The sequence below is a fragment of the Arthrobacter sp. SO5 genome (genome assembly GCF_020532805.1).
Classification (GTDB): Bacteria; Actinomycetota; Actinomycetes; order Actinomycetales; family Micrococcaceae; genus Arthrobacter.
The window spans coordinates 1-40,615 of the sequence record NZ_MQTQ01000031.1; the positions used below are offsets into that span (position 1 = coordinate 1).

Below are 40,615 nucleotides of genomic sequence, written 5' to 3' on the forward strand. Positions count from 1 at the left end.
ACCACCGCCAGCGTCCCCCGGCTCCGCCCCGCGACGGCCCCGGACACCAGCCCGCCCACGCCCGCGGCGAGGCCGCGCACGGGGGTCCGGATCAGGGCCTTGCGGAACGGCGTCAGGTCACGGGTGTCGCGGTAAAGGACGGCGTGCTGGGGTGCGGATTCTGCGGGTCCGACGCTCATGTAATCCATGCTAGTAGGCTCTGGGCATGGCTGAACCCTCTGACAACTCATCCGCTTCCGGAACGCCCGCCCCCGGGGCCTCGACGCCGGAGGTCAGCGACGACTTTATCCACCGGCGCCACACGCTGCCGTCCGGACTGGACTACACGACGACGACGGGCCGGCTGGTGCTGCGCCGCGAAGAAGTGAAGGACGGCAAGGCGGACGGATTCAAGGCCAAAGCCGAGATCTTCGTGGTCAGCTATGTGGCGGACGCCGCCGCCGGGGCCGGTCCCGCAGGCCAGCCCGCCCGGCCTGCCGCGAACCGGCGCCCGGTAGTGTTCGCCTTCAACGGCGGTCCCGGCTCGTCCAGCGTCTGGCTGCACATGGGGCTGCTGGGCCCGCGGATAGTGGACAGCGGGGACGTCGGCAACCTCACCCCTGCGCCCTACGGCGTCGTCGACAATCTCGAAACCATCCTCGAACACGCGGACCTCGTCCTGATCGATCCGGTGAACACCGGCTTCTCCCGTGTTGTGGAGGGCGGCCCGGCCGAGGAATTCCATGCCTTCGTCGAGGACCGCGACCTCGTGGCGGAGGTGGTCCGGCTCTGGACCACCCGCAACAACCGCTGGCTCTCGCCCAAGTACCTCGTGGGCGAGTCCTACGGGACGCTGCGGGCCGTGGCGGTGGCCAAGCGGCTCTTCGACGCGTACGGGATGTCCGTCAACGGCCTGGGCCTGATCTCCACCGTCCTGAACCTCTCCACCCTGAGTTTCCAGCCGGGCAATGACACCCCGTACGCCCTGCACATCCCCACCTACGCCGCGATTGCGCACTACCACGGCCGCCACCCGGGCCGGGAGCTCGCCGAGGTGGTGGCGGAGGCGGAGGCGTTCGCGGGCCGGGACTTCGTCTACGCCCTGAGCCAGGGGTCCCGGCTCAGCGCGGAGGAACTCGACGGCGTCGTGGCCCGGCTGGGCACGCTGACCTCCCTGGGCGAGGACTTCATCCGCCGGACCAACCTGCGGTGGACCTACGGGGAGTTCGCCGCGGAGCTGCTGCGGGAGCAGGGCCTCACCGTGGGCCGGATCGACGGCCGGTTCACCCAGCGGCCGGACAACCGACAGCTCTCCGAGAACTGGGACGACCCCTCGCTCCGGGCGATCCACGGCCCGTACGCGGCAGCGGTCAACCACTATCTGCGGGCCGAGCTCGGCTACGAGAACGATCTCCCCTTCGAGGGCGCACCGGTGGACGTCACCGCTGACCTGGAAAGGCTACTCGCCTACAACGCGGAGCTGCGCGTCCATGTGGACTACGGCTACCACGACGGCGCCACTCCGCACTTCGCCGCAGAGTACGTCTGGGCGCACATGGACCTGCCGCCGGAGGCCCTCGCACGGTTCACCCACCACTATCACGAGGCCGGCCACATGATGTACCTGAAGCCGGAGGCCCGGCGCACCCAGCTGGCGGCGCTGCGGGAGTTTGTGACCGTCTAGGCCGTGGCGGGCCCCAGCCACACACGGGAGTAAGCGGGCAGGAACGCAGCGCAGCGGCCGTGATGGCTGTCCGGCCGCACTCAGCTAGGCAGCGGCGGCGGCCCAGAGACCGATCACCCACGTGCTCGCGGCGAGGCAGGCAAGCCCGAACTCGGCGATCATGCCCAGGCCGGTGGCCTTCAGCGCCGCCCAGCTGGACGCCACGGCGGTGCGCAGTACGCGCGTGCGGTGCAGCTCGCTGAGCAGCAATCCGGCGGCGAAGCCCACAAACAAGCCCACGACCGGGATGATGAACATTCCGACCACGCCCAGGACCAGCCCGGCGATGACCGAGCGGCCCGGGATCTTGTGCTCCCTGAGTCTGCGGCCCGTCAGGACCGCGCCGGCCGCCATCCCGGCCAGGACAAAGACCAAGCCAATGCCGAACACCACCCAGCCGGTGGTTCCGGCGCCGCCCCAGATGGCCCAGGCCAGCAGGCTGAGTCCGATCAGGGTGCTGCCGGGGAGCACAGGGATGATGGTGCCCGCGACGCCGACCAGGATGGCGAGGCCGCAAAGAATTGTCACAACAGTCTCGGGGTTCATTGCCCCAGTCTATGGTTCGGGACGGCGGCTGCTCGGCGGCTACTCGGCTTCAACCGCGGCGGCAACCGCGGCGGCAACGGCCGGAGCCACCCGCGGGTCCAGCGGGCTGGGCACGATGTAGTCCGCGGAGAGGTCTTCCTCGGCCAGGGCGGCGATGGCGCGGGCCGCAGCCAGCTTCATCGCCGGGGTGATCCGCCGCGCGCCGGCGTCGAGAGCTCCGCGGAAGATGCCCGGGAATGCGAGAACGTTGTTGATCTGGTTCGGGAAGTCGCTGCGCCCGGTGGCGACGACGGCCGCGTACTTGCGCGCGACCTCCGGAAGGACTTCGGGATCCGGGTTGGACAGGGCGAAAACGATCGAGTCCTGGTTCATCAGCGCCAGGTGCTCCTCGGCCAGCTTGGACGAGGAGACGCCGATGAACACGTCTGCTTCGAGCAGCGCGTCGGCGGGGCCGCCGGAGACGTTGCGCGGGTTGCCGCTGCTGGCCAGCTGGGCCTTCTTGCCGGCGGGATCGGCGGCGATGTCCGCGCGGCCGCTGTTGATGACCCCGCGGGAGTCCAGCAACACCACGTCAGTGATGCCGGCGGCCAGGAGCATCTGGGCGACGGCGATCCCGGCCGCGCCGGCGCCGGATACCACCACCCGCAGCTTCTCAAGTCCGCGTCCGGTCACCTTCGCCGCGCCGGTCAGGGCGGCGAGGACCACGACCGCGGTGCCGTGCTGGTCATCATGCATGACCGGGCAATCCAGGGCCTCGATGAGCTTGTCCTCGAGCTCGAAGCAGCGCGGTGCCGAGACGTCCTCGAGGTTGACGGCGCCGAAGCTCGGGCGCAGCCGGACCAGGGTTTCGACGATCTCGTCGACGTTGGTGGTGTTGAGGACCAGGGGGATGGAGTCGAGGCCGCCGAACGCCTTGAACAGGGCGGACTTGCCTTCCATCACGGGCAGCGACGCGCTCGCGCCGATGTCGCCGAGGCCCAGGACGGCCGTGCCGTCACTGACGACCACAACGAGGCGCTGGGCCCACGTGAGGGTCTTGGCGAGTTCCGGGTTGGCGGCGATGGCGCGGCTGACCTGGGCGACTCCGGGCGTGTAGGCGATGGATAGGTCGCGCTTGCTGGCAAGCGGCACGGTGCTGGAAATCGACAGCTTGCCGCCCTGGTGGGAGGCGAAGATTTCCTCGTCACTGAGTGCGGTGAGGGGCTCGGCGGGGGAAGTGGCGTGGGCGGAATTCATCGTTTCAGTGGACACGTCGTTGTCTCCTGGGGCTCACCGTGGCATACGGCTCGTGGAAGCTCAAGCACGGGGATGCTCAAGATGGTCGGGGGTCCTCGGCCGCGGCCCAAGGTTGGCGGGCCGGCGGTGAGGCTCCGGTGTGTACTGGCGGCATGGCCGTTCCGGTTCTGCAATGGTAAACAAAGCTGCGGGCAGGAGGCGTGGCACAGGACACAGTCGGAGCCCTGGTGAAACGTTCCCCCTGGCTTATATGTGAGTCACATCACCAGAATGTGGCTCTTTCCGCCAGCCGAATCCCGGATTGGTCTAGACCGGTTACGCCGCTTCCCTGCTCCGTGTCAGCAGCCAGCAGGCCCGCTTCAGGTCTTCCTCTGCCTCGAAGAGCGAGAGCCGGCGGCAGCGGACGGACTGGACCAATCCGGTGACGGCCAGCAGCAGCACCCTCGAGATGGCGGCATCGCGGCTGACGGAAGTGACCGCGGCCTCCGCGGCGGAGTCAATCTCGCGGAGCAGCCGCGTCGTGTCCGTGTCCTTGACGTAGACGGCCTTGTTCAGGCACTGCTCGACGGCGGGCTGCATGAGGCGCATGTGAAAGATCTCCATCACGACGCCGGCAACGGCGTGGGCCGTGACCCCGCCGGCATCGCCGCCCGCGGACTGTCCTGCGGACCGCCCTGCCGAGCGTCCTGCCTTCCGGTTGGCGGAGCTGGCCTCGGAGGCGGCACCGGCGGACGCACCCGGGGAAGAGTGGGCCGCCAACAGTTCCGCGAGCTGCTTGCGGTACAGGGCGAGCACCAGCTGGGTCGCAGAGGGAAAGTACCGGTACAGGGTGCCGAGCGGTACATCGGCCTTGGCCGCGACCTCGGAAAGGACCACGGAGTCCAGGCCCTTGCGGGCAAACCCGGCGGCAACATCCAGGATCCGGGTGCAGCGGAGCCTCTGCCGGGGCAGGGTGGGCGGAGGGGCCATCGGTGGAAGTTCTGAGTGGAATTCAGGCATCAGCAGCGTTCCGGGGTCGGTATTCTCGGCAGCCGGGAGGGATTCCCCCGCAGCGCTGCCGCGGCAATTGCCGTCCACTATACGGCACGCTCCCGGGCGGTAAGCCGGTCATATGAAGCCCCCGGGGAACCCGGGCGGAAGCTGGCTGAAGTCAGTCCACACCCTTGATCTTGACGACAAAAACGGCCCCCAGCAGTCCGATCACCGCAGCCGCCACGTACAGCGAGACATAGCCACCCCACAGCGTCACGAAGGGGAAGGCGATGAGCGGCGCGAGGACCTGCGGCAAGGAACTGGCGATGTTGATGACCCCCAGATCCTTGCCGCGGCTCAGCGCGGTGGGCAGTACCTCCGTGATGAGGGCGAAGTCCACGGCCAGGTAGCAGCCGAAGCCGATTCCCAGCACGGAGGCGCCGACCAGGGCGCCGGTCCAGGTGGGGGCGAAGGCCAGGATCAGCGACGCCACCGCGATGATGGCGGAGGAGGTGATCACGAGAGGCTTGCGCCTCCCCATCCGGTCACTCAGCGGGCCGCCGATGACGCTGGTGATGATCACCATGACGGCGTAGAGGCCTGTCAGGATCAGGACACCGAACTCCGGGGCCATGCCCTGCGTTTCTTCAAGGCGGACCGCGTCCTTGAGGAAGAACAGCAGATAAAGGGTGACCATGTGGTTGCCGATGTTCACCAGAAGCCGGGTCAGCCACGCCCAGGCAAAGTCCGGGTACAGTGCGGGCGAGATCCAGAACCCCTTCACGAAGGCGGCCAGGCTGAGCGGCGGCCGCGCCTGTGCGGGGAGCGGGACGTCGTCGTTCGTGAAGAAGTACAGCACGACGCCGGCAAGCAGCGCCACGGCACAGACCAGGTAGCCAACGGCGAAGTTTCCCGTGACGGCTGCCGCGATCACCGCACCGATCAGGATGCCGACGGTCTGGCCCATCGCCGCCAGGCCGCCCACCGTGCCGCGCTGCGGCACCGGCACCCGGTCAGGGATGGCTGCGGTGATGGCGGCGTAGGCGCCGTTGCAACCGGCCTGCACGAGGCACCAGAGCAGGGCCATGATGGCGACGTTCGGCGCCCCGCCCAGGGCGATGAGGGCCGCGGCTCCCAGGATCGCACCAAAGAGCACCCACGGCACGCGCCGGCCCATCCGCGAGCTGGTCCGGTCGCTGAACGCACCGAAGAGGGGGTTGGCCACGAGGGACACAGCGGCACCCGCACCGGTGACCAGAGCCAGGATGGCCTCCTTGTCCCCTTCGCTGAAGGAGGCTGCCTGCTGGCCGAGGAGAACCTGGATAGGGCCGAAAAAGGCTGCGTTGATGCCGACGTTGACCAGCACCACGCCCGTGGTCCAGACGGGCCGGACGCGTCGCTCCGGTTCGGCGAGCGCCAAAGCCTCCGGGCCCGCCGCGGCATTGCCTGCGGGGGAAGGGTCCGGAGCTGCTCCGGGTAGGTCGGACAGGCTCATGTGGTTCCCCCCGGAACTGATGGTCAGGCTGAAGATCAGTGTGTGGGGCAAGACTACCGCGGCGAATCCGGCTGCGGTGGAACCGATTGAGGCAATTCCGGCGCCGGCCCGTAATGTCATCTCCGATCCTCTGACCTGGAGGAATCATCTGCACTCATTCCAATGGGGGAATACGTTTTGTTGTCATCACTAACGGGTCATGGCGCCCGTATCAAAGCCGCCGGGCTGGCTGTTGCCGCCGCCCTGGCACTTGGCGGCTGCGGGACCGGGACCGGGACCGGGACCGGGGAAACTGCCGCCACGGCTGATGCCGCCCCGGCTACGGACCACGCCGTCGTCGTCAGGGTCATCGACGGAGACACCTTCACGGCCACCGTTGGCGGCGAAGAGAAGACCGTCCGCCTCCTGAATGTGGACACGCCGGAAACGAAGGATCCCAATGCCCCGGTCGAGTGCCTGGGCCCGGAGGCCACCAAGGAGCTTGAGCAACTCCTGCCGGTAGGCACCACGGTCAGGCTGGAACTCGACGTGGAGCCGCTGGACAAGTACGGCCGGACCCTCGCCGGCGTCTTCGGCCCGGGTGACGTGCTCGTCAATGCCGAGGTCGCCCGGCTGGGCCTCGGCGTCCCCGTCGTCTTCGAACCCAACAAGAAGTTCTATCCGCCGGTAGCAGCCGCCTTTGACGAGGCCAGAACCCGCGGCGCGGGACTCAACTCGGCCTCGATCGCCTGCCTTCCGGCGCAACAGATTGAACAAGCGGCCAAGGCAATCGAGACGGCGGTGGCCGGACCGCTCGCCGGAACGGCCGAAGACCTCGACAAAAGCCACGATGGCCTGGTCACCGCGCTCGCCACGATCACAGCACTGAAGGCTGCTGCCAGCGCCAAGAGCCACGTCCACTGGGGCGCCTACAAACCGGACCAGCTGGGAGGCCTGCTGCGTCGCCTGGACTCGGCGGCAGCCGCGGGGAACGCCAGGCAGACGGCGATAGCGGCCAAGAAGAAGGATCTCGAGGGTGCCGCTGCTGCCGAAACTGCCCGCCAGGCGGCCGCGGCCTCTGCCGAAGCGGCGGCCGCAGCGGAAGCCGAACGCATCCGGAACCTTCCGCCGGCTCCGCCACCCTATGTCCCGCCGGTCTATGTTCCGCCCGTCCCGGCGCCCTATGTTGCGCCGCCTGCCCCGGCACCCAATCCCTACCCGGGATACAACGGTCCTCGCTGTTACGCCCCCGGTGGCAAGACGTGGACACCGTGTAGTAAGAAGTAGTCCAAGGCCCCGGGACTCGTGGATCCACCATGGATCTGCGAGTCTCGGGGGTAACGTCCGCACCAGAGCCAGGGAGAACCAGTGTCCGCAGCTGCCGTCAACACCGCCGACCTCTTCGATGAACGGGGTGAGGAACTCGAGTCCGTGTCCGTGCAGTTCCAGTCCCTCGGCGGCCATTCGCACTTCAGCGGGCCGGTCCGGACCGTCCGGTGCTTCCAGGACAACGCCCTGGTCAAGTCCACCCTCGCAACCGCCGGAAACGGCGCCGTGCTGGTGGTCGACGGCCGCGGATCCCTGCGCACGGCGCTGATGGGGGACCTGATCGCGGCGAGCGCCGTGGCGAACGGCTGGGCCGGCGTCGTCATCTACGGTGCCATCCGCGACCGGCAGGCCATCGCCGGGCTGCCCCTCGGGGTCAAGGCGCTGGGCAGCAACCCGCGCAAGAGTGCCAAGACCGGAGCCGGCGAGACTGATGTGGAATTGCAGATCGACGGCGTCACCGTCCGCCCGGGCGCGATGATCTGGTGCGATCCGGACGGGATCCTCCTGGAGCGGTGACGCTCCTGCAGGGACCGCAGTGGAAGCTGGCCGTCCAACCGGGAACAATTCAGCAACTAACATAGTTACTGCAAGCAACCTTCCTGCTTGATCCCCACCCTTCCCCCGGGAGCAGTCATGTCCAAGACCACCTCTGTGCGCGCCGCCGGAGAGGTTCTGACCCATCGTCAGACCATCACAGTCATGGTGGGCCTCATGCTCGGCATGTTCCTGTCCTCTCTGGACCAGACCATCGTGTCCACCTCCATCTACACCATCGCCAACGACCTCGACGGGCTCTCCCTGCAGGCCTGGGCCACGACGGCGTACCTCATCACCTCCACGGTGAGCACCCCGCTCTACGGCAAGCTCAGCGACATCTTCGGCAGGCGTCCCCTGTACCTCACGGCGATCCTGATCTTCCTCGCCGGCTCGCTCTACGCCGGATCGGTCCACTCCATGACCGAACTCGCGATCGCCCGCGGCATCCAGGGCCTCGGCGCCGGCGGCCTGCTGGCCCTCGCCCTGACCATCATCGGCGACATCGTGGCCCTGAAGGACCGCGCCAAATACCAGGGCTACTTCATGTCCGTGTTCGGCATTTCCTCGGTACTGGGGCCCGTGATCGGCGGCGCGTTCGCCGGTGCGGAGACCATCCTGGGCACCGACGGCTGGCGCTGGGTGTTCTTCATCAACATCCCCATCGGGCTCGCTGCCCTCACCGTGGTATTCCTGTACCTGCACCTGCCGGCCAAGCACGTGAAACAGAAGATCGACTACTGGGGCGCCGCCGCCATCACCCTGGCAATCGTGCCGCTGCTGCTCGTGGCTGAACAGGGCCGCAGCTGGGGCTGGACCTCCGCCGGTTCCCTGCTCTGCATCGGGCTCGGCGTGGTGGGCATCGTGGCGTTCCTGCTGGCGGAGCGGCGTGCCGGCGACTACGCGCTGATCCCGCTCCGGCTCTTCCGGAACATGACGTTCGGCCTGTCCTCGCTGCTGAATTTCATCATCGGCGTCGGCATGTTCGGGGCCATTGCCATGCTCCCGATGTACCTGCAGCTGGTGAAGGGCCTGACCCCCACCGAGGCCGGCCTGATGATGATCACCTTCACCGTGGGCATCCTCACCGGTTCCATCACCGCGGGCCGGACCATCTCGGCGTCGGGGACCTACCGGATCTTCCCCATCCTGGGCAGCGCCATCCTGACCGGGGCCGCCACAGTCATGGGCCTCTCGCTGGGAGTGGACACCCCGCTGTGGGTTCCAGGCGCCATCGCCGTGTTCTTCGGCCTGGGCCTGGGCTTCTGCATGCAGCCGCTCACCCTGGCTATGCAGGTCTCCGTGCCGGCGAAGGACATGGGTGTGGGAACTTCCTCGGCCGCGTTCTTCCGCTCCATGGGCGGCGCGGTGGGCACAGCCGTGTTCATCTCGATGCTTTTCAGCCTGGCAGCGGACAAGGTGGCCGCCGGCATGAAGGAGGCCATGCGGAACGCGGACTTCCTCAAGGTCCTCAAGGACCCCGCGGTGGCCGGCGACCCCGCCAACGCCCCGCTCTACGCGTTCTTCAAGAACGGCGCGGGCAACGATTCGCTCAATGACACCAGCTGGCTGCACCAGGCCAACCCGGCACTGACGCGCCCCATCACCGAGGGTTTCGCCCAGTCGATCGACGCCGTCATGCTCACAGCCGCCGTCCTGACCGGCATCGCCTTCGTGATCAGCTTCGCCCTGCCGAAGAAAAAGCTCACGGACCCGAAGGCGGCTGCCGCCGCCGAGTCCGTCCCGGCCCACTAGGCGCCGCACAGCGGGCGGCGCCCGCGAAGTGTATGCTTCATCTCACTTTTGCCCTCGGAGCAGGCGCCGCGCGCGCCGCGGTGGAAGACTGGGTGGTCGCGGCGCGAGCCGCGGACCGCCAACATGCATGCCGAGGGAGCCAGATGACCACCACGCAGGACCAGACTGCAGCCAAGATCCCCCAGCGGGTCATCTGGCTGGCCGTGGCGGGCGCCGTGGGCGGCTTCCTCTTCGGCTTCGACTCGTCCGTGGTCAACGGCGCCGTGGACGCGATCAAGGACGAGTTCGCCCTGAGCGAGGCCGTGACCGGGTTCGCCGTGGCCGTGGCCCTCCTCGGCTGCGCGGCCGGGGCCTACCTCGCCGGCAAGATCGCCGACCGCTACGGCCGGATCCCGGCGATGAAGCTCGGAGCGCTCCTGTTCCTGGTCAGCGCCGTCGGCACGGGCTTCGCCTTCGGGGTCTGGGACCTGATCTTCTGGCGCCTGGTGGGCGGCCTCGGCATCGGCCTGGCCTCGGTGATCGCCCCCGCGTACATCTCCGAGATCTCACCCCGGCACGTCCGGGGCCGCCTGGCCTCGCTGCAGCAACTGGCCATCACCACGGGTATCTTCGCCGCCCTGCTCTCGGACGCGCTTTTTGCCAACTTCGCCGGCGGCGCGGACCAGGCCCTGTGGCTCGGCATCGAGGCGTGGCGCTGGATGTTCCTCGCAGGCGCCGTGCCCGCCGTCGTCTACGGCTGGATCGCCTTTACCCTGCCGGAATCCCCGCGTTTCCTGGTCTTCCAGGGCAAGGACGAGGAAGCCTTGAAGATCTTCCAGTCCATCGCGCCGAACGAGGACACGGACCGCCACCTGCGCGAGATCAAGAAGGCCATCGAGGACGACAAGGTGGCGGGCCAGAAGGGCTCCCTGCGCGGCAAAACCCTGGGCCTGCAGCCCGTGGTGTGGATCGGCATCATCCTGTCCGTGCTGCAGCAGTTTGTCGGCATCAACGTGATCTTCTACTACTCCACCACGCTGTGGAAGGCCGTCGGCTTCCAGGAGAAGGACTCCCTGACGATCTCCGTGGCCACCGCGATCACCAACATCCTGGTCACGCTCGTGGCCATTGCCCTGGTGGACCGGATCGGCCGGCGTCCCATCATGCTGGCGGGTTCCATCGGCATGGCCGTCTCGCTCGGGACCATGGCGCTGGCCTTCGGCTCCGCGACGGCCCCGGGGGACGGGATCTCCCTGCCCGGTGCCTGGGGTCCTGCCGCCCTGGTCGCCGCCAACGTGTTCGTGATCAGCTTCGGCGCATCCTGGGGCCCCCTGGTCTGGGTACTGCTCGGCGAAATCTTCCCGTCCCGGATCCGCGCCCGTGCCCTGGGCCTCGCCGCGGCCGCGCAGTGGATCGCCAACTTCGCCATTACGCTGAGCTTCCCGGTGATGGCCGCAGCCTCCCTGCCAATGACCTACGCCATGTACGCGCTGTTCGCGGCGGCGTCGTTCTTCTTCGTCAAGTTCAAGGTGCCGGAGACCAACGGCATGTCGCTGGAGCAGGCCGAGACGCTCTTCGTCCCGAAGGGCTCCGCCAAGTCCTAGGCACCGCGTCAGCGTTGCCGCGGCACGCGGAGCGACGCTCTATGACGTACATCACCTACAATCTCTCTCAGGGCCGTGCTCCACGGTTGACGAAGCCATCAGCCACCTTCACCAGTGAAGGCCGGGGACCCGCGGCGGCACCTGAACCGGCTTACCGGCCCACGGCAGAGAATGAGGACCTTCAGTGCAGAACTTCCCAGGAGTAGGCGTCAGTCCCGGCCGCATCATCGGAACCATCCGCCAGATGCCCAAACCCGTCAGCGAACCGCCCGCCGGGGAGCAGCTGCCGGCCGGCGTCACGGCTGAAGAAGCCACCGCGGCCCTGAAGACGGCTTCGAGGACCGTGCACGATCAGCTGAATGCCCGGGCCGAAATCGCGAGCGGCGACGGCAAGGCAGTACTGGAAGCCACCGCACTCATGGCGACGGACTCCATGCTCCTGAAGTCGGCCGCCAAACTGATCGGCCGCGGCACCTCCGGCCAGCGCGCCATCTGGGAAGCCGGCTCCTCCGTCTCGGAAATGTTGCACAACCTCGGCGGCTACATGGCCGAGCGTGCCACTGACGTCCTGGATGTCCGGGCCCGCATCGTGGCCGAACTGCGCGGCGTCCCGGCCCCGGGCATCCCGTCCTCCCCCACCCCGTTCATCCTGGTCGCCGAGGACCTGGCCCCGGCGGACACCGCCACCCTGGATCCGGAGAAGATCCTGGCGCTGCTCACGGCCGGCGGCGGCCCGCAGTCCCACACGGCGATCATCGCCCGCTCCCTCGGGCTGCCCGCCGTCGTCGCCGCGACCGGCGTGGACCAGCTCCCGGACGGCACCGAGGTCTATGTGGACGGCGCGGCCGGCCTCATCACCGTGGACCCCGACGACTCCCAGCGGGCCGCCGCCGACCAGTGGGCTGCCACTGCGTCGCTGCTGTCGGCCTTCAACGGAACGGGCGCGACGGCGGACGGCCACCTCGTCCCGCTGCTCGCCAACGTCGGCGGGGCCAAGGACGCTGTGGCCGCCGCCAAGCTCAACGCCCAGGGCGTGGGGCTGTTCCGGACCGAGTTCTGTTTCCTGGAACGGGACACCGAGCCCACCGTGGAGGAACAGGCTGCCGCGTACAAGGGCGTCTTCGGCGCCTTCCCCGGCAAGAAGGTGGTGCTCCGAACGCTCGACGCCGGGGCGGACAAGCCGCTGCCCTTCCTCACCGACGCCACCGAGCCCAACCCGGCCCTCGGCGTCCGCGGCTACCGCACCGACCTCACCACCCCCGGCGTGCTGGAACGCCAGCTGCAGGCCATCGCCCGGGCGGAACGGGAATCCGAGGCCGACGTCTGGGTCATGGCGCCGATGATTTCCACCGCGGAAGAAGCAGCCCGCTTTGCGAGGTTGTGCGCGGAGGCGGGGATCAAGACGCCCGGCGTCATGGTGGAAGTCCCGTCCGCCGCCCTCACCGCCGAGGCGATCCTGCGGGAGGTGGACTTCGCGAGCCTGGGCACGAACGACCTCACCCAGTACGCCATGGCCGCCGACCGCCAGCTCGGCCCCCTCGCGGCCCTCAACACGCCCTGGCAGCCGGCTGTGCTCCGGTTGGTGCGCCTCACCGTCGAGGGCTCCGCGGCGGAAGGACACAACAAACCCGTCGGCGTCTGCGGCGAGGCCGCGGCGGACCCGGCCCTCGCCGTCGTCCTGACCGGTCTCGGCGTCACAACGCTGTCCATGACCGCCCGGTCCCTCGCAGCCGTGGCAGCCGTCCTGAAGACCGTCACCCTGGCCGAGGCGCAGGAACTGGCCCGGCTGGCCCTCTCTGCCCCGACCGCCACCGAGGCCCGGGCCCTGGTGCGGGAGAAGCTGCCGGTACTGGAGGAGCTCGGCCTCTAACGGGCCCGTCAGGAACAGTGGCGGTACGGCCCTGCCCTGGGCGTTAGGATTCAGCCATGGCTCTGATTGCACCCCGGGTGACGGCCGGCCTTCCGGCCGAGGACGCGCAGAAACTCAAGTACGCCCTCAGCGGCAGCGACGACATCACGGTCTTCGTGGACGGCACCGTCCACCGGCTTCCGCCTGATGCGCGGGACGCCGTCGTTGATCTGCTGGGCAGGTTCAGCCGCGGGGAGTCCGTGACGGTCAGCAGCGTCGAAGAAATGCTGACCACCTCGAAGGCGGCGGAACTGGCGGGCATCTCGCACACGTACCTGCGGAACATGACGGACCGGGGCGACATCCCGGTGGAATACCGCGGCACGCACCGCCGGATCAGGCTGGCAGACATCATGGCCTGGCTCGAACGGCAGAAGAAGAACAGTCCTGCCGACGGCGGCCCCGGCGGCACCACGGGCCCTGAGGATGACGCTGCGGGCGCCGCCTCGTGACCGCGTGATAAGGATCAAGCAACGATCGCGGCCCTGCACGGAAACGCAAATAACACCGGGGTTAGGCTTGGATGGTGGGTAAGTTCAGAGGGTGGCACATCGTGGCCGGCATTGCCGCCATGGTGCTCACCGGCATCCTCGGAACCGTGATGGGGCTGAACAACACGGCGGCGTTTATGGCCAGCTGTGTCGCGTTTGTGGCGGTCGCCATGTGGATGGACAGCCGGATCACGCTCCGCAGGAGAGAACGAGCGCGGGAGGCGGCGCGGGAGGCAGCGCGGCAGGCGCAGGAGGCGGCAGGCCAGCCCGAAGACGGGGCCACACTGGACGTTGAGCAGCCCAAACGCGAGGGCTCCGGCGGTTAGGGCCTGCGCCCGCTTCCGCTAGATGCGCGGCCGGCCGGCCCAGCGCCGGGCTTTAAGCGCCGCGTGCAGCTCCAGCCGGACCATCCCCTTGAGGGGGTCCACACCGAGGAGCTGACGGATCCGGCCCAGCCGGTTGTAGATGCTGCTCCGGTGCAGATGCAGCTTGTTCGCCACCTCCTGGACCGAGCCGTCGTTGTCATAGAACAGCTCAAGCACCGGCAGCAGCTCATGGTTCCGGTCGTGATCCTCCAGGATCCGGAAGTACACCGAGCCGGAGTCCGCCCAGGCCCCCGCACCGCCCCCGGCCGAAGCCAACAGCTGGTACAGGCCCGTCGACCGGCAGTCGACGAGTTCGCCCAGCTGGGCGTCCACGGCGGCCGCCTGGGCCGCCTGCCGGGACTGCCGGTACGCCTCGGCAAGCTCCCGCGGCTTTGCGACGCCTTCGGAGGTGCCCAGGATGATCCGCCGGACGGGACTCCCCGAGCGCTTGGCCAGCTCCAGCTGATAGTGGACCAGCACCTGGGCATGGTCAGCCCGGCCGGTCGATTCCTTGAACAAGACGACTGCGTGGGTCTCCGTGCCGGCGCTGAAGAGGGCGGCGTCCACCCCGATGGTGGCCTGCAGCGCCGCCGAGCGGTGGATCAGCGTGGCGGCGATCGGATCCGAGCCTTCAGCCCAGCCATCGGCGTCCAGCACGGTCACGAGCTGCCAGGGCCCGCGGCCCTGGACTTCCTTCCAGCCCGCGACGGCCGCGACGGCGTTGGCCTCGCCCCGGCAGGCGGCCAGGAATTCCTGCTCGCGGCGGCGGCGGAACTCCGATTCGGCCGTGTTGGAGTCCAGCAGCAGGGCTGAGAGCTGCTCGAGTTCACGCGCCACCCCGGGCAGCTGGGCGAGGACCGACGTCGCGTTCGGTTCGTCGGCGTCCAGCTGGACCCACAAATACCCCACCCGGAAGCCGCGCACCAGGAGGGGGACGCAGACGCGGCCCAGCATGCCCAGGTCCGCATTGGCCGGCACCACGACCGGGCGCACCGCCGTCGCGATCCCGTGGGAAAGCTGCCACGCGCTGACGTCCGTGGGCACGCGCTTGCTGAGCAGGAAGTTCACCCGGACACGGTCGGCGTGGGACTGGTGGGAGCTGTAGGCGAGCAGCAAGCCGTCGAGGTCCTCCAGCGAGAGGCCCCGGCGGAGCTTCAGCGCCACCTGCTCCACAAGCTGCTCCACGTCCTGCTGCTGCATCCTGCCAGAGTACTGCCCGGCGCGTCCCCGGAGCGAAAGGCACGACGGCGACGGACGCGCGGACAGCAGGCGACACCTGACGCTTCACGATTCGACAAATGTCGACGTAGTGAATTCGAAAACCGCGCCTTCCTGCGGAAGTCCGCGGAGACCACGCGCCGGCGCCTGTCAGCTGCCTCACAGCGGGATCTATTCTGGAACTACGACTTCCCCGTAACAACCCAGGCCCGCAAGGCCCACAGCACTGGAGCCCACACATGATCATCGGTGTCCCCAAAGAGATCAAGAACAACGAATTCCGCGTCGCCATCACCGCTGCCGGCGTCCACGAATTCCGCACCCACGGCCACTCGGTCCTGGTGGAGCGCGGCGCGGGCCTGGGCTCGGGGATCACGGACGAGGAATACGCCATTGCCGGCGCCGAGATCGTCGCCGACGCCGATGACGTCTGGGCCCGCGCCGACATGGTCATGAAGGTCAAGGAGCCGGTCAAGGCCGAATACCACCGCTTCCGCAAGGGCCTGATCCTCTTCACCTACCTTCACCTGGCCGCCGAGCCGGAACTGACGCAGGAGCTCATCAACAGCGGCGTCACCGCGATCGCCTATGAGACCGTCCAGGAAGGCCGCACCCTCCCGCTGCTGGCCCCGATGTCCGAGGTTGCCGGCCGCCTGTCCGTCCAGGTGGGCGCCACCTCGCTGATGGCCCCCGCCGGCGGCAAGGGCGTGCTGCTGGGCGGCGTCCCAGGTGTCCGCCCGGCCAAGGTGGTTGTCCTCGGCGCCGGTGTCGCCGGCACCAACGCCGCCGCGATGGCGCTGGGCCTCGGCGCCGACGTCACTATCCTGGACATCAACATCAACCGGCTGCGTGAACTGGACGCCCAGTATCAGGGCCGCCTGAAGACCGTTGCCTCCAACGCCTACGAGATCGAAAAGTCCGTGGTGGACGCCGACCTCGTCATTGGCTCCGTGCTCATCCCGGGCGCCAAGGCCCCCAAGCTGGTCACCAACGAGCTCGTCTCCCGGATGAAGCCCGGCTCCGTGCTGGTCGACATCGCGGTGGACCAGGGCGGCTGCTTCGAGGACACCCACGCCACCACGCACCAGGAACCCACGTACAAGGTCCACAACACGATCTTCTACTGCGTCGCCAACATGCCCGGCGCCGTCCCGAACACGTCCACCTATGCGCTGACCAACGTCACCCTGCGCTACGCCGTCTCGCTGGCCAACCTGGGTGTCAAGGCGGCGTTCGAGCGCGACGCCGCCCTCGCCGCCGGCCTCAACATCGCCGGCGGCAAGGTGGCGCACCGCTCGGTGTCCCAGGCGCACAACCTGCCCCTCGTCGCCGACTGGCACGAGCTGGTCTCCGCGTAGGTCTCAGTCAGCCGTTTGAACGGCAGTCATCCAACGCGTGCTGCTCCTTCGTCGCTTTGACGCACGCCTTCTGGATGGCTGCCGTTCAAACGTTAAGGCCGCTGCGTCGCCAGGGCGCGGGCCTGCTCGATCAACCTCAGCACCGCCACGGCGTCTGCCGGATCCACCGGGACGGGCAACGCCGAGGCGGCCCCGCCGTCGGTGATCTTCGCCGCCAGGATGCGGTAGAACTCCGGGTAGGCGCCGCGCTCGGTGGGCAGGCGGTCCAGGTGGCCGTCCCGGCCCCTCAGCCCGGCCCGGTCCGGGTCCTCGAGCCCGTAGTCCGGATCGAGGGGGCTCCCGCCGGCGACGATGTACGGCTCCTGCGGGTCCACGCCGTGCTTGGTGAAGCCGCCCCCGCTGCCCAGGAGGTGGAAACGGGGTCCCTGCTGGGCGCAGAGCATGTTCATCCACAGGTGGCTGGTCACCCCGGAGCTGTGCCGCAGGGCGAGGAAGACGTCGTCGTCGGTCTTCTCTCCCGGCCGCCGGGCCGTCAGTTCCGCGTGCGTCACGGTCGCCGGCCCGAACAGCTGCACCGCCTGGTCCAGCAGATGGGTGCCGAGGTCGAAGAGTACCCCGCCGCCGTCGTCGGCCGTCGCGGCCGCCTTCCAGGCTTTGGCGACCACCGGGGACCAGCGTTCGAAGCGCGATTCAAACCTGGTCACGGTGCCCAGGGCGCCGCTGTCCAGCAGGGCGCGGACGGTCAGGAAGTCACCGTCCCAGCGCCGGTTCTGAAACACGGTCAGCACCCGCCCCAGCCGCCCGGCGAGGCCGATCAGCTCCTCTGCCTCGGCGCTGTGCACCGCGAACGGTTTGTCCACGACGACGTCGAGTCCGGCCTCCAGCGCCGCTTTCGCGAGCGGGAAGTGGGTGGCCGGCGGGGTCCCAAGCACGAGCACGTCCAGCTCGCCGGCAAGTTCCAGGACGGCGGCCGGGGTGTCGACGATCCTGGCGGCCGGATACCGGGCGGACGCCGCGGACTTCCTGCCGGGGTCCGAGGTGGCGATCACGTCGAGGGAATAGGCGGGGTTGGCCGCGAGCAGCGGCGCGTGGAAGACGCTGCCGGACAGGCCAAAGCCGGCGACAGCTGTGCGGATGGGCCGGGTGGACTCGGTTGTCATGGCTCCACGCTACCCCTGCGCACGGCCCCGGTTCCCGGGCGGAACGCCGACGGCCGGCACCCCCCGGCGATTCGGGGAGTACCGGCCGCGGCTGGCTGCTTGTGGGGCTGCCTAGCCGGGGGCTACTTCTTTTCCCAGCCGATGGTGGTCCAGTCCGGAACCTGGGACAGGCTCTTGAACAGGGACGGGCCGTAGTTGGCCAGCCCTGTGCGGACGAAGGAGATCTGCGGGCCGTTCATCACAACACCCATGGAGAAATACTTCTCCATGTGCTTCTTTTCAACGGCCATGGCCGCCTTGTTGCGCTCGGTGTTGTCCGCGATGGTGGAGAGCTTCTTGATCTCGGCGTCCAGTTCGGCGTCGCCCAGTTCGTTCTCGTTCGTCTTGGAATCGTAGAACTGCTTGACGGAATCGGTCGCATCGGAGCCCACGGTGTAGCCGGAGACGCTCATGAAGAAGTCGCGGCTCCCCAGGACCTTGCCGAAGTCGGCGGAGGCGCGCTGGTCGATGCCGACGTCCATGCCGCCGGCCTTGAGCTGGTTCTGCAGGGTCTGCGCGAAGGCCAGGGTGGTGGGATCGTCACCGAAGTTGCTGATCTTGAAGGCGGCGGGGACGCCGGCCTTCTCCATGATGCCTGCGGCATTGGCCGTGTAGCCGGCGTCGGTCAGGACCTTCTTGGCGGCTTCGGGGCCGGTTTCCTTGACGGGGTAGTTGTCCTCGTAGTACTTGGAGAACGGCAGCAGCATCATCGATCCTGAGCTGGTTTCTTCCCAGTTCAGGCCGTTGAAGCGGACCTTGCGCAGTGCTTCGCGGTCGACGGCGGTGAAGATCGCCTTGCGGATGGCGACGTCGTTCATCGGCGCCTTCTGGGCGTTCAGGTTCAGGCCGCCGGCGAAGAGGCGCTGGCCGCGGCGGATCTCGGAGTTCTTGGTGCCGTCCAGCTGCTTGTACGGCGTGATGGTGTTTGCGGAAACACCGTCGATTTCACCGTTCTTGAAAGCGGCAATTGCGGCACTGCTCTCGAGCTGGCGGAAGACGACCTTGTCCAGGACCGGCTTGGTGCCCCACCACTTGTCGTTCTGGGCGAGGGTAACGGTCTTGGCGGCGGCGTCGTACTTGTCCAGCTTGAACGGCCCGGCCATCCATTCGGGGTGCATGTCGCCGGTGAAGCCTTCGTTGAAGAGCGCCGGGGTGTTCACGGCCGGGTGGATCAGGCCGGTGAAGAGCGCGTCCAGCGGGTAGACCGGCTGGGTGGTGGTAACAATGACTTCCTTGGCGCTGGAGCCGGCCTTGACGGATTCCACGAACTCGTACGCGCCGGAGCTGACGATGTCGATGTCCTTGTTTTCACCCTTGAGCATCGTCGCGGTGTTTTCGAACGTCTTGACGTCGATGGGGGTGCCGTCGTTGAAGGTGGCCTTCTCGTTCACCTTGATGGTGATGGTCTGCTTGCCGTCCTTGACCTCGCTCTTGACGTCCTCGCAGAAGTCCTTGTTCGGGGTGGCGGTGCCGTCGAAGTCGAAGTTCCAGCAGCCCCACGTGCCGGCCTGGTCGATCGGGCGGTGCAGGGCGGTGTTGTCCGCGCTGTTGCCGTTGTTGGAGAAACCGTTGAAGTCCGGCCCGATGTTGCCCAGCGGCAGGGTGAGGGTGCCGCCGGGCTGCAGGTCCTTGGCGTCCTTGGCGTTGATGCTGACGAGCTTGGCGAGGTCGCTTCCAGCGTCCTGGCCCTTGGCCGCGTCCGGGCCTTTGGCGGCGCCGCCGCCTCCGCAGGCGGTCAGCGCGAGGGCTGCCGCTACGGCGGTAACGCCGCCGATCCTGGTCAGATTCTTCATGTGTTCCCCTTCATTATTCTTGTGGTGCGAGTTGTGGTGCGTGTGACTGGTAAGTCAGTTGGTTTCGTGGACAACGAGCGCGTCCGCGTCCAGTTCGCCGTCCGGGTAGAAACAGGCGAATTGCTGGTCTGTGGGGGGTGCGGGCGTCCCACCGGGCCCGGGGGCCGGCAGCGGCTCCAGCGGGGGTTCCAGGGTCAGGCACTTCTCCTGCCTGGCGGGAGGAAGCGCGGCAAACACGGGGCAGCGGGTGGCGAAGTTGCAGCCCGCGGGAGCATCGAGCGGCGAGGGCAGGTCCCCTTCGAGGATGATGCGTTCACGGGTGCGTTCCAGGGCGGGGTCCGGGACGGGAATCGCGGAGAGCAGCGCGCGGGTGTACGGGTGGCGCGGGTTGTCGAAGACGGCGTCGACGTCCCCGATTTCCACGATCTTGCCCAGGTACATCACGGCCACGCGGTTGGAAATGTGGCGCACCACGGACAGGTCGTGCGCCACCATCAGGTAGCTCAACCCGAGTTCGGCGCGGAGCTTGTCCAGCAGGTTGATGACGCCGGCCTGCACTGAGACGTCCAGGGCCGAGACCGGCTCGTCCAGGACCACCAGTTTGGGGTTCACGGCGAGGGCCCGGGCAATGCCGATGCGCTGGCGCTGGCCGCCGGAGAACTGGTTGGGGAAACGGTTCACATGGTCCGGCTGGAGGCCCACGAGCTCCATCAGTTCCATGATCCGTTTCCGGATCTGGGCCTTGGCCATGCCCGCGTTCTCGAGCGGTTCGGACAGGACTTCAAAGACGGTGAAGCGCGGATCCAGTGCTCCGGTGGGGTCCTGGAACACCATCTGGAGTTCCTTGCGCATGGCGCTTTTGGTCCTGGCGTCGGAGGCTTCCTTGTTGCTGAGGCCGCCGATGACCACCTCGCCGTCCTGGTCCTTGTGGAACTCCATGATTTCCAGCAGCGTGGTGGTCTTGCCGCAGCCGGACTCGCCGACGATCGAGAAGCACTCGCCCTCACGGATATCGAAGCTCAGCCCGTCCACGGCCTTGACCGTGCCGATCCGGCGCTTGAGCAGGGCACCTTTAAGCAGCGGGAAGTGCTTCTTCACGTCCCTGAGCTCCAGCACGGTCCGGCGCTCCTCTCGGGGGATCGCGTCGAACCGGGACACCGGAACGGCGGGCGCCCGGAAGATCTCATGGACGTCCACTTCGAGGCCCAGGGAGTCGGTCTTGATGCAGGCGGCCTTGTGCGGCATTCCGCCGTCCAGGTTTTCTCCGGCGACGGCCCACAGCTCCGGCTCACCCTGCAGGCAGGAGTCGCTGGCCAGTGGGCAGCGCGGCGCGAAGGAGCACCCCGTAGGCGTGTGGACCAGGTTCGGCGGGATGCCCTCGATCGGCACCAGGGATGTCTTCTCAGCGATGTCCACGCGGGGGACCGCGCCGAGCAGGCCCATCGTGTACGGCATGCGGGGGTTGTAGTAGATGTCATCCACGCTGCCGGTTTCCACCGGCTTGCCGGCGTACATCACCATGATGTCATCCGCCATGCCGGCGACGACGCCGAGGTCGTGGGTGATCATCACGACGGCGGCGCCGGTTTCCTCCTGCGCGGTGTGGAGCACCTCGAGGACCTGCGCCTGGATGGTCACGTCCAGCGCCGTCGTCGGCTCATCGGCGATGAGCACGCGCGGGTTGTTGGCGATTGCGATGGCGATCATGACGCGCTGGCGCATGCCGCCGGAGAACTCGTGCGGGAAGGCCTTGAACCGGTCCTTCGGGCTGGGGATGCCCACAAGGGCCAGAAGTTCGACGGCGCGGGCCTCCTTGGCCCGTTTGGTCATGGTGGGGTTGTGGACCGTGAGCGCCTCGATAATCTGGTTGCCCACCGTGTAGACTGGGGTCAGCGAGGAGAGCGGGTCCTGGAACACCATGGCGAGGTCGTTGCCGCGGTGCCGGCACATAGCCTTGTCGCTGAGGCCCAGCAGTTCCTTGCCGTTGAGCCGGACCGAGCCGGAGATCTCGGCGGTCTCGGGCAGCAGGCCCATGACGGCCATGGACGTGACCGACTTGCCTGAACCGGACTCGCCCACGATTCCAAGCGTCCTGCCGGCGCGGAGGTCGAAGTCGATGCCGCGGACGGCGTGCACCACGCCGTTCTCCGTGTTGAAGCGGACGTTCAGGTCCCGGATCGAGAGCACGGCATCCGCCGGGGCATCATCTGGCGCGTGCAGCCCGGCGACGCGGAGGCGCTCGGCCGTGGAGAGGGTGCTGGATTCGGCGCTGGCGGTCATTTCGCTGCTCATTTGCTCGTCTTCTTCTTCTTGGCACTGCCAATGGAGCCGGAGCTGGGGTCAAACGCGTCACGCAGTCCGTCATTCATCATGGCCAGCGAGCCGGTCAGCAGGAACATGACGGTCAGCGGCACCCAGAACATCCACGGGAAGGTGGCGACCTGGGAGGTGGCCTGGCCGATCAGCACGCCCAGGCTCACGTCCGGGACCTTGATGCCGATGCCGATGAAGGAAAAGGCGACCTCGGCCAGGATGGCGCCGGTGACGCCGCGGGTGATGTCCAGGACCAGCAGGGAGCCGATATTGGGGACAAGGTGCCGCCAGACGATGCGCCGCGGCGGGATGCCCATATACTGCGCCGCCTTGACGAAGTCGCGCTGCATGAGGGACATGGAGAGGGACCGGATGAGCCGGGCAGTGCCCATCCAGCTGAAGACCAGCAAAACGATGATCAGCAGCAGCCAGCTGGGAAGGGTCTCCTGCAGGCCGTTGCCGCCGCCGCTCGTGGCCACAGCCACAACCAGCAGGGCCGGCATCATGATCAGGGCCTCGAGGATGAACAACATGACCTTGTCCGCCTTCCCGCCGAAGTACGCCATGGTGCAGCCGTAGACGGCGGCGATCAGCACCGAGACGAGCCCGACCACGAGGCCGATCAGGATCGAGATCCGGGTGCCCTCCACCGTGAGGGCGTAGAGGTCGATCCCGGCCTGGGAGGTGCCCAGCAGGTGTTCCGCCGACGGGGGCATACCGATGTTGAAGGGGTCGATCGCCTCCTTGTCCCAGCTGGAGAAGAAGCCGCCGACGAAGGAGAAGAGCGTCAGGGCCAGAAAAATGACCAGTCCGGCGACGGCGGTCTTATTGCGCAGGAAGCGGCGGAGGATGATCGTGGACTTCGCAATGACGACGTCGCCATCTTCGATCTTGGCTTCATCGGCGACGGCGGCCAGGTCGATCGTGTTCAGGTTGGTCATGGCTACTGCACCCGCACTCTCGGATCAACAAGCGTGGTGGCGAAGTCCGCCAGGATGGCGCCAATCGCGAAGATCACGGAGCCGTAGGCGAGTGTCGCCGTCGCCGCGTTGACATCCTGCAGCGAGATCGCGTCGATGCTCCAGGAGCCGACGCCGTGCCAGGCGAAGATCTTCTCCGCGAAGAAGCCGCCGGCGAAAATGGCGGGGATGGTGAACGCAATACTTTGGGCCACCGGGATGAAGGACACACGCAGCGCGTGCCGGGTGATGGCCTGGTTCCGGGTGAGGCCTTTGGCCCGGGCCGTCCGGACAAAGTCGGCGTTGACGTTGTCCAGCAGGTACTGCCGCTGGGCGATCTGGTACGTGCCCCAGCCCACGATCGTGATCGCGAAGGTCGGAACCGCATAGTGGGCCAGCATGTCGATAAATTGCGCCCAGCCGTCGCCCTCCAGTCCGGGGGTGGAGATGCCGGTGACGAAGAACAGGCGTTCGCCCACGGTTTCGTTGATGTTGATGGCCCCGAGCTGGACCAGGAAGTAGGCGATCGGCGCGGGCACGATGTACACGAGGTAGCTGTAGGACGTGATGACCCGGTCCGAGGCCTTGTACTGGCGGGCGGCTGTGTACACACCCAGGGCGACGCCGATGATCAGGGTCAGGATGATCGAGGCCAGGAACAGCCGGGTCGAGATCCAGACCCGGTCACCGAATTCGGCATTGATGAAGGCGCCGTTGGGGCTGCGCCCCCAGTCCCAGCGGGTGAGGATGCCCGTGAGCCAGTCGACGTACCGTTCCCACGGGCTGAGATCCGGGTCGAGGCCCTTGAGCCGGAAGGAGTTGGCCACCTGCTCGGGCGTGGGCCGCGGGATCCGCTCCTGCTCCAGGAGCGCCGGCTTGAGGGTGGAAACGGCCAGGAAGTACCCGGCGGTGGTGGTCAGGAAGATCATGAACGCATACGTGAGCGCACGTTTGGCGAGGTAGCGGAGCATGGGGCGTCTAGTTCCGGATCGCCGTGGCCTGTGCGGTTCCGGTCGCCGTCGGGCGGACTTGGTCAGCCTGCCCGGCCGCCGGATTCTGAGCAAGATTCACAAGTGGATCCTTCCGTAGTCCCCCTCGGGCAGGGGGTTTACCGCTGCCCATCCGGGATCAAGGCCAGCGGGTGCCTGGCCGCCCGCGCGCCTTTCGGCAAGCCCTGGTGGACTATGTTGCGGGTCACATTCCAGAGGAAACTATCACATGCGCAGCACCAGGGTCCGCGTCACAGCCGCTCAACGGGCAAGTCACGTACCAGATTGTTATGAACAACTCACGTGACAGGATGTGACACCGCCCGGGAGTCCTGGGCAGCCTACGCTCCGCGTACGACTCGCGTGACAAGGTCCCGCCAGGATCCGGCGAGCCGCTCCGGGGCGAGGTTGTGCGCCTCCACCGCGTGCAGCAGGCGCTCGGGCTCCAGCGTGGCGCTCAGCGAGGCGGCCATCAGCCAGGGGTCCGCCGTCACACCGGCTTCACGCAACAGCATCTCCAGATGCCGGCGCCAGAGCACCGCGGCGGGGACATCGAACCGGTTGTACGGGGACTCTTCGGCTGCCCGCGCCAGCTCACCGAACTCCAGCACCCAGGCAATGCGCTCGACGCCGAAGGCAATGAGACGCTCCAGCGGCTCCGCCCCGGGACCCAGCGGCGGCGGACCGAACATGAACCTGCCCTGGAAAGCGGCCTCGGCATCGCTAAGCAACGTCATCATCAGCCCGGCCCGGCTCCCGAAGCGCCGGAACACCGTCCCCTTGCCTACTCCCGCGCGCTGCGCGAGGGCGGCCATGGTGAGCCCGGCGGCCCCGCATTCCTCGATGAGCCCCCGGGCGGCCCGGAGCAGCAGCTCGCGGTTCCGAGCCGCGTCGCGGCGCTCGGTGTCTGCGGCGGGCTGGGCAGAGTTCCGGGGGCCGCCCTGCCCTCCGGGCCGGATGGGGATCAAGCTCACACGGCACATTGTAGCCCGCGGAAATATAAACGGACCGCAGTCCGTTTATAACTCGTGAAGGCCCCCACAGCCTCAACGATCAGCCAGCCGCGGATCCGCCGCGGCGCGATGCATAGGAGTTCACATGCCCACGAACACCGTTCTCACCCTGGTCGGCAGCCTCCGCGCCGATTCCACCAACCAGAAGCTCGCCGAAGCCATCCAGCTGAACGCGCCCGATCACGTGGAGGTTGTCATCCACGACAGCCTCGGCAACATCCCGTTCTACAACGAGGACATCGACGTCGAGGGCCAGGTTCCCGACGCCGCTGCCGCCCTGCGCGCCGCCGCGAATGCCGCCGACACCTTGCTCCTGGTCACGCCGGAACACAACGGGACCGTCCCGGCCTCCCTCAAGAACGCCATCGACTGGCTGTCCCGCCCTTACGGCGCCGGGGCCCTGAACGGCAAGCCGACCGCCGTCGTCGGAACCGCCTTCGGCCAGTTCGGCGGGGTCTGGGCCCAAGACGAGGCCCGCAAGGCTGCCGGCATCGCCGGCGCTCGGGTACTGGAGGACGTCAAGCTGGCCGTGCCCGGTTCCCTGGTCCGTTTCGCCGAAGTCCACCCGAAGGACGACGCCGAGGTGGTCGAACAGATCAAGGCCGTCTTTGACGCAATCTCCGAGGCCCGGACTGCTTCCGCAGCCTAGCCCCGTTTCGCCCCCGGCATCGACGCCCCCGGCCGCCAGCGCCGGGGGCGTTCGTCGTCCGCGGGCTCAACCCCTCTCCATGCCCTATCTGTGAACAAACGTTGTCTCTAAGACAACACGGGTTGTATCCTTGGGATTGTGACCCACGAAACACTTAATGCCGCCGCAGAAGTACTTCCGGCCGAGGCAATCGACGCAATCGAACGTGCGGCTACGTCCGCCCACCGCCACGAGGAACTCTTCTCGGAGCGCGCAGCAAATATCAAGCAGTCAGCGGTCCGTGACGTCTTCGACATCTCGATGCGCCCCGGCCTCGTCTCGCTCGCCGGCGGCAGTCCGTACCTTCAGTCCCTGCCGCTGGAACGGCTTGGCCAGACTGCCGCGAAGATCATCGCGGAACAGGGCATGACCGCACTGCAATACGGTGGCGGCCAGGGCACCGAGGAACTCCGGCGCCAGATCTGCGAGGTCATGGCAGCGGAGGGCATCACCGACGCGAAGCCGGAGAACGTCGTGATCACCGCCGGTTCGCAGTCCGCGCAGGACGTTGCGACCAAGGTATTCTGCAACCCGGGGGACGTGGTCCTCGTCGAGGACCCCACCTATGTCGGCGCGCTCAATACCTTCGAGGCCTACCAGGTCCAGGTCGCTACCGTGCCAATGGATGCCGACGGCATCGTCCCGGACCTCCTCGAGGCGAAGATCGCCGCCCTGCAGACCGCCGGCAAAAACATCAAGTTCCTCTACACGATTCCCAGCTTCAACAACCCCTCCGGCATCACCCTCTCCGCAGGCCGCCGCCAGCAGGTTGTGGATATATGCCGAAATGCGAATATTTTGGTTTTGGAGGACAATCCCTACGGTCTTCTCCGCTTCGACGGGAAGCCCCTGACCCCCCTGCGCGCCGGAAACCCGGACGATGTCATCTACATGGGGTCCTTCTCGAAGATCTTCGCGCCCGGTCTGCGGATCGGCTGGGCGCTCGTGCCTGCACACCTGCAGCGCCGCTACTACCTGGCCTCCGAGGCCGTCACGCTATGCCCGCCGACCCTTAACCAGATGCTGGTCTCCGCGTACCTGCGGGACTACGACTGGCGCGGCCAGATCGAAACGTACCGGGGGCTGTACAAGGAACGCTGTGATGCGATGCTCGCGGCCCTGGACGACTACATGCCTGCGGGCCTGAGCTGGACCCGACCGGAGGGCGGCTTCTTCGTCTGGGTGACTTTGCCGGACGGGGTGGACACCTACCCGCTGCTGGCCACGGCGATCGACGCCGGCGTGGTGTTCATCCCCGGGGCGGCATTCACGGCGTCGGATGAGCCGTCCAACAAGATCCGGCTGGCCTTCAGCGCGGTGCCGCCTGAATCCCTCCGCGAGGGCATCCGCCGGCTGGCGCCGGTCCTGCGCGAAGCCATCGCGGCGCTGTAGCCTGAACTGCGGCGCTAGCCTGACCATTGGCACATGGCCGAAGACGATCGTTGACCCAAGGAGCACTTTTATGACCGGAATTATTGTTGTCGGCGTCGATGGCAGCGAAACTGCCCTCAAGGCCGCGCACACCGCCCGGGACCTGGCGGTCTCCCTCGGGGCGACCCTGCACGTGGTCAGCGCCTTCGACAGCGACCGTACCGAAGTCTTCGGTAGCGGCAACGACCAGTGGATCGTCTCCGATGCCGGCGAAGCGGAGAAGGTCGCCAAGAGCGTCGCCAACAGCCTCCGGACGCAGGACATCGACGTCACCTACGCCGCGGCGCGGGGCAAGCCCGCGGAAGCCCTGATCGACGAGGCCGGACGCGCCGGCGCGCAGCTGATCGTCGTCGGAAACAGGCGGATGAAGGGCCTCGGCCGGGTCCTGGGGAGCGTTGCGAACAGCGTGGCCCACAACGCTCCCTGTGACGTCTACATCGCCAAGACCGACACCGCCGACTAGGCCCTACGCGTTCCGGCCCGGGACGGCCGGAGTCTTCAGCATCCGGCGCAGGATCTTTCCGGAGGAGGACTTCGGCACGGCGTCGATGAATTCCACGCGGCGGATCTTCTTGAACGGAGCCACCCTGGCTGCCACGAAGTCCATCACCGCGGCCTCGTCGAGCCGATCGCCGTCGTCACCGGGCTGGCGCACCACAAACGCCATCGGCACTTCCTGGCCGTCGGCGTCGGGCGTTCCGATCACGGCGGCGTCGGCGATGCCTGGGTTGGTGAGGAGCAGCGCCTCAAGTTCCGCGGGGGCGATCTGGTAGCCCTTGTACTTGATGAGCTCCTTGAGCCGGTCCACGATGGTGACAACACCGTCGGCCCGGACCGTGGCAATGTCCCCGGTATGCAGGAAGCCGTCCGCGTCGAGGGTATCCGCCGTTTCCTCGGGCCGGTTGAGGTAGCCGAGCATCACGTTCGGGCCGCGGCACAGCAGGTGGCCGGGAGCGCTGGTGCCCTCCGTGGGGACCTCAATCTCCTCCCCCGAGGCCGGATCCACCAGGCGGCATTCCATGTTCGGGACGGTGTAGCCCACCGAGCTGACAGGCAGGTCCGTGGCGTCCACCGGGATCAGGTGGGATACGGGGCTCATCTCGGTCATGCCGTAGCCCTGCAGCACCCGGCAGCCGAGGCGTTCGGCCAACTTGGCGCCGAGCTCGCCGTCGAGCGGGGCGGCACCGGAAAGTGTGGTGTGCACGGAGCTCAGGTCATAGTCCCCTACGAGCGGGTGCTTGGACAGGGCGACGGCAACAGGTGGTGCAATGAAGAGATAGCTGCACTTGTGTTCCTGGATGATCCGCAGGAACTCGGCGAGCTCGAACTTCGGCATGGTGACCAGGCAGGCCCGCTCACGCAGGGCCAGGTTCAGCAGCACTGTCAGCCCGTAGATGTGGAAGAAAGGCAGCAGCGCCAGCAGCCGGTCGTCGGTGGCGACCTTGAGCAGGCCGCGGGCCTGCTCCGCGTTCGCAATCAGATTCCGGTGGCTGAGCATGACGCCCTTGGGCCGGCCCGTCGTCCCGGAGGAATAGGGCAGTACGGCGATGTGTGTGGCCGGATCGAAGCTGACCTCGGGGGCCGGCGCGCCCGAGCCCAGCAGATCCCGCAACGACGGGTGGCCTTCGGCGCCGTCGAGCACGACGAGCCGCTCCGCCGGGATTCCCGCCTGGGCGGCAGCCTCCTGGGCGCCGGGCAGCAGGGCGGAGACCGTAAACAGCCACTGTGCCCCGGCGTCGGCGAGTTGCCGGGCGATCTCATCTGCGGTGTACAGGGAGTTCACGGTGGTCACAGTGGCGCCGGCCCGCAGCAGACCATGGAAGACGACGGCGAAGGCAGGGACGTTGGGACAGAGGATCGCAGCGACCCCGTGGACACCGAGGCCCTGCGCCGCGACGGCTCCGGCCAGGGCATCGATCTGCGCCACAAGTGTCCGGTAGCTCATCTCCGCGCCTCCGGTGCCGTCGACGAGGGCGATCCGGTCCAGGTCGGCCTCCTCCAGCCCGCCAAAGAGGTACTCGTACATGCTCACATCGGGAATTTCCACATCGGGGAACGGGCTCGAAAACACGCAACATCTCCTTTGATCCGCGTCCGCCCGGCTGGCGGCGGCTGGTGCCACTCTAATGCCGTCCGGGGTGCCGGGACAGGAATGCACGGATATGACCCGCGTCGCGGCCCGCGACGGGCAGGAGCGTCGCAGCGGCTACGGGGTCAGTCCAGCAGGAGGGCGGGCTCTTCGAGAATAGCGGCGACGTCGGCCATGAAGCGCGCCGAGAGGTCCCCGTCCACCACCCGGTGGTCGAAGGAGCCGCCGAGCGTGGTGATCCAGCGCGGGATGACCTCGCCGTCGAGGACCCAGGGTTTCTGCTTTATGGTGCCGAAGGCCACGATCGCCACCTCGCCGGGGTTGATGATCGGGGTGCCGGTATCGATGCCCAGGGCCCCGATGTTGGTGACCGTGAGGGTGCCGCCCTGCATCTGGGCCGGCTGGGTCTTGCCGGCGCGGGCGGTGGTGGCCAGCTCGTTGAGAGCAAGGGCCAGCTCCTTGAGCGACAGGTCCTGGGCGTTCTTGATGTTCGGCACCATCAGGCCGCGCGGGGTTGCGGCGGCGATGCCGAGGTTCATGAAGTGCTTGACGTGGATTTCGGCGGAATCGCTTTCCGGGTTGTCCACCCAGGTGGCGTTGACGCTGGGGTTGCGCGCCGCGGCCCAGATGACGGCCTTGGCGAGGATCAGCAGCGGCGAGACCCTGATGCCCTCGAAGTCACGGGAGGCCTTAAGCCGCTTGACAAACTCCATGGTGCGGCTCGCGTCGACGTCCACGAAGATGCTCACATGCGGCGCCGCGAAGGCCGACTCCACCATGGCCTTCGCCGTGGCCTTGCGGACGCCCTTGACAGGGATCCGCTCGATCCGCTGTTCCTGCGGCCGGCCGGTCTTGCCCCAGAACGTGTCCGCCTGGTCCACCTCGGCATCGCGCTGGGCCTGGTAGCTGATGAGGTCCTCGCGGGTCACTTCGCCGCGGGCACCGGTGGGGATGACATCGGACAAGTCGATGCCGAGATCCCGGGCGATCTTGCGCACGGGCGGCTTGGCCAGCACCCGGCCCACGAGGCCGGTGATCGCGCCGCCGAGCGTGGGGCGCGTGTCGAGGTTCCCGGCAGCGGCCGGCGGTTCGACGCGGGCGACGGCGTCGGGACGGAGCCAGGGATCGTGGGCCTCGACGGCCGGGGCGGGCCCTGCGCTGCCTGAGCCGATCGAAACGGCAGGCTTGGCCGGCTGCGCCGCGGAAACCCGCGGGCGTCGCTTGACGGCGTCGGCCTTCGGCCCCGAACCCACCAGCGGGCCGCCGGCCGGGCGCCCGGCTGAGCCGCCGTCGTCGGACGTGTCCGCCTCAAGAGTCCCGTAGAGGGGCGCACCGCCCGCTGGCACCAGAACTGCCGGAGCCGGGGCGGCCGGCGCTGCGACGTCTCCGGCCACGGCGTCGGACACGGTAATGATGGGGGTCCCGACGTCGACCGTCACGCCCTCCTGGACCAGCAGTTCCGTGACAGTTCCGGCATACGGAGACGGCAGTTCGACGAGTGACTTGGCAGTCTCGATCTCACAGATGACGTCGTTGACGGCCACAGCGTCGCCGGCCTTGACCTTCCAGGAGACGATTTCGGCCTCGGTCAGCCCCTCGCCCACATCGGGGAGGTTGAAGGTGTGGAGAGTCATGATGTCCTTGCTTTGGGCTGCGTCTGCGGACGGGAGGGCGTCGGCAGGTGGTCAATAGGAAAGGGCGCGGTCCAGTGCCTCGAGGATCCGGTCAATGTCCGGCAGGTAGTCTTCCTCCACCTTGGCCACGGGGTAGGGCATATGGAAGCCGCCGACGCGGATGACGGGCGCCTCGAGGGAATGGAAGGCCCGCTCGCTGATCCGTGCCGCGATTTCACCGCCGATACCGCCGAAGGTCGGCGCCTCGTGGGCCACGATCAGCCGCCCCGTCTTCTTGACGGAGTCCGTGATGGTGTCGAAGTCGATCGGCGAGATGGAGCGCAGGTCGATCACCTCGAGGCTGTGCCCGTCCTCGGCGGCGGCGTTGGCAGCGGCGAGGGCCACCGGAACCAGCGGTCCGTAAACGACGACGGTGGCGTCCGTTCCCTCGCGCAGGACGTGGGCCCTGAACGGGTCAGCGGAGGTTCCGGGGGACTCCGTGTCCACCTCGCCCTTGAGCCAGTAGCGGCGCTTGGGTTCGAAGACGATCACGGGATCCTGGCAGTCGACCGCCTGCTGGATCATCCAATAGGCGTCGTGCGGGTTGGACGGGGTGATGATGCGCAGGCCTGCCGTGTGGGCGAACAGCGCCTCCGGGGACTCCGAATGGTGCTCGATCGAGCCGATGCCGCCGCCGTAGGGGATCCGAATGACGACCGGCACGGTCAGGTTGCCGTTGCTGCGGGAGTGCATCTTCGCCAGCTGCGTGGTGATCTGGTTGAAGCCCGGAAAGACGAAGCCGTCGAACTGGATTTCGCAGACGGGCAGGTAGCCGCGGAGGGCCAGGCCGATCGCCGTGCCGATGATGCCGGACTCCGCCAGCGGAGTGTCCACAACGCGGTCCGCGCCGAACTCGGCGAAGAGGCCGTCGGTGACACGGTAGACGCCGCCCAGCGGCCCGATGTCCTCGCCCATGAGCAGGGCGCGGGGGTTGTTCTTCAGCGTCGCGCGCAGGCCCTCGTTCACGGCCTTGGCAATGGTCATGGTGGTCATCAGTTGGCCGCCCCGTCGGTGCTTGCGTGGTGCGAATCGGCCGTGTCCGCGAATCCTGCGCTGTACTCCTCGAACCAGGCAAGTTCTTCGGCCACGAGGGGATGGGCCTCCACATAGGTGTTCGCGAAGGCGGTCCGGATGTCCGGCGTTTCCAGGTCATAGGTGGTCTTGCGGACGTACGCGGCGAGCTCGTCGCCGTCGGCCTTGACCTGGTCGAAAAAGGCGTCGTCGGCGAAGCCCTCGGCGCGGAGGTACTTTTCGAGGCGCTCCAGCGGATCCTTGGCCCGCCACCGGCCTTCCTCGGCGGATGCTCGGTACTTGGTGGGATCATCAGCCGTGGTGTGCGCGCCGACCCGGTAGGTGAATGCCTCGATCAGCACCGGGCCGTTGCCCTCCCGGGCCTGCTCCAGCGCCCACTCGGTGACGGCATGGACGGCGATCACGTCATTGCCGTCCACCCGGATGCCGGGGAAGCCGTAGCCCTTGGCGCGGTTGGCCAGCGGGATGCGGGTCTGCACGGAGCTGGGGACGGAGATCGCCCAGTGGTTGTTCTGGCAGAAGAACACCACGGGAGCCTGGTAGGAGGAGGCGAACACCATGGATTCGTGGACGTCACCTTCGGAGCTGGCACCGTCACCAAAATAGACCACGACGGCGGCCTTGGGCTCCGGATCCCCGACGGTTCCGTCCGCGGTTGCGGCCCCAGTCGCGGCCGCAGCGGCGAGCTTCTGGTCCCGCTGGATGCCCATGGCATAGCCGACCGCATGGGGCGTCTGGGCCGCCAGGACCAGGGTGTACAGGTGGAAGTTGGTGTCCTTGGGGTTCCACCCGCCGTTGGACACGCCGCGGAACTGGCGGAGCAGTTCGGCGAGGTCCACGTTGCGGGTCAGCGCAACACCATGCTCCCGGTACGTGGGAAAGATGTAGTCCTGCGGCTGGCTGGCACGGCCCGAGCCGATCTGCGCGGCCTCCTGGCCGGTGAGCGGGACCCACAATGCCAGCTGGCCCTGCCGCTGGAGGGCCGTGGCTTCGACGTCGAAGCGGCGGATCTTGGCCATGTCGGCATAGAATCCGCGCAGCTTTTCCGGATCAATGCGCTCGGCGTAATCAGAGAAGACGGGGTCGGAGCCCAGCTTCCCGTCGGGGCCCAGCAGCTGCACCATCGGCACGGCGGGATCGCCCAGTTGGGCTTCGGCTACAGCCTCGAGCTGGTCATTTATGCCGGTTCCGTCGAACTCGGTAGAGGGCAGATGTGTGGCGCCCATACCGTCTCCTTGCTTGCCGCATCCGAATGCGCCGCAGTCGCTGGTATATATGCCAGAAAGGGAATGCATTCCCGATCCGGCATATATTGTGGTTACTCGTCCCTACTTTATCCGCAGTGCGCAGCCCGCGGTCTTCATGTTAAGCGCTAGGAACGCCGCGGCGGCTTTGTATAGATCGCACAGAGTTCCAGGAAGCGGGTGTTTGCCTCGGCCTCCCCGATGCTGACCCGGACTCCCTCATCGCCGAACGCGCGCACCGAGAGTGCCCGTTCCCCGGCGAGGGCCGCAAATTCCGCACTATCGGCCCCTAGATTGAGCCAGACAAAGTTCCCCTGGGCTTCCGGGACGAACCAGCCGAGCTGCCGCAGTCCGGCCTTTATCCGGTCCCGTTCTTCCACCAGGCTTTGTACCCTTTCTACAACCTCGGCGAAATGCTGTAGCGACGTGACGGCCGCTGTCTCTGCTATCTGGGACACCGCGAACGGGGTGGCCGTTACCCGCACGTGCTGGGTGAGGTCCGGGTGCGAGACGCTGTAGCCAACGCGGAGCCCGGCAAGGCCGTGGGCTTTTGAGAACGTCCGCAGGACGACGACGTTGGGGTACCTGCGGTACATCTCGATGCCGTCAACGGCGTCCTCGTCGCGGACGAACTCCTGGTAGGCCTCGTCGATGACGACCACGACGTCAGAGGGCACACGCTTAATGAAACGCTCGGTTTCCTCGGTGGTGAGGATGGGTCCGGTGGGGTTGTTAGGGGTGCAGAGCAGGATCATCCTGGTGCGGGCGGTGACCGCTTCGGCCATGGCATCGAGATTGTGGCGGCCGTCGGGGGTCAGTGGAACCCGGACGCTCTGGGCGCCGGCGAGGCCGACGCAGATCGGGTAGGCCTCGAACGAGCGCCAGGCGTAGATGACCTCGTCGGACTTGCCGTCGTCATTCTGGCCCGCGAACGTTGCCAGCAGCTGGTTCAAGGCCCCCAGGCTTCCGGCGCCGGTGACAATGTCCTCCGCCGGAACGTCAAGGAACTCTGCGAGCGCGCCGCGCAGTTTGCTGCTTAGCGGATCGGGGTAGCGGTTGAAGTCTGTCTGCGCCGCGATGGCCTGCTGCACTGCAGGGATGGGCGGCAACGGGTTTTCATTGGAGGACAGCTTGTAGCTGGTCAGGCCCCCGACGGGGACGGGCGGTTTACCGGCCGCATAGCGGGGAAGGAGGTCTACGACCGGGCGTGGCCTGATGCCCCCGGCCGTGTTCTCTGATGAAGTCATGCCAGCAAGCCTACTTCCGTCCCTGCCGCTGCGGGCGGGGATATGACAGCATGGGCCCCATGAGCTCATTCTTCGTGCGGGTCATCATCAACGGCTTGGCCCTGGCAATTGCGTGCTGGCTCCTCCCCGGGCTGGATATTTCCACCCCGGGCACCGGCACCGTCTCGATCATCCTGGGGTACCTGTTCATCGGTTTGGTGTTCGGTCTCGTCAATGCCTTCATCAAGCCGATCATCAGCCTCCTGTCATTGCCGATCACCATCATCACCCTGGGCCTTTTCACTGTGGTCATCAACGCTGCGATGCTCTATCTGACGTCCTGGATCAGCAGCTACACCACGGTGAACTTCACCATCGATACCTTTTTCTGGACTGCGGTGTTCGCCGCCCTCATCATCAGCGGTGTGTCCCTCGTCGCGAGCTTTCTTCCCGCGCTCAGCCGCCGCTAGGTACGGGGACAGGAAACCCGCCGGCTACGCCGCAGGCCGCTGCGCGCGGTCCGCGGGATTGCCTTCCCTGCTGTTCCGCGGCCCCGGCGCCAGAGGAACCCGGCGCTGTGACGGCCCCGGTTCGCGCCGGAGCGAGAAACGCGTGACGGTGGCCGCTCCGCCGGCCCCCACAACTGCGGCGAGGGCTGCGGTGGAGGACTGCAGCGAGGGGTCCCTGCTCGCGGCGATGGCACTGGCCCCGCCAGCGTAGTTGACGAGCCGGTGACCGGGGCCAAGCCCGAAGTCAGCCAGTGGCGGAATGTCCAGGGCGTTAGTCAGTGTCACGGTCACCCGGTCCTTGGTATCGGGGTTCGCCAGGCCGTCGGCACCGGGCACCCAGTCCTGCTGGTGCTCCAGGTGCAGGCTGCGGATACCCGGCTCAGGGCTGATGCCGCCGACCGGCGACCCCGCCGTCAGCACAAACTTCAGATCGTACTGGGCCAGGAAGGCTTTGTCCCGGCTAAGGTTCATGGCGTGGATGCCGCCTTGGCTGTACCCCACGGCGGCTACCTGCTCGCCCGCTTCGGCGCCGGCATCCTGCAGGGCCTGGCGGATGGCTGCCGTTGTCTCCGCGGAGTCGTATCCGAGGCCCTCCGCGATGCCGGCCGCATCAAAGGGGTTTGTCCCGTCCGGCAGTCCGTCCTGTGTACCCGGGACTATCACCACCCATGCCCGCTGGCTGCCAGCCCCGAGGCTCAGGACCTCTATGTCTCCGCTGGTGGCCCCGACGCTCTCTGCCCGGAGCAGCAGCCCGGCCGGAGAGGCGTCGACGTCCTCTGTCCACGTTTCCCGGCCCGCGATGTGCACCGGCCGGGGCAGCAGGAACTCCAGACCGGGCGCGGACGCCAGCCCCCGGAGGACGCCGCGGACGCCGACGGGACCGCTGGCGCCCCCATACGCCGGGGCCCATGCGGCCGGCAGCCCGAGCAGTTCCGCCACCCTCGCCGGCGCCAGCGAGATCTCATCTTCAACGACGTCGCGCACGGTGACCGGAGGCAAGCCGAACAGCCCCCACAACGGCCCGTAGCCCAATCCCGTCTTGCCGATCCTCAGGAGAAGGGTGTTCCGTGCTTCGGCAAACTCGTATTCCCGGTGGCTTGCCCTCACCTCGCGGCAGAGGCGCTCCAGCTCGGCCCGGACCCGGCCCACGGCCTGGCCCCCCTCCCCCACGGCCACAATCGCGCTGCTGCCGCTGGTGTAGGAATCGGACTGGTACGGGAACAGGGCACGGCGCACCAGGTCCGCCTCCGCTTCTACGGCCGCCAATTCCCTCGCCACCGTTTCCAGGGCCGCGGCCCCGGCGAGCAGTTCCTCGAACTGGAAGCTGAGACCGCCGACTCCGCCCCGGATCTGGAGCGTTCCATCTACCGCCGGCACCGGAACGGGAGCGTCCCCGGAGCCGGCCGGCGTCACCTCCGGCATCAGGGACCGGGCCTGCCGGCGGACAGCATCGCGTTCTGGGCGTGCCGGAGCACTGCCGGCACGGCGTCCTCCAACATGTTCCGGGCCCGTCGGAGACCTGCCGCGTGCAGGGAGAGCGACGTCCGGTAGGCCCGACCTGCCGGCGATTGCCAGGTCTGCAATTCCAGCCGGACAAGCTGGGAGAGTGCGGCGTCAGCCCGGTCGGCGCACCGGGCAACGCGGGCCGCCAGCTGCTGGATCTCGTAGCCGCGCGACGCGCAGGCCCCGGCGTCGGCGGCTGTCAGACTGCCGCCTGCTGCGCTGGCTGTTCCCGTGGTCATGCCACCTACGCTAAGCAGCCCGCGGCCAGGGCTGAAGCGCCCTCCCGGGCTATGTGGACAACGCCCGCCGGGGGACGGAGAGGGGACAGACAGGGGACACGCACCGGCCAGCAACCGAAGACATAGGGAAAAAGCCCGCTTAAGCCGCGGCGGGACTTCGTGAAAGAATCGGGGCATGCCTGAAACTGCCGCCCCAGCCGATACCCGCACGCCGTCCGGACGCCTGGCCCTCGCCGCGTCCTCACCCCAGATTGCGCTTGGCCCGCTGGACGGCCGGTACCAGTCCGCCGTCGCGCCGCTGGTCGACTACCTCGCCGAGGCCGCGCTCAACCGCGACCGGGTCGCCGTCGAGGTTGAATGGCTCATCCACCTGACCAGCAACAGCGTCCTGCCGGGCGCCGGTCCCCTGACCGCTGGCCAGCAGGAAAAGCTGCGCGCCATCGTCACCGAGTTCGACGCCGATTCCGTCCGCGAACTCGCTGACATCGAGGCCGTCACGGTGCACGACGTCAAGGCCGTCGAGTACTACATCGGCCGCCGGCTGCCCGGCATCGGCATCGGGCAGCTGACCGCCCTGGTGCACTTCGGCTGCACCTCGGAGGACATTAACAACCTCTCCTACGCCCTGGGCGTCAAGGGCGCCGTCGAGGACGTCTGGCTTCCGGCCGCCCGCAGGCTCGTCCGGCAGATCAGCGCCATGGCCGAGGACAACCGCGCTGTGCCGATGCTCTCCCGCACGCACGGCCAGCCGGCCACCCCCACCACGCTGGGCAAGGAACTCGCGGTCTTCGCGCATCGCCTCACCCGCCAGCTGGACCGCATCGCCAGGACCGAGTACCTGGGCAAGATCAACGGCGCCACCGGCACCTACGCCGCACACGTGGCCTCCGCCCCCGGCGCCGACTGGCAGCACGTGGCCAAGAGCTTCGTCGAAGGCCTGGGCCTGGCCTGGAACCCGCTGACCACGCAGATCGAAAGCCACGACTGGCAGGCCGAGCTGTACGCCGACATTGCGCGCTTCAACCGGATCCTGCACAACGTCTGCACGGACATCTGGAGCTACATCTCCATCGGCTACTTCGTGCAGGTCCCGGTCGAGGGCGCCACCGGCTCCTCGACCATGCCGCACAAGGTCAACCCGATCCGCTTCGAGAACGCCGAGGCCAACCTGGAGATCTCCTCCGGCCTGCTCGACGTGCTGGGCTCCACCCTGGTCACCTCCCGCTGGCAGCGCGACCTTACCGATTCGTCCTCGCAGCGGAACATCGGGGTGGCTTTCGGGCACTCGCTGCTCGCGATCTCCAACGTGGCGAGGGGCCTGGAGCGCCTGAACGTCGCGGAGGAAGTCCTCGCTGCGGACCTTGACACCAACTGGGAAGTCCTCGGCGAGGCCATCCAGATGGTCATGCGCGCCGAGGCCATCGCCGGCGTCGAAGGCATGGAAAACCCTTACGAGCGGCTCAAGGACCTGACCCGCGGGCAGCGCGTCGACGCAGCCCGGATGCAGGAATTCGTCCAGGGCCTGGGCCTGTCCCCGGACGCCGAAGCCCGGCTGCTGGCACTCACCCCCGGCAAGTACACCGGCATCGCTGACAAGCTGGTGGACCACCTCACATGAGGCTCCTGCTCATCCGCCACGGCCAGACGCCCGGGAACGTCCTGGGCCAGCTGGACACCGCCCACCCGGGGCCGGGCCTGACGGAACTCGGTGAGCGGCAGGCTGCCGCCCTGGCCCGGTCGCTGGGGAATGAGCCGATCGACATGCTTTACGCGTCCACGCTGATCCGGACACAGATGACCGCAACCCCGCTGGCGGCCGTCCGCGGACTGGGCATCGAGGTGCTCGAAGGCATCCAAGAGATTGAGGCCGGGGCCCTGGAGAAGGCCACCGACCACGCGTCGCACATGCGCTACCTCGGCACGGTCTTTGCCTGGGCAGAGGGCGAGTTGGACCGCCGGATGCCGGCAGGACCCGGCGGGCACGAGTTCTTCGAACGCTACGACGCCTCGATCGCGCGGATAGTTGCCGCGGCCGGCGGCGCCGGGACCGTCGCCGTCGTCAGCCACGGCGCCGCCATCCGCGTCTGGGCAGGGCTGCGGGCGTCCAACAGGGAGCCTGGTTTTGCCGCCCGCCACATGCTGGGGAACACCGGGATCGTGGCACTGGAAGGGGATCCCGACGGCGGCTGGCGGCTCATTCACTGGGACGGCAGCCCGCTGGGCGGTCTGGTCCTGGCGGACCCGACGGCGGAGGACCCCACCGGCCCCACGCTGTAGCACCCGCCCACCGCGGCCGCCGAGTTCTCCAAAGCCTTACCCGCAGGAAACACAGCGGAAACGGGAGCCGCCTAGCGTAAATCTGCATACGACTTCGGCGAATCGAGGCAGCAATGCAGACCAACCCGCGGCTGAACATCAGGCAGGTCACGTGGACCCATCCCGTGGGCGCGGACCTGCGGGCCGCCCAGCAGGCGGAACTGGACGCCCGCTTCGGCAGCAGCGACCACGAACCGGGGCCGCCGCCGTCGGAAGCCGATACCGCGGTGTTCCTCGTGGCACACGACAAAGCCTCCGGCCAGCCCGTGGGCTGCGGCGGTCTGCGGATCCTGGACGAGCACACGGCCGAGATCAAGCGGCTTTATGTGCTGCCGTACACGCGCGGCTCCGGCGTGGCCAGCTCGATCCTGGCGGCACTGGAGGCGCATGCCCATTCTTTGGGGATCACCAGGGTCACCGCAGAGGCAGGCTCGGCCCAGCCGGACGGCCGGCACTTCTACGAGGCCTCGGGCTTTGCGCCGGTGCCGAACTTCGGGCCCTACGCGGGCGTGGAGCACTCGTACTGCTATGCCAAAGCCATCGACTCGCACACCGCCGCACACACCGCAATGGCCTAAGCGCCCCGGGCCCGCCGACGCGGCTTGCATGGGGGGTCAGCGTTCGACGGCGGCAGCCCGCCCCCGATGTTCACGGCGGGTTAAGGCCGAGGGCGCGTTCCGTTCTGCCTGGCCGACAAGACTCGTATGCCGGGGACAGGCTATTTCCTCGAATCGATAGCCATAACCGTCAATTCCGGGATTTGCCCTATAGGCTGGCCGGACAAATGCCCCCTGGGCCCGTCCAGAAATGAGTCTCACTCGTGCGCAGATTGAAAACCCTGGTTGCCGCCGCCGTCGCCGTCACCCTGCTCGCCGGCTGCGGAGCGGGCGCCGCAGCCCCCGCGGCGTCGGGAACGGCCGCCGGACCCGCCGCCGTCGCCCCCTCGGGACCACCCACCGGTGAGACCCTGATCGTCTACACCAACTCCAATGGTGAGGGCCGTGGCGAGTGGCTCACGAAGAAGGCCGCCGAAGCCGGCTTCAAGATCGAGATCGTCGGGGCCGGCGGCGCGGACGCCACCAACAAGCTCATCGCCGAGAAGAACAACCCGATTGCCGACGTCGCGTACGGGCTGAACAACATGTATTTCGAGCAGGTCAAGGCAGCCGGCGCCGTTGAACCCTTCACCCCGTCATGGTCCGGGGAAGTAGACGGCGCCAAGGGTGACAAGTCCGACAGCAAGGCTTACTGGCCGCTGGTGCAGCAGGCGATCCTCCTCGGCTACAACTCCGGGAAGTTCAGCAAGGACCAGGCCCCCAAGGACTGGACGGATCTGTGGACCCAGGATAAATTCAAGTCCCGCTATGAGCGGGTCACCGGCCTCGGCACTGCCACCTCACAGCTGGTCTTCGCCAGCATCCTGACCCGGTACAAAGACGACGGCGGCGATCTGGGCATCTCGGACGAGGGCTGGAAGCAGATCGAGGCGTACTTTAAGAACGGCACCCCTGCCGTGGCCAAGACGGACCTCTTTGCCCGTATCGCCTCGGGCGACACGGACATGGGGCAGATGCCCTCGTCCATCATCGCCGAACGTGAAAAGTCGTTCAAGGTCAACGTGGAGACGGTCATGCCGTCCGTCGGCGTTCCGCTGGCCATCGAGCAAGTCGCACTGGTCAAGGGCTCGAAGAAAAAGGATGAGGCCCTGAAATTCATCAACTGGTTCGGCAGCGCGCAGACCCAGGGTGACTGGGCCCAGCAATTCAACTCCATGCCGGTCAACAAGTCGGCCGTGGCCAAGGCAAAGCCGGAAGTTGTCGAGTTCTTCACCACGCTCAAGCAGCAGGACATCGACTGGAACTTCGTGCAGGCAAACATGGGCAAGTGGGTCGAGAAAATCGAACTCGAATACATGAGCTGACCCTGC

At 67.6% G+C, this 40,615-nt stretch carries 35 protein-coding genes; 17 read left to right on the forward strand and 18 right to left on the reverse strand.

Features of this window, described 5'->3' with window-relative positions; genetic code table 11:
- Window positions 1-205: 205 nt before the first annotated feature.
- A complete protein-coding gene (locus BJG92_RS05520) occupies window positions 206-1,663 on the forward strand; it encodes a S10 family peptidase (RefSeq protein WP_232083024.1) in 1,458 nt (485 codons plus the stop codon).
- Window positions 1,664-1,747: 84 nt separating this feature from the next.
- Here the strand turns inward: BJG92_RS05520 and BJG92_RS05525 are convergent, their stop codons facing one another.
- From BJG92_RS05525 to BJG92_RS05540, 4 genes are all read right to left on the reverse strand, one after another.
- Complete coding sequence (locus BJG92_RS05525) at window positions 1,748-2,248, reverse strand: DUF456 domain-containing protein (protein ID WP_232083025.1); 501 nt, start codon at window positions 2,246-2,248, stop codon at window positions 1,748-1,750.
- Window positions 2,249-2,287: 39 nt separating this feature from the next.
- The gene (locus BJG92_RS05530) at window positions 2,288-3,484 is read right to left on the reverse strand and encodes an NADP-dependent malic enzyme (protein ID WP_232083057.1); all 1,197 of its coding nucleotides are present in this window, start codon (window positions 3,482-3,484) and stop codon (window positions 2,288-2,290) included.
- A 315-nt stretch (window positions 3,485-3,799) separates the two neighbouring features.
- Window positions 3,800-4,453, reverse strand: coding sequence for a helix-turn-helix domain-containing protein (locus tag BJG92_RS05535; RefSeq protein WP_374199759.1), 654 nt, complete (start codon window positions 4,451-4,453; stop codon window positions 3,800-3,802).
- 181 nt (window positions 4,454-4,634) lie between these two features.
- Window positions 4,635-5,951 carry an MFS transporter gene (locus BJG92_RS05540; RefSeq protein WP_232083058.1) on the reverse strand — a complete coding sequence of 439 codons (1,317 nt, stop codon included), beginning with the start codon at window positions 5,949-5,951 and terminating at the stop codon, window positions 4,635-4,637.
- 180 nt (window positions 5,952-6,131) lie between these two features.
- Between BJG92_RS05540 and BJG92_RS05545 the strand changes: the two genes are divergently transcribed.
- The 7 genes from BJG92_RS05545 to BJG92_RS05575 all read left to right on the forward strand — a co-directional run bounded on the left by BJG92_RS05545 (window position 6,132) and on the right by BJG92_RS05575 (window position 13,857).
- Window positions 6,132-7,217, forward strand: a complete 1,086-nt coding sequence (locus BJG92_RS05545; protein WP_232083027.1) for a thermonuclease family protein — start codon at window positions 6,132-6,134, stop codon at window positions 7,215-7,217.
- 81 nt (window positions 7,218-7,298) lie between these two features.
- Entirely contained in the window at window positions 7,299-7,775 is a 477-nt protein-coding gene (gene rraA / locus BJG92_RS05550; RefSeq protein WP_232083028.1) for a ribonuclease E activity regulator RraA, read from the forward strand.
- 117 nt (window positions 7,776-7,892) lie between these two features.
- Window positions 7,893-9,548, forward strand: coding sequence for an MDR family MFS transporter (locus BJG92_RS05555; RefSeq protein WP_232083029.1), 1,656 nt, complete (start codon window positions 7,893-7,895; stop codon window positions 9,546-9,548).
- Window positions 9,549-9,691: 143 nt separating this feature from the next.
- The gene (locus BJG92_RS05560) at window positions 9,692-11,131 is read left to right on the forward strand and encodes a sugar porter family MFS transporter (RefSeq protein WP_232083030.1); all 1,440 of its coding nucleotides are present in this window, start codon (window positions 9,692-9,694) and stop codon (window positions 11,129-11,131) included.
- A gap of 184 nt (window positions 11,132-11,315) precedes the next feature.
- Window positions 11,316-13,001: a phosphoenolpyruvate--protein phosphotransferase gene (gene ptsP / locus BJG92_RS05565; protein ID WP_232083031.1), complete on the forward strand. Its 1,686-nt coding sequence runs from the start codon at window positions 11,316-11,318 to the stop codon at window positions 12,999-13,001.
- Window positions 13,002-13,057: 56 nt separating this feature from the next.
- A complete protein-coding gene (locus BJG92_RS05570) occupies window positions 13,058-13,492 on the forward strand; it encodes a helix-turn-helix domain-containing protein (RefSeq protein ID WP_232083032.1) in 435 nt (144 codons plus the stop codon).
- A gap of 74 nt (window positions 13,493-13,566) precedes the next feature.
- A complete protein-coding gene (locus BJG92_RS05575; protein WP_232083033.1) occupies window positions 13,567-13,857 on the forward strand; it encodes a hypothetical protein in 291 nt (96 codons plus the stop codon).
- An 18-nt stretch (window positions 13,858-13,875) separates the two neighbouring features.
- Here BJG92_RS05575 and BJG92_RS05580 read toward each other — a convergent pair whose 3' ends face one another.
- Window positions 13,876-15,096, reverse strand: coding sequence for a CdaR family transcriptional regulator (locus BJG92_RS05580; RefSeq protein ID WP_232083034.1), 1,221 nt, complete (start codon window positions 15,094-15,096; stop codon window positions 13,876-13,878).
- 257 nt (window positions 15,097-15,353) lie between these two features.
- Between BJG92_RS05580 and ald the strand changes: the two genes are divergently transcribed.
- Entirely contained in the window at window positions 15,354-16,472 is a 1,119-nt protein-coding gene (gene ald / locus BJG92_RS05585; protein ID WP_232083035.1) for an alanine dehydrogenase, read from the forward strand.
- A 92-nt stretch (window positions 16,473-16,564) separates the two neighbouring features.
- On the opposite strand, the gene BJG92_RS05590 is transcribed toward ald, so the two are convergent.
- The 6 genes from BJG92_RS05590 to BJG92_RS05615 form a co-directional block, all read right to left on the reverse strand.
- The gene (locus BJG92_RS05590) at window positions 16,565-17,632 is read right to left on the reverse strand and encodes a Gfo/Idh/MocA family oxidoreductase (RefSeq protein WP_232083036.1); all 1,068 of its coding nucleotides are present in this window, start codon (window positions 17,630-17,632) and stop codon (window positions 16,565-16,567) included.
- A 122-nt stretch (window positions 17,633-17,754) separates the two neighbouring features.
- A complete protein-coding gene (locus BJG92_RS05595) occupies window positions 17,755-19,464 on the reverse strand; it encodes an ABC transporter family substrate-binding protein (RefSeq protein ID WP_232083037.1) in 1,710 nt (569 codons plus the stop codon).
- A 54-nt stretch (window positions 19,465-19,518) separates the two neighbouring features.
- Complete coding sequence (locus BJG92_RS05600; RefSeq protein WP_232083038.1) at window positions 19,519-21,756, reverse strand: ABC transporter ATP-binding protein; 2,238 nt, start codon at window positions 21,754-21,756, stop codon at window positions 19,519-19,521.
- Window positions 21,753-22,718 carry an ABC transporter permease gene (locus BJG92_RS05605; protein ID WP_232083039.1) on the reverse strand — a complete coding sequence of 322 codons (966 nt, stop codon included), beginning with the start codon at window positions 22,716-22,718 and terminating at the stop codon, window positions 21,753-21,755. Before BJG92_RS05605 ends, BJG92_RS05600 begins: the two co-directional genes overlap by 4 nt.
- Before the next feature lie 2 nt (window positions 22,719-22,720).
- Complete coding sequence (locus BJG92_RS05610) at window positions 22,721-23,707, reverse strand: ABC transporter permease (protein WP_232083040.1); 987 nt, start codon at window positions 23,705-23,707, stop codon at window positions 22,721-22,723.
- A 359-nt stretch (window positions 23,708-24,066) separates the two neighbouring features.
- Window positions 24,067-24,699: a TetR/AcrR family transcriptional regulator gene (locus BJG92_RS05615; protein WP_232083041.1), complete on the reverse strand. Its 633-nt coding sequence runs from the start codon at window positions 24,697-24,699 to the stop codon at window positions 24,067-24,069.
- Window positions 24,700-24,823: 124 nt separating this feature from the next.
- On the opposite strand from BJG92_RS05615, the gene BJG92_RS05620 reads away from it, so the two are divergent.
- The 3 genes from BJG92_RS05620 to BJG92_RS05630 all read left to right on the forward strand — a co-directional run bounded on the left by BJG92_RS05620 (window position 24,824) and on the right by BJG92_RS05630 (window position 27,320).
- Window positions 24,824-25,387, forward strand: coding sequence for an NAD(P)H-dependent oxidoreductase (locus BJG92_RS05620; protein ID WP_232083042.1), 564 nt, complete (start codon window positions 24,824-24,826; stop codon window positions 25,385-25,387).
- A 138-nt stretch (window positions 25,388-25,525) separates the two neighbouring features.
- Window positions 25,526-26,818 carry a PLP-dependent aminotransferase family protein gene (locus BJG92_RS05625; RefSeq protein WP_232083043.1) on the forward strand — a complete coding sequence of 431 codons (1,293 nt, stop codon included), beginning with the start codon at window positions 25,526-25,528 and terminating at the stop codon, window positions 26,816-26,818.
- Between the two features lie 70 nt (window positions 26,819-26,888).
- The gene (locus BJG92_RS05630) at window positions 26,889-27,320 is read left to right on the forward strand and encodes a universal stress protein (protein WP_232083044.1); all 432 of its coding nucleotides are present in this window, start codon (window positions 26,889-26,891) and stop codon (window positions 27,318-27,320) included.
- A gap of 3 nt (window positions 27,321-27,323) precedes the next feature.
- Here BJG92_RS05630 and BJG92_RS05635 read toward each other — a convergent pair whose 3' ends face one another.
- The 5 genes from BJG92_RS05635 to BJG92_RS05655 form a co-directional block, all read right to left on the reverse strand.
- The gene (locus BJG92_RS05635; protein ID WP_232083045.1) at window positions 27,324-28,928 is read right to left on the reverse strand and encodes an AMP-binding protein; all 1,605 of its coding nucleotides are present in this window, start codon (window positions 28,926-28,928) and stop codon (window positions 27,324-27,326) included.
- 143 nt (window positions 28,929-29,071) lie between these two features.
- The gene (locus BJG92_RS05640; protein ID WP_232083046.1) at window positions 29,072-30,580 is read right to left on the reverse strand and encodes a dihydrolipoamide acetyltransferase family protein; all 1,509 of its coding nucleotides are present in this window, start codon (window positions 30,578-30,580) and stop codon (window positions 29,072-29,074) included.
- Window positions 30,581-30,631: 51 nt separating this feature from the next.
- The gene (locus tag BJG92_RS05645; protein WP_232083047.1) at window positions 30,632-31,612 is read right to left on the reverse strand and encodes an alpha-ketoacid dehydrogenase subunit beta; all 981 of its coding nucleotides are present in this window, start codon (window positions 31,610-31,612) and stop codon (window positions 30,632-30,634) included.
- Window positions 31,612-32,877: a thiamine pyrophosphate-dependent dehydrogenase E1 component subunit alpha gene (locus BJG92_RS05650; protein WP_232083048.1), complete on the reverse strand. Its 1,266-nt coding sequence runs from the start codon at window positions 32,875-32,877 to the stop codon at window positions 31,612-31,614. The genes BJG92_RS05645 and BJG92_RS05650 overlap by 1 nt, the downstream gene beginning before the upstream one ends.
- A 146-nt stretch (window positions 32,878-33,023) precedes the next feature.
- Window positions 33,024-34,142 (reverse strand): histidinol-phosphate transaminase, encoded by a 1,119-nt coding sequence (locus tag BJG92_RS05655; protein WP_232083049.1) that lies wholly within the window; start codon window positions 34,140-34,142, stop codon window positions 33,024-33,026.
- A 59-nt stretch (window positions 34,143-34,201) separates the two neighbouring features.
- Here BJG92_RS05655 and BJG92_RS05660 point away from each other — a divergent pair, with 59 nt between their 5' ends.
- A complete protein-coding gene (locus BJG92_RS05660) occupies window positions 34,202-34,591 on the forward strand; it encodes a phage holin family protein (RefSeq protein WP_232083050.1) in 390 nt (129 codons plus the stop codon).
- A 24-nt stretch (window positions 34,592-34,615) separates the two neighbouring features.
- Here the strand turns inward: BJG92_RS05660 and BJG92_RS05665 are convergent, their stop codons facing one another.
- Both BJG92_RS05665 and BJG92_RS05670 read right to left on the reverse strand, forming a co-directional pair.
- On the reverse strand, window positions 34,616-36,052 hold the full coding sequence (locus BJG92_RS05665) for a PE-PPE domain-containing protein (protein WP_232083051.1): 1,437 nt from the start codon (window positions 36,050-36,052) through the stop codon (window positions 34,616-34,618).
- Window positions 36,052-36,372, reverse strand: a complete 321-nt coding sequence (locus BJG92_RS05670) for a hypothetical protein (RefSeq protein WP_232083052.1) — start codon at window positions 36,370-36,372, stop codon at window positions 36,052-36,054. The genes BJG92_RS05665 and BJG92_RS05670 overlap by 1 nt, the downstream gene beginning before the upstream one ends.
- Before the next feature lie 175 nt (window positions 36,373-36,547).
- On the opposite strand from BJG92_RS05670, the gene purB reads away from it, so the two are divergent.
- The 4 genes from purB (at window position 36,548) to BJG92_RS05690 (ending at window position 40,609) form a co-directional block, all read left to right on the forward strand.
- Entirely contained in the window at window positions 36,548-37,990 is a 1,443-nt protein-coding gene (gene purB, locus BJG92_RS05675) for an adenylosuccinate lyase (RefSeq protein WP_232083053.1), read from the forward strand.
- A complete protein-coding gene (locus BJG92_RS05680; RefSeq protein WP_232083054.1) occupies window positions 37,987-38,649 on the forward strand; it encodes a histidine phosphatase family protein in 663 nt (220 codons plus the stop codon). The genes purB and BJG92_RS05680 overlap by 4 nt, the downstream gene beginning before the upstream one ends.
- A 113-nt stretch (window positions 38,650-38,762) precedes the next feature.
- On the forward strand, window positions 38,763-39,266 hold the full coding sequence (locus BJG92_RS05685) for a GNAT family N-acetyltransferase (RefSeq protein WP_232083055.1): 504 nt from the start codon (window positions 38,763-38,765) through the stop codon (window positions 39,264-39,266).
- 242 nt (window positions 39,267-39,508) lie between these two features.
- A complete protein-coding gene (locus BJG92_RS05690; RefSeq protein WP_232083056.1) occupies window positions 39,509-40,609 on the forward strand; it encodes an extracellular solute-binding protein in 1,101 nt (366 codons plus the stop codon).
- Window positions 40,610-40,615 lie beyond the last annotated feature (6 nt).

Coding starts and splice junctions, on each gene's coding strand:
- BJG92_RS05520 (WP_232083024.1), top strand. CDS start 206: ATGGCTGAACCCTCTGACAACTCATCCGCTTCCGGAACGCCCGCCCCC.
- BJG92_RS05525 (WP_232083025.1), bottom strand. CDS start 2,248: ATGAACCCCGAGACTGTTGTGACAATTCTTTGCGGCCTCGCCATCCTG.
- BJG92_RS05530 (WP_232083057.1), bottom strand. CDS start 3,484: ATGAATTCCGCCCACGCCACTTCCCCCGCCGAGCCCCTCACCGCACTC.
- BJG92_RS05535 (WP_374199759.1), bottom strand. CDS start 4,453: ATGGCCCCTCCGCCCACCCTGCCCCGGCAGAGGCTCCGCTGCACCCGG.
- BJG92_RS05540 (WP_232083058.1), bottom strand. CDS start 5,951: ATGAGCCTGTCCGACCTACCCGGAGCAGCTCCGGACCCTTCCCCCGCA.
- BJG92_RS05555 (WP_232083029.1), top strand. CDS start 7,893: ATGTCCAAGACCACCTCTGTGCGCGCCGCCGGAGAGGTTCTGACCCAT.
- BJG92_RS05560 (WP_232083030.1), top strand. CDS start 9,692: ATGACCACCACGCAGGACCAGACTGCAGCCAAGATCCCCCAGCGGGTC.
- BJG92_RS05570 (WP_232083032.1), top strand. CDS start 13,058: ATGGCTCTGATTGCACCCCGGGTGACGGCCGGCCTTCCGGCCGAGGAC.
- BJG92_RS05580 (WP_232083034.1), bottom strand. CDS start 15,096: ATGCAGCAGCAGGACGTGGAGCAGCTTGTGGAGCAGGTGGCGCTGAAG.
- ald (WP_232083035.1), top strand. CDS start 15,354: ATGATCATCGGTGTCCCCAAAGAGATCAAGAACAACGAATTCCGCGTC.
- BJG92_RS05590 (WP_232083036.1), bottom strand. CDS start 17,632: ATGACAACCGAGTCCACCCGGCCCATCCGCACAGCTGTCGCCGGCTTT.
- BJG92_RS05595 (WP_232083037.1), bottom strand. CDS start 19,464: ATGAAGAATCTGACCAGGATCGGCGGCGTTACCGCCGTAGCGGCAGCC.
- BJG92_RS05600 (WP_232083038.1), bottom strand. CDS start 21,756: ATGAGCAGCGAAATGACCGCCAGCGCCGAATCCAGCACCCTCTCCACG.
- BJG92_RS05605 (WP_232083039.1), bottom strand. CDS start 22,718: ATGACCAACCTGAACACGATCGACCTGGCCGCCGTCGCCGATGAAGCC.
- BJG92_RS05610 (WP_232083040.1), bottom strand. CDS start 23,707: ATGCTCCGCTACCTCGCCAAACGTGCGCTCACGTATGCGTTCATGATC.
- BJG92_RS05620 (WP_232083042.1), top strand. CDS start 24,824: ATGCCCACGAACACCGTTCTCACCCTGGTCGGCAGCCTCCGCGCCGAT.
- BJG92_RS05630 (WP_232083044.1), top strand. CDS start 26,889: ATGACCGGAATTATTGTTGTCGGCGTCGATGGCAGCGAAACTGCCCTC.
- BJG92_RS05640 (WP_232083046.1), bottom strand. CDS start 30,580: ATGACTCTCCACACCTTCAACCTCCCCGATGTGGGCGAGGGGCTGACC.
- BJG92_RS05645 (WP_232083047.1), bottom strand. CDS start 31,612: ATGACCACCATGACCATTGCCAAGGCCGTGAACGAGGGCCTGCGCGCG.
- BJG92_RS05650 (WP_232083048.1), bottom strand. CDS start 32,877: ATGGGCGCCACACATCTGCCCTCTACCGAGTTCGACGGAACCGGCATA.
- BJG92_RS05655 (WP_232083049.1), bottom strand. CDS start 34,142: ATGACTTCATCAGAGAACACGGCCGGGGGCATCAGGCCACGCCCGGTC.
- BJG92_RS05660 (WP_232083050.1), top strand. CDS start 34,202: ATGAGCTCATTCTTCGTGCGGGTCATCATCAACGGCTTGGCCCTGGCA.
- BJG92_RS05665 (WP_232083051.1), bottom strand. CDS start 36,052: ATGCCGGAGGTGACGCCGGCCGGCTCCGGGGACGCTCCCGTTCCGGTG.
- BJG92_RS05670 (WP_232083052.1), bottom strand. CDS start 36,372: ATGACCACGGGAACAGCCAGCGCAGCAGGCGGCAGTCTGACAGCCGCC.
- purB (WP_232083053.1), top strand. CDS start 36,548: ATGCCTGAAACTGCCGCCCCAGCCGATACCCGCACGCCGTCCGGACGC.
- BJG92_RS05680 (WP_232083054.1), top strand. CDS start 37,987: ATGAGGCTCCTGCTCATCCGCCACGGCCAGACGCCCGGGAACGTCCTG.
- BJG92_RS05685 (WP_232083055.1), top strand. CDS start 38,763: ATGCAGACCAACCCGCGGCTGAACATCAGGCAGGTCACGTGGACCCAT.